This window comes from Mycobacterium sp. E1747 (genome assembly GCF_001667775.1).
Taxonomy (GTDB): domain Bacteria; phylum Actinomycetota; class Actinomycetes; order Mycobacteriales; family Mycobacteriaceae; genus Mycobacterium.
The window spans coordinates 1-54,643 of the sequence record NZ_LZJI01000186.1 but is presented as its reverse complement, the minus strand read 5'-3'; the positions used below and the strand labels follow the sequence as shown (position 1 = coordinate 54,643).

General features: G+C 69.0%; 64 protein-coding genes (1 of these 64 cut by a window edge). 49 read left to right on the top strand and 15 right to left on the bottom strand.

All coding sequences use genetic code 11. From position 1 onward, the window contains the following. The 5 genes from mftC to mftG all read left to right on the top strand — a co-directional run. Positions 1 to 959, top strand: partial view of a mycofactocin radical SAM maturase gene (gene mftC / locus A5695_RS18510; RefSeq protein ID WP_068085233.1) — the 3' portion only. The gene continues 208 nt to the left of window position 1, outside the view; only the last 959 of its 1,167 coding nucleotides appear in the window; the start codon falls outside the window, past its left edge; the stop codon is at positions 957 to 959. Positions 960 to 961: 2 nt separating this feature from the next. After that, positions 962 to 2,152 carry a pre-mycofactocin synthase MftD gene (mftD, locus tag A5695_RS18505; RefSeq protein ID WP_068085231.1) on the top strand — a complete coding sequence of 397 codons (1,191 nt, stop codon included), beginning with the start codon at positions 962 to 964 and terminating at the stop codon, positions 2,150 to 2,152. Positions 2,153 to 2,315: 163 nt separating this feature from the next. Further along, entirely contained in the window at positions 2,316 to 3,047 is a 732-nt protein-coding gene (mftE, locus tag A5695_RS18500; protein WP_068085228.1) for a mycofactocin biosynthesis peptidyl-dipeptidase MftE, read from the top strand. Next, positions 3,044 to 4,456, top strand: coding sequence for a mycofactocin biosynthesis glycosyltransferase MftF (gene mftF, locus A5695_RS18495; protein WP_068085225.1), 1,413 nt, complete (start codon positions 3,044 to 3,046; stop codon positions 4,454 to 4,456). The genes mftE and mftF overlap by 4 nt, the downstream gene beginning before the upstream one ends. Positions 4,457 to 4,464: 8 nt before the next feature. Then, entirely contained in the window at positions 4,465 to 5,904 is a 1,440-nt protein-coding gene (gene mftG / locus A5695_RS18490) for a mycofactocin system GMC family oxidoreductase MftG (protein ID WP_156749727.1), read from the top strand. Positions 5,905 to 6,124: 220 nt separating this feature from the next. Here mftG and A5695_RS18485 read toward each other — a convergent pair whose 3' ends face one another. Together A5695_RS18485 and A5695_RS18480 are read right to left on the bottom strand one after the other, a co-directional pair. Next, a complete protein-coding gene (locus A5695_RS18485) occupies positions 6,125 to 6,409 on the bottom strand; it encodes a hypothetical protein (protein WP_156749726.1) in 285 nt (94 codons plus the stop codon). A 150-nt stretch (positions 6,410 to 6,559) separates the two neighbouring features. Further along, on the bottom strand, positions 6,560 to 8,155 hold the full coding sequence (locus A5695_RS18480) for an MFS transporter (protein WP_068085219.1): 1,596 nt from the start codon (positions 8,153 to 8,155) through the stop codon (positions 6,560 to 6,562). 140 nt (positions 8,156 to 8,295) lie between these two features. Between A5695_RS18480 and A5695_RS18475 the strand changes: the two genes are divergently transcribed. The 15 genes from A5695_RS18475 (at position 8,296) to A5695_RS18405 (ending at position 18,857) form a co-directional block, all read left to right on the top strand. Continuing rightward, positions 8,296 to 8,901, top strand: coding sequence for a TetR/AcrR family transcriptional regulator (locus tag A5695_RS18475; protein ID WP_068085216.1), 606 nt, complete (start codon positions 8,296 to 8,298; stop codon positions 8,899 to 8,901). A gap of 336 nt (positions 8,902 to 9,237) precedes the next feature. Continuing rightward, the gene (rpsJ, locus tag A5695_RS18470; RefSeq protein ID WP_003873519.1) at positions 9,238 to 9,543 is read left to right on the top strand and encodes a 30S ribosomal protein S10; all 306 of its coding nucleotides are present in this window, start codon (positions 9,238 to 9,240) and stop codon (positions 9,541 to 9,543) included. A gap of 14 nt (positions 9,544 to 9,557) precedes the next feature. Beyond that, positions 9,558 to 10,211, top strand: coding sequence for a 50S ribosomal protein L3 (gene rplC, locus A5695_RS18465; RefSeq protein ID WP_067753501.1), 654 nt, complete (start codon positions 9,558 to 9,560; stop codon positions 10,209 to 10,211). After that, positions 10,211 to 10,867 carry a 50S ribosomal protein L4 gene (rplD, locus tag A5695_RS18460; RefSeq protein WP_068085213.1) on the top strand — a complete coding sequence of 219 codons (657 nt, stop codon included), beginning with the start codon at positions 10,211 to 10,213 and terminating at the stop codon, positions 10,865 to 10,867. The genes rplC and rplD overlap by 1 nt, the downstream gene beginning before the upstream one ends. Further along, positions 10,868 to 11,170 (top strand): 50S ribosomal protein L23, encoded by a 303-nt coding sequence (gene rplW / locus A5695_RS18455; RefSeq protein ID WP_046183668.1) that lies wholly within the window; start codon positions 10,868 to 10,870, stop codon positions 11,168 to 11,170. 22 nt (positions 11,171 to 11,192) lie between these two features. After that, positions 11,193 to 12,035: a 50S ribosomal protein L2 gene (gene rplB / locus A5695_RS18450; protein WP_067739765.1), complete on the top strand. Its 843-nt coding sequence runs from the start codon at positions 11,193 to 11,195 to the stop codon at positions 12,033 to 12,035. 74 nt (positions 12,036 to 12,109) lie between these two features. Next, entirely contained in the window at positions 12,110 to 12,391 is a 282-nt protein-coding gene (gene rpsS / locus A5695_RS18445) for a 30S ribosomal protein S19 (RefSeq protein ID WP_010908582.1), read from the top strand. Next, positions 12,388 to 12,924, top strand: a complete 537-nt coding sequence (gene rplV, locus A5695_RS18440; protein ID WP_068085208.1) for a 50S ribosomal protein L22 — start codon at positions 12,388 to 12,390, stop codon at positions 12,922 to 12,924. Before rpsS ends, rplV begins: the two co-directional genes overlap by 4 nt. Next, positions 12,924 to 13,751, top strand: coding sequence for a 30S ribosomal protein S3 (gene rpsC / locus A5695_RS18435; RefSeq protein ID WP_068085205.1), 828 nt, complete (start codon positions 12,924 to 12,926; stop codon positions 13,749 to 13,751). Before rplV ends, rpsC begins: the two co-directional genes overlap by 1 nt. 3 nt (positions 13,752 to 13,754) lie before the next feature. Next, entirely contained in the window at positions 13,755 to 14,171 is a 417-nt protein-coding gene (rplP, locus tag A5695_RS18430; protein ID WP_007167840.1) for a 50S ribosomal protein L16, read from the top strand. Continuing rightward, positions 14,171 to 14,404, top strand: coding sequence for a 50S ribosomal protein L29 (gene rpmC / locus A5695_RS18425; RefSeq protein WP_067274850.1), 234 nt, complete (start codon positions 14,171 to 14,173; stop codon positions 14,402 to 14,404). The genes rplP and rpmC overlap by 1 nt, the downstream gene beginning before the upstream one ends. Further along, positions 14,404 to 14,751, top strand: coding sequence for a 30S ribosomal protein S17 (rpsQ, locus tag A5695_RS18420; protein ID WP_068085202.1), 348 nt, complete (start codon positions 14,404 to 14,406; stop codon positions 14,749 to 14,751). The genes rpmC and rpsQ overlap by 1 nt, the downstream gene beginning before the upstream one ends. A 114-nt stretch (positions 14,752 to 14,865) precedes the next feature. Beyond that, on the top strand, positions 14,866 to 17,226 hold the full coding sequence (locus tag A5695_RS18415) for an arylsulfatase (protein ID WP_068085279.1): 2,361 nt from the start codon (positions 14,866 to 14,868) through the stop codon (positions 17,224 to 17,226). Further along, positions 17,201 to 17,884: a hypothetical protein gene (locus tag A5695_RS29770; protein WP_231974893.1), complete on the top strand. Its 684-nt coding sequence runs from the start codon at positions 17,201 to 17,203 to the stop codon at positions 17,882 to 17,884. The genes A5695_RS18415 and A5695_RS29770 overlap by 26 nt, the downstream gene beginning before the upstream one ends. Before the next feature lie 43 nt (positions 17,885 to 17,927). Continuing rightward, entirely contained in the window at positions 17,928 to 18,857 is a 930-nt protein-coding gene (locus tag A5695_RS18405; protein WP_068085198.1) for a DUF4436 domain-containing protein, read from the top strand. Between the two features lie 7 nt (positions 18,858 to 18,864). On the opposite strand, the gene pstS is transcribed toward A5695_RS18405, so the two are convergent. Next, positions 18,865 to 19,995, bottom strand: coding sequence for a phosphate ABC transporter substrate-binding protein PstS (gene pstS / locus A5695_RS18400; RefSeq protein ID WP_068085276.1), 1,131 nt, complete (start codon positions 19,993 to 19,995; stop codon positions 18,865 to 18,867). 289 nt (positions 19,996 to 20,284) lie between these two features. Between pstS and A5695_RS18395 the strand changes: the two genes are divergently transcribed. The 13 genes from A5695_RS18395 (at position 20,285) to rplO (ending at position 27,587) form a co-directional block, all read left to right on the top strand. Then, positions 20,285 to 21,199 (top strand): formylglycine-generating enzyme family protein, encoded by a 915-nt coding sequence (locus A5695_RS18395; RefSeq protein ID WP_068085194.1) that lies wholly within the window; start codon positions 20,285 to 20,287, stop codon positions 21,197 to 21,199. A gap of 216 nt (positions 21,200 to 21,415) precedes the next feature. Further along, on the top strand, positions 21,416 to 22,294 hold the full coding sequence (locus A5695_RS18390) for a DUF4436 domain-containing protein (protein WP_082946170.1): 879 nt from the start codon (positions 21,416 to 21,418) through the stop codon (positions 22,292 to 22,294). A 282-nt stretch (positions 22,295 to 22,576) separates the two neighbouring features. After that, a complete protein-coding gene (locus A5695_RS18385) occupies positions 22,577 to 23,113 on the top strand; it encodes a DinB family protein (protein ID WP_068085190.1) in 537 nt (178 codons plus the stop codon). A gap of 200 nt (positions 23,114 to 23,313) precedes the next feature. Further along, the gene (gene rplN / locus A5695_RS18380; RefSeq protein ID WP_003403649.1) at positions 23,314 to 23,682 is read left to right on the top strand and encodes a 50S ribosomal protein L14; all 369 of its coding nucleotides are present in this window, start codon (positions 23,314 to 23,316) and stop codon (positions 23,680 to 23,682) included. Beyond that, a complete protein-coding gene (gene rplX, locus A5695_RS18375; RefSeq protein ID WP_067273078.1) occupies positions 23,683 to 24,000 on the top strand; it encodes a 50S ribosomal protein L24 in 318 nt (105 codons plus the stop codon). It abuts the gene before it with no gap. 2 nt (positions 24,001 to 24,002) lie between these two features. Beyond that, a complete protein-coding gene (gene rplE / locus A5695_RS18370; RefSeq protein WP_068085188.1) occupies positions 24,003 to 24,566 on the top strand; it encodes a 50S ribosomal protein L5 in 564 nt (187 codons plus the stop codon). Positions 24,567 to 24,570: 4 nt separating this feature from the next. Further along, positions 24,571 to 24,756: a type Z 30S ribosomal protein S14 gene (locus A5695_RS18365; protein ID WP_003873499.1), complete on the top strand. Its 186-nt coding sequence runs from the start codon at positions 24,571 to 24,573 to the stop codon at positions 24,754 to 24,756. A 137-nt stretch (positions 24,757 to 24,893) separates the two neighbouring features. Next, a complete protein-coding gene (gene rpsH / locus A5695_RS18360) occupies positions 24,894 to 25,292 on the top strand; it encodes a 30S ribosomal protein S8 (RefSeq protein ID WP_007167852.1) in 399 nt (132 codons plus the stop codon). 10 nt (positions 25,293 to 25,302) lie between these two features. Further along, positions 25,303 to 25,842, top strand: a complete 540-nt coding sequence (gene rplF / locus A5695_RS18355; protein ID WP_068085186.1) for a 50S ribosomal protein L6 — start codon at positions 25,303 to 25,305, stop codon at positions 25,840 to 25,842. A gap of 41 nt (positions 25,843 to 25,883) precedes the next feature. Beyond that, positions 25,884 to 26,252, top strand: a complete 369-nt coding sequence (rplR, locus tag A5695_RS18350; RefSeq protein ID WP_156749730.1) for a 50S ribosomal protein L18 — start codon at positions 25,884 to 25,886, stop codon at positions 26,250 to 26,252. Between the two features lie 38 nt (positions 26,253 to 26,290). Beyond that, the gene (rpsE, locus tag A5695_RS18345; RefSeq protein ID WP_067273089.1) at positions 26,291 to 26,971 is read left to right on the top strand and encodes a 30S ribosomal protein S5; all 681 of its coding nucleotides are present in this window, start codon (positions 26,291 to 26,293) and stop codon (positions 26,969 to 26,971) included. Continuing rightward, the gene (gene rpmD, locus A5695_RS18340) at positions 26,968 to 27,150 is read left to right on the top strand and encodes a 50S ribosomal protein L30 (protein WP_055401836.1); all 183 of its coding nucleotides are present in this window, start codon (positions 26,968 to 26,970) and stop codon (positions 27,148 to 27,150) included. The genes rpsE and rpmD overlap by 4 nt, the downstream gene beginning before the upstream one ends. Continuing rightward, entirely contained in the window at positions 27,147 to 27,587 is a 441-nt protein-coding gene (gene rplO, locus A5695_RS18335) for a 50S ribosomal protein L15 (RefSeq protein ID WP_068085181.1), read from the top strand. The genes rpmD and rplO overlap by 4 nt, the downstream gene beginning before the upstream one ends. Here the strand turns inward: rplO and A5695_RS18330 are convergent, their stop codons facing one another. Then, a complete protein-coding gene (locus tag A5695_RS18330) occupies positions 27,588 to 28,514 on the bottom strand; it encodes an LLM class flavin-dependent oxidoreductase (protein WP_068085273.1) in 927 nt (308 codons plus the stop codon). It lies immediately after the preceding gene. Positions 28,515 to 28,553: 39 nt separating this feature from the next. On the opposite strand from A5695_RS18330, the gene sppA reads away from it, so the two are divergent. Continuing rightward, positions 28,554 to 30,326 carry a signal peptide peptidase SppA gene (gene sppA, locus A5695_RS18325; protein ID WP_068085178.1) on the top strand — a complete coding sequence of 591 codons (1,773 nt, stop codon included), beginning with the start codon at positions 28,554 to 28,556 and terminating at the stop codon, positions 30,324 to 30,326. Between the two features lie 3 nt (positions 30,327 to 30,329). Here the strand turns inward: sppA and A5695_RS18320 are convergent, their stop codons facing one another. From A5695_RS18320 to A5695_RS18305, 4 genes are all read right to left on the bottom strand, one after another. Continuing rightward, entirely contained in the window at positions 30,330 to 31,244 is a 915-nt protein-coding gene (locus tag A5695_RS18320) for a class I SAM-dependent methyltransferase (RefSeq protein WP_068085175.1), read from the bottom strand. A 22-nt stretch (positions 31,245 to 31,266) separates the two neighbouring features. Next, positions 31,267 to 32,178 (bottom strand): class I SAM-dependent methyltransferase, encoded by a 912-nt coding sequence (locus tag A5695_RS18315; protein WP_068085173.1) that lies wholly within the window; start codon positions 32,176 to 32,178, stop codon positions 31,267 to 31,269. Then, positions 32,175 to 33,116 carry a class I SAM-dependent methyltransferase gene (locus tag A5695_RS18310; protein ID WP_068085170.1) on the bottom strand — a complete coding sequence of 314 codons (942 nt, stop codon included), beginning with the start codon at positions 33,114 to 33,116 and terminating at the stop codon, positions 32,175 to 32,177. The genes A5695_RS18315 and A5695_RS18310 overlap by 4 nt, the downstream gene beginning before the upstream one ends. A gap of 166 nt (positions 33,117 to 33,282) precedes the next feature. Beyond that, the gene (locus A5695_RS18305; protein ID WP_082946163.1) at positions 33,283 to 33,921 is read right to left on the bottom strand and encodes a class I SAM-dependent methyltransferase; all 639 of its coding nucleotides are present in this window, start codon (positions 33,919 to 33,921) and stop codon (positions 33,283 to 33,285) included. A 74-nt stretch (positions 33,922 to 33,995) separates the two neighbouring features. Between A5695_RS18305 and A5695_RS18300 the strand changes: the two genes are divergently transcribed. Beyond that, complete coding sequence (locus A5695_RS18300) at positions 33,996 to 34,850, top strand: AraC family transcriptional regulator (protein ID WP_068085164.1); 855 nt, start codon at positions 33,996 to 33,998, stop codon at positions 34,848 to 34,850. Positions 34,851 to 35,202: 352 nt separating this feature from the next. Here A5695_RS18300 and A5695_RS18290 read toward each other — a convergent pair whose 3' ends face one another. Both A5695_RS18290 and A5695_RS18285 read right to left on the bottom strand, forming a co-directional pair. Continuing rightward, a complete protein-coding gene (locus tag A5695_RS18290; protein ID WP_068085158.1) occupies positions 35,203 to 35,856 on the bottom strand; it encodes an L-fuculose-phosphate aldolase in 654 nt (217 codons plus the stop codon). Further along, on the bottom strand, positions 35,853 to 36,833 hold the full coding sequence (locus A5695_RS18285; RefSeq protein WP_068085269.1) for an NAD(P)-dependent oxidoreductase: 981 nt from the start codon (positions 36,831 to 36,833) through the stop codon (positions 35,853 to 35,855). The genes A5695_RS18290 and A5695_RS18285 overlap by 4 nt, the downstream gene beginning before the upstream one ends. Before the next feature lie 30 nt (positions 36,834 to 36,863). Here A5695_RS18285 and A5695_RS18280 point away from each other — a divergent pair, with 30 nt between their 5' ends. Beyond that, positions 36,864 to 38,228, top strand: coding sequence for an FGGY-family carbohydrate kinase (locus tag A5695_RS18280; RefSeq protein ID WP_068085267.1), 1,365 nt, complete (start codon positions 36,864 to 36,866; stop codon positions 38,226 to 38,228). Between the two features lie 9 nt (positions 38,229 to 38,237). Further along, positions 38,238 to 38,903, top strand: a complete 666-nt coding sequence (locus A5695_RS18275; protein ID WP_068085155.1) for a GNAT family N-acetyltransferase — start codon at positions 38,238 to 38,240, stop codon at positions 38,901 to 38,903. A gap of 52 nt (positions 38,904 to 38,955) precedes the next feature. Here the strand turns inward: A5695_RS18275 and A5695_RS18270 are convergent, their stop codons facing one another. Beyond that, on the bottom strand, positions 38,956 to 39,858 hold the full coding sequence (locus A5695_RS18270) for a class I SAM-dependent methyltransferase (protein WP_068085152.1): 903 nt from the start codon (positions 39,856 to 39,858) through the stop codon (positions 38,956 to 38,958). A 231-nt stretch (positions 39,859 to 40,089) separates the two neighbouring features. Between A5695_RS18270 and secY the strand changes: the two genes are divergently transcribed. The 10 genes from secY (at position 40,090) to A5695_RS18220 (ending at position 49,197) form a co-directional block, all read left to right on the top strand. Beyond that, positions 40,090 to 41,415 carry a preprotein translocase subunit SecY gene (gene secY, locus A5695_RS18265; protein ID WP_055405236.1) on the top strand — a complete coding sequence of 442 codons (1,326 nt, stop codon included), beginning with the start codon at positions 40,090 to 40,092 and terminating at the stop codon, positions 41,413 to 41,415. Continuing rightward, complete coding sequence (locus A5695_RS18260; RefSeq protein ID WP_068085149.1) at positions 41,412 to 41,957, top strand: adenylate kinase; 546 nt, start codon at positions 41,412 to 41,414, stop codon at positions 41,955 to 41,957. The genes secY and A5695_RS18260 overlap by 4 nt, the downstream gene beginning before the upstream one ends. Before the next feature lie 2 nt (positions 41,958 to 41,959). Continuing rightward, the gene (gene map / locus A5695_RS18255; RefSeq protein WP_068085146.1) at positions 41,960 to 42,760 is read left to right on the top strand and encodes a type I methionyl aminopeptidase; all 801 of its coding nucleotides are present in this window, start codon (positions 41,960 to 41,962) and stop codon (positions 42,758 to 42,760) included. 106 nt (positions 42,761 to 42,866) lie between these two features. Then, positions 42,867 to 43,358 (top strand): sigma-70 family RNA polymerase sigma factor, encoded by a 492-nt coding sequence (locus tag A5695_RS18250; protein WP_068085143.1) that lies wholly within the window; start codon positions 42,867 to 42,869, stop codon positions 43,356 to 43,358. Positions 43,359 to 43,390: 32 nt separating this feature from the next. Continuing rightward, positions 43,391 to 44,125, top strand: a complete 735-nt coding sequence (locus tag A5695_RS18245) for an anti-sigma factor (protein WP_068085140.1) — start codon at positions 43,391 to 43,393, stop codon at positions 44,123 to 44,125. A gap of 124 nt (positions 44,126 to 44,249) precedes the next feature. Next, positions 44,250 to 45,995 (top strand): thiamine pyrophosphate-binding protein, encoded by a 1,746-nt coding sequence (locus A5695_RS18240; protein ID WP_082946169.1) that lies wholly within the window; start codon positions 44,250 to 44,252, stop codon positions 45,993 to 45,995. Next, the gene (locus tag A5695_RS18235; RefSeq protein ID WP_068085136.1) at positions 45,976 to 46,623 is read left to right on the top strand and encodes a hypothetical protein; all 648 of its coding nucleotides are present in this window, start codon (positions 45,976 to 45,978) and stop codon (positions 46,621 to 46,623) included. The genes A5695_RS18240 and A5695_RS18235 overlap by 20 nt, the downstream gene beginning before the upstream one ends. Before the next feature lie 4 nt (positions 46,624 to 46,627). Continuing rightward, positions 46,628 to 47,638 (top strand): 3-oxoacyl-ACP synthase III family protein, encoded by a 1,011-nt coding sequence (locus tag A5695_RS18230; RefSeq protein WP_068085132.1) that lies wholly within the window; start codon positions 46,628 to 46,630, stop codon positions 47,636 to 47,638. Further along, complete coding sequence (locus A5695_RS18225; protein ID WP_068085129.1) at positions 47,638 to 48,684, top strand: histidinol-phosphate transaminase; 1,047 nt, start codon at positions 47,638 to 47,640, stop codon at positions 48,682 to 48,684. The genes A5695_RS18230 and A5695_RS18225 overlap by 1 nt, the downstream gene beginning before the upstream one ends. A 6-nt stretch (positions 48,685 to 48,690) precedes the next feature. After that, the gene (locus A5695_RS18220) at positions 48,691 to 49,197 is read left to right on the top strand and encodes a MarR family transcriptional regulator (protein ID WP_068085126.1); all 507 of its coding nucleotides are present in this window, start codon (positions 48,691 to 48,693) and stop codon (positions 49,195 to 49,197) included. A gap of 108 nt (positions 49,198 to 49,305) precedes the next feature. On the opposite strand, the gene mmsB is transcribed toward A5695_RS18220, so the two are convergent. From mmsB to A5695_RS18200, 4 genes are all read right to left on the bottom strand, one after another. Beyond that, positions 49,306 to 50,175 (bottom strand): 3-hydroxyisobutyrate dehydrogenase, encoded by an 870-nt coding sequence (gene mmsB / locus A5695_RS18215; protein WP_068085122.1) that lies wholly within the window; start codon positions 50,173 to 50,175, stop codon positions 49,306 to 49,308. Positions 50,176 to 50,185: 10 nt separating this feature from the next. Further along, on the bottom strand, positions 50,186 to 51,346 hold the full coding sequence (locus A5695_RS18210) for an acyl-CoA dehydrogenase family protein (protein ID WP_068085119.1): 1,161 nt from the start codon (positions 51,344 to 51,346) through the stop codon (positions 50,186 to 50,188). A gap of 6 nt (positions 51,347 to 51,352) precedes the next feature. Continuing rightward, positions 51,353 to 52,873: a CoA-acylating methylmalonate-semialdehyde dehydrogenase gene (locus A5695_RS18205; RefSeq protein WP_068085116.1), complete on the bottom strand. Its 1,521-nt coding sequence runs from the start codon at positions 52,871 to 52,873 to the stop codon at positions 51,353 to 51,355. An 85-nt stretch (positions 52,874 to 52,958) separates the two neighbouring features. Beyond that, entirely contained in the window at positions 52,959 to 53,837 is an 879-nt protein-coding gene (locus A5695_RS18200) for an SDR family oxidoreductase (protein WP_068085260.1), read from the bottom strand. A gap of 83 nt (positions 53,838 to 53,920) precedes the next feature. Between A5695_RS18200 and A5695_RS18195 the strand changes: the two genes are divergently transcribed. Beyond that, entirely contained in the window at positions 53,921 to 54,493 is a 573-nt protein-coding gene (locus A5695_RS18195; protein WP_068085114.1) for a TetR/AcrR family transcriptional regulator, read from the top strand. A gap of 20 nt (positions 54,494 to 54,513) precedes the next feature. Further along, positions 54,514 to 54,643 (top strand): hypothetical protein (locus tag A5695_RS30350; RefSeq protein WP_369830209.1); only part of this gene is annotated, 130 nt, incomplete at its 3' end.

The following is a 54,643-nucleotide window of genomic DNA, read 5'->3' as shown; positions in this document are numbered from 1 at the left end:
ACATCGGCGGCGGGGAGCCCACCGTCCGGCCGGACTTCTGGGAGCTGGTCGATTACGCCACCGCGCACCACGTCGGGGTGAAGTTCTCCACCAACGGCGTCCGCATCACCGAAGAGGTCGCCGCCCGGCTGGCCGCCAGCGACTACGTCGACGTCCAAATCTCGCTCGACGGCGCCACCGCGGAGGTCAACGACGCGGTCCGCGGTCCGGGATCCTTTGCCATGGCGGTGCGCGCGCTGGAGAACCTGGCCGCCGCCGGTTTCAAAGACGCGAAGATCTCCGTCGTGGTGACCCGCCACAACGTCGACCAGCTCGACGAATTCGCCGCGCTCGCAAGTCGTTACGGTGCCACCCTGCGGATCACCCGGCTGCGGCCGTCGGGGCGCGGCGCGGACGTCTGGGAGGATCTGCACCCCACCGCCGCGCAGCAGGTCCAGCTGTACGAGTGGCTGGTGGCCAAGGGCGAGCGGGTGCTCACCGGCGACTCCTTTTTCCACTTGGCGCCGCTGGGCTCCTCCGGGGCGCTCGCGGGCCTGAACATGTGCGGCGCCGGACGCGTGGTGTGTCTGATCGATCCGGTGGGGGACGTGTACGCTTGCCCGTTCGCCATCCACGACCGCTTCCTGGCTGGAAACGTGTTGACCGACAACGGGTTCGACAACGTCTGGAAGAATGCCCCGCTGTTCCGCGAGCTGCGCGAGCCGCAGTCCGCCGGCGCCTGCGGCAGCTGCGGGCACTACGACGCCTGCCGGGGCGGCTGCATGGCTGCCAAGTTCTTCACCGGCCTGCCGATGGACGGGCCGGACCCCGAATGCGTGCAGGGCCACAGCGCGGCGGCGCTGGCCCAGCGGCGGGAGACGCCGCGGCCCCGCGCCGACCACTCCCGCAAGTCCGGCGGGCCAGTACTGCTGACGCTGTCGCGTCCGCCTGCACGATTGTGCAACGAAAGCCCGGTGTAATCATGGCCGCGAAATGGTTTGAAACCGTCGCCATTGCGCAGCAACGGGCCAAGCGGAGACTGCCGAAATCGGCCTATTCGTCCCTGATTTCGGCAAGCGAAAAGGGAATCACCGTCGCCGACAATGTGGCGGCTTTCGGTGAACTCGGGTTCGCACCGCACGTCATCGGCGTGCAGGAAAAACGCGACCTGTCGACCACCGTTATGGGCCAAGATATTTCGATGCCGGTGCTGATTTCGCCGACCGGCGTGCAAGCGGTGCATCCCGATGGTGAGGTGGCCGTGGCGCGGGCCGCCGCCGCCCGCGGCACGGCCATGGGGCTGTCCTCGTTCGCCAGCAAGCCGATCGAAGAGGTGATCGCGGCGAACCCCAAGCTGTTCTTCCAGTTGTACTGGCTGGGCGACCGCGACGCGATCGCCGCGCGGGTGGAACGCGCGCGGGCGGCGGGGGCGGTCGGCCTGATCGTCACCACCGACTGGAGCTTCTCGCACGGCCGTGATTGGGGCAGCCCCTCGATTCCGGAGAAGATGGACTTGAAGACCATCGTCAAGATGAGCCCGGAAGTCATCACGAAGCCGCGGTGGTTCCTGCAGTGGGCGAAGACCATGCGCCCGCCCGAGCTGCGGGTGCCCAACCAGGGACGCCGCGGGGAGCCTGGCCCGCCGTTCTTCGCGGCCTACGGGGAGTGGATGGGCACGCCACCCCCGACGTGGGAAGACATCGCCTGGCTACGCGAACTGTGGGGCGGGCCGTTCATGCTCAAGGGCGTGATGCGCGTCGACGATGCGAAAAGGGCTGTGGACGCGGGGGTTTCGGCGATCTCGGTGTCGAACCACGGCGGCAACAACCTCGACGGCACGCCGGCGTCGATCCGGGCTCTGCCCGCGGTGGCCGCCGCGGTCGGCGATCAGGTGGAGGTGCTGCTCGACGGTGGCGTCCGCCGCGGAAGCGACGTCATCAAGGCCGTGGCGCTGGGCGCGCGCGCAGTGATGATCGGCCGAGCCTACCTGTGGGGCCTCGCGGCCGCCGGCCAGGCCGGCGTCGAGAACGTCCTCGACATCCTGCGCGGCGGCATCGACTCGGCGCTGATGGGGCTGGGCCGCGGCGGCGTCGGGGACCTCGGCCCGGAAGACATCCTGGTGCCGCCCGGCTTCACCCGGGCGCTCGGTGTGCCGCCCACCGGGAACGCCTGAGCACTAATTACCGATATCCGGGGCAGATTTATGCGGAATGCTCGACGACCCGCGAACGGTGGTACAAGCGTGGTGCCCGTGACGAACGAGCACAAATTTCGAACGCGCGATGAACCGGCCAGAAAAAAATAGTTTTCACCAGACAACAATTGGTGCACGCCAGGTGAATTCGTCCTACCATCACCGAGTGCCCGTACTCGGCGAATTAGCGGTGGCTACATCAGGCCAGCTATCGGGCACGTCGCCGTCGATATTGATCCCGCTCGGCTCCACCGAACAGCACGGTCCGCACCTGCCGTTGGACACCGACACCCGCATCGCCACCGCGGTCGCCCGCGGCGTCCGGGGGGATCTGCAGGGCGACTGGTGGGTGGCGCCGGCCGTCGCCTACGGCGCCAGCGGAGAGCACCAGAGCTTCGCCGGAACCATCTCCATCGGCACCGAAGCCCTGACCACGCTGCTGGTTGAGTACGGCCGGTCGGCCGCGGGCTGGGCCCGGCGCCTGGTCTTCGTCAACGGTCACGGCGGCAACACCGCCGCGCTGACCGCCGCCGTGACCCGGCTGCGTGCCGAGGGCCGCGACGCCGGCTGGTGTCCGTGTCTGGCCGGCGGCGGCGATGCCCACGCCGGCCACACCGAAACCTCGCTGGTGCTGCACATCTCGCCCGGCGACGTGCGGACCGACCGGTGGCTGGCCGGCAACCGGGCGCCGCTGACCGAATTGCTGCCGTCGATGCGCCGCGGCGGAGTCGCCGCGGTCAGCCCCGTCGGCGTGCTGGGGGACCCGACCACCGCGACCGCCGCCGAGGGCGAGCGCATCCTCGACGAGATGGTGGACGGCTGTGTCGGTCGAGTGGCCCGCTGGTCGCCCGGGCGCGACGGAATGCTGACATGAGCCAACCCCGGCTGCCCGACGGCTTCGCCGTCCAGGTCGATCGCCGCGTCCGGGTGCTGGGCGACGGTTCGGCGCTGCTCGGTGGTTCGCCGACGCGGCTGCTGAAGCTGGCGCCGGCCGCCCAGGACATGCTCTGCGACGGCCGGCTGAAGGTGCGCGACGACGTCAGCGCGCAGCTGGCCCGCACCCTGCTGGACGCCACGGTGGCGCATCCGCGGCCCGCGGGCGGTCCCTCTCACCACGACGTGACGGTGGTAATACCGGTGCGGGACAACCTTTCCGGCGTGCGCCGCCTGGTCAGCTCGCTGCGCGGCCTGCGGGTCATCGTGGTGGACGACGGGTCCTTCCCGCCGATCGAGCCGGCCGACCTCGTGGGCGCGCACTGCGACGTCGAGGTGTTGCGGCACTCACGCAGCAAGGGGCCGGCCGCCGCCCGCAACACCGGCCTGGCCGCCTGCACCACCGACTACGTCGCTTTCCTGGATTCCGACGTCGCGCCCCGGCGCGGGTGGTTGGAGGCGCTGCTCGGGCATTTCTGCGACCCCACCGTCGCCCTGGCCGCGCCGCGCATCGTCGGTTTGTCGCACAGCGAAAACGTGGTGGCCCGGTACGAGGCGGTGCATTCATCGCTCGACCTCGGTGAGCGCGAAGCGCCGGTGCTGCCCCACAGCACGGTGTCCTACGTACCCAGCGCGGCCATCATCTGTCGCTGCGCGGCCCTGCGCGGTGTCGGCGGGTTCGACGAGACGCTGCAATCGGGCGAGGATGTCGACCTGTGCTGGCGGCTCATCGAAGCGGGCGCGCGGCTGCGTTACGAGCCGATCGCGCTGGTCGCCCACGACCACCGCACGCAACTGCGGGATTGGCTCGCACGCAAGGCGTTCTACGGCGGTTCGGCGGCCCCGCTCTCCGTCCGCCATCCGGACAAGACGGCTCCGGTCGTGATCTCCGGCTGGGCGTTGATGACCTGGATCCTGATGGCCTTCGGGACCAGCCTGTCCCAGCTGGCATCCGTCGTCATCGCCGTGCTGACCGGTCGCCGGATCGCCAGGGCCATGCGGGGCGCCGAGACGTCGGTCACCGACGTGGTGCTGATCGCGGGCCGCGGCCTGTGGTCGGCGGCGCTGCAGCTGGCATCGGCCCTGTGCCGGCACTATTGGCCGCTGGCGTTGCTGGCCGCCACGCTGTCGCGGCATTTCAGACATGTCGTGCTGGTCGCCGCCGTCATGGATGGCGTGGTGGACTGGCTGCACCGCCGGGACGCCGTCGGCGACGACGCCGAACCGATCGGCCTGCTGACCTACCTGTTGCTCAAGCGTGTCGACGACCTGGCATACGGGCTCGGACTGTGGTGGGGTGTGCTGCGGGAGCGCAACCTGCGGGCGCTGAAACCGCAGATTCGGAGCTAGCCGCCACCTTGATCACAGCCGCCCCGCACAGCGACGTGCTGATCGTCGGCGCCGGCAGTGCTGGATCGGTTGTCGCCGAACGCCTTTCCGCCGATCCCGGCTGCACCGTGACCGTGCTGGAGGCGGGGCCGGCCCTCGATGAACCCGGATTGCTCGCACAGGCCGCCAATGGGTTGCAACTGCCCATCGGGGCCGGCAGTCCACTGGTCCGGCGCTATCAGACCAGCCTCACCGATCGGCCCATGCGCCGGCACCCGATCGTGCGCGGGGCCACGGTCGGCGGTTCGGGCGCGATCAACGGCGGCTATTTCTGCCGCGGCCTGCCCCGCGACTTCGATCGCCTGGCGCTGCCGGGCTGGGCCTGGTCCGACGTCCTGGGCAGCTTCCGCGCCATCGAGACCGACCTGGACTTCCGCGGCCCCGCCCACGGCGACAGCGGCCCCATCCGGGTGCGCCGCACTCACGAAATGACCGGAACCACCGAGCGCTTCATCACCGCCGCGCGGCGTGCCGGGTTCTCCTGGATCGATGATCTCAACGACGTTGGGCGCGAACCGGTTTCGGGAATGGGTGCGGTTCCGCTCAACATCGTCGACGGGGTGCGCACCGGAGCCGGCGCCGGCTTTTTGCTGCCGGCCCTGGGCCGGCCGAACCTGACGCTGCACGCGCGGACGCGCGCGCTGCGTCTGCGATTCGCCCGGACGGCGGCGGTCGGCGTCGACGCGATCGGCCCGCACGGCGACGTGACCCTCACCGCCGATCGGATCGTCCTGTGCGCCGGCGCCATCCAGACGGCGCAGCTACTCATGCTCTCCGGCATCGGGGCGGAAGAAGGGCTGCGGGCCGTCGACGTGCCCGTGGTGGCCCCGCTGCCGGTGGGGACGTCCTTCAGCGATCACCCCGAATGGGTGCTGCCCACCGACTGGGCGGTGGCCCCCGGCCGGCCGGTGCTCGAGGTCGTCCTCAGCACCGCCGACGACCTCGAGATCAGGCCCTACACGGGCGGATTCGTCGCGATGACCGGCGATGGCACCGCCGGGCACGCCGACTGGCCGCACATCGGCGTGGCGCTGATGCAGCCGCGGGCGCGCGGGCGCATCGCACTGGTCTCGGCGGATCCCGACGTGGCGCCCCACATCGAGCATCGTTACGACAGCGAACCAGACGACGTCGCGGCGCTACGCGCGGGGACCGAAATGGCCCGCGAACTCATCGGCGGGGCAACGGAAGTCGGCGCGCCGGTGTGGTCCACGTCCCAACACCTGTGTGGGACGGCGCCGATGGGTCCCGACACCGACCCGCGGGCCGTCGTCGACCCGCGCTGCCGGGTGCACGGCATCGACAACCTGTGGGTGATTGACGGCTCGATCCTGCCGGCCGTCACCAGCCGCGGGCCGCACGCCACCATCGTGATGATCGGGCACCGGGCCGCGGAATTCGTTCATTGAAGCGGCAGGCTGTGGGGGCGGGCCCCACGGTGAGGCATGGGGCCCGCCCCGCGAGCGGTTGATGTTCGTGCGGTCCACGTAGACGGCCACGACAAGTGGCGGTGCACGCGCGGATGTGCGTCGCGCTAACGGTGCGTCGCAATATTCGTGGACGGCACGACCGCCATCTCGCTTGTTCAACCTCCCTTCGGGTATCTGAAAAGGGTTCAGCGGCTTGGCATCACGCCTGCCGCGGAGGGGAACGCTCCCGCGCCCACACCACGGAGACCGGCCAGCGAGTTCGGCGTCCGAGCGGGCGCGTCGAGGCCGTGGTGCCCGCCGCCTCGGTGAACACGATGGTGCCCGTGCGGCGGGGACACCGCCGCGCCGAGGGCAATTCGCTGGTGGGGTGTCGGGCCGGCTCGCTCGGTCGCCGCAGGCGTATCCATTCGGCCTCCACGATCGCCGCCGCCTCACTCAGCGCCGGGCATCCCGGCTCGACCACGCTGGTATCACCTATCAACACCACATCCACCTCGCGCTTACGAAGAGATGACCTGTATCTGTCGATGTACATCTGGTGATACCAGAATTTCCGGACGGTTTCAAGCGTCCCCCGCGGCGCCGGATCCGTCGAACCCGATGTCGGGCAACGGTATTGGAGCGCCTGATCGGGTCAGGACCGGCGGCGGGCGAGTAGGCCGCGGACCGGCCGCAGCTGCCGGCCGTCGCGGCCGGGGGCCCAAATGCCGACCAGCATCGCGGCGACGGCGACGATCACGGCCATCGTGATGGTCGAGGCGTGCAGGGCGGCCAGGAACGCGGTCTTGCTGGCCTCCGCGAGCTGGTGCCCCTGGGGTCCCAGCCGGCCGGCGACCTCGACGGCCTTGGCCAGCGAATCGGTGGCCGGGCGGCGGACCGGCTCGGGAAAGCCGGCCAACTTCGGCGCGAGCTCGTGCGAATAGCGGCCGGCCAGAATGGAACCGGCCACCGCGATGCCCAACGCGCCGCCCATCTCCCGGGAGGTGTCGTTGACCGCGGAGGCGACGCCCTGCTTCTCGTCGGGCACCGCGCCCATGATCGCCGATGTCGTGGGGGCCGTGCAGATTCCGATGCCGGTGGCCAATATCAAGGTCGGCCAGGCGAATTCGGTGTAGGAGGAGTTCAGGCCCAGCCGGTACATGCAGGCGAAGCCGACCGCCATCAGCAGCGTGCCGATGAACAGCACCAGCCGCAGACCGAGTTTGGGCACGTACCAGAACGACAGCGCCGAAAAGATGCCCAGCGGCACCATGAACGGACCGAAGGCGATGGCCGTCGCCAGGGCCGAGTAGCCCATGATCTGCTGCACGTACTGCATCCCGATGTAGAAGAACCCGAACGTCGCGCCGAACAGGATGACGATTGCGGCGACGCCGGTGGCGAAATTCGGGTCGGCGAACAACCGGACATCCAGTAACGGTTCGCGGCCGCGTCCGCCGAGCCGCAACTCGACGGCGCCGAACGCCGCGGCGAGCACCGCACCCGCGGCCAGCCCGCCCCAGACCAGGGGGTCACCCCACCCGCGGGTGGGCGCCTCCAGGATCGCGGCAACGGCGATCGCCACCGCGGCGCCGATCAGGACCGCGCCCAGCGAATCGATCCGCGGCGCACCGCTGTCCCGCGACGAGGCGACGGTGCACGCGAGCGCGAAGATCACCAGCCCGGCGGCACCCAGGGACCAGAAGATCGCGTGCCAGTCCGCGAATCGCAGCAGCAGGCCCGAACCGAGCATGCCCAGCACGCCGCCGGACCCGGCCGTGCCGGCCCAGATCCCGACCGCCTTGGCGCGGTCGTCCTTCGGATAGGCCACGGTCAGCAGCGACAGCGTCGCCGGCATCACGAAGGCGGCGCCGATCCCGGCCAACGCCCGCCCGGCGATGATCTGCGCCGGGCTGTGCAGCATGGCCGGCGCCGTCGACCCGACCGAGAACACGATTAGCCCGATCAACAGCGCGCCGCGCCTGCCGTAGCGGTCACCGATCGCACCCGCCGGCAACAGCAGGCACGCCAGCGCCACGGTGTAGCCGTCGACGACCCAGTTGAGCTGGGACTGCGTGGCCGAGGTGGCCACCGCGAGGTCCCCCAGCGCGGTGTTGAGCGCCGTCATCGACGCGACTACCAGGGCGACGCCCATGCAGGCGACGGTCAGCGTCCAGTTTCGTGCTCGGGGGCTACCGCCAATGCTGGCTGGATCAGTACGCTGGTCGGGCCGGGCCAGGGTTTCGAGCATGTGCGCCTCCTCACGGCGGCGTTGGGAAGTTTCGAGACCAATGGTCTTGTAGGTAGACCGATAGTCTCGTTCCCAAACGTCGGAGGTGGGTCGCAATCGGCGGTACTACCGATCCCCGTCCAGCACGCTCGCGGGCCCGTTTGCTCGAGGCCGCCGCCACGTTGCTGCGTTCGGGGGGTCCCAGCGCGGTGACCGTCGACGCGGTCACCCGCACCGCCAACGTGGCCAGGGCCACGCTGTATCGCCACTTCCCGAGCGGAAACGACCTGCTGGCAGCGGCTTTCAACAGCCTCATCCCGCCGTCCCCGACGCCGCCGGCCGAGGGTTCGCTGCGGGATCGCCTGGTGGCGGTGGTGCTGGCCCAGGCCGAGTCGGTGGCGCAGGCGCCGGCGCTGATGACGGCCATGTCCTGGTTGTCCATGGGCCGGGACCTCGACGAACTGCCGGAACCCCGCGACTGCGCGGTGAACAGCACGGCGATCACGACGCTGCGTGAGCGGATCGCCCAGCAGTACGCCGCGCCGTTCGACGCCATCTTCGACAGCCCCGAGGCCGCCGAGCTGGGTGAGGTGGACCGGTCGCGGGCCATCGCGCTGCTGATCGGTCCCCTCGTGCTGGGCCGCCTGTCCACCCTCCCCGACTTCGACTACCGCGAGTGCGCGCTGGCCGCGGTCGACGGCTTCCTCTATGTTCAGCGCAGACACAATCGGGCGGGCGCCGCGAGCGTCGAACCGGCGGGCGCCTGAGGCCAAAGAAGCAGGTCGGTGGCCTTCGTCCGGGATTTGGCCAATCCCATGATCTAGGGCATACTGTTCAGGTTGCCTTGGGCCAGGTTCGCGCCTGGTCGGGCATACGACCAGCGCCCAAACGGGCGCGTCCGGTCCCATCCTTGGAGCGCGACAATTTCGCCGCGGTCCAGGCTGCGTGAGGGTGACACACCCGACCGCGGGGGCCGGTGGACCACGACAGGTAAACAGCGGCGCAGTATCCGGCGCGACGCTCGAACGGCCAGGCCGATCAGCGCGCTGGGAGCACCAGGTCCGGACACGGATTTTTGTAAGTGGAGTGAGGGTAGGAGAAGCGTGGCGGGACAAAAGATCCGCATCAGGCTCAAGGCCTACGACCATGAGGCCATCGACGCATCGGCGCGCAAAATCGTCGAGACCGTCGTCCGCACGGGTGCCAGTGTCGTAGGTCCGGTGCCGCTGCCGACTGAGAAGAACGTGTATTGCGTCATCCGCTCTCCGCATAAGTACAAGGACTCGCGGGAGCACTTCGAGATGCGTACTCACAAGCGGCTGATAGACATCCTCGACCCGACGCCGAAGACCGTCGACGCGCTGATGCGCATCGACCTTCCGGCCAGTGTCGACGTCAACATCCAGTAGGAGATCCAGAGCTCATGGCAAGAAAAGGCATTCTGGGTACCAAGCTGGGCATGACGCAGGTGTTCGACGAGAACAACCGGGTCGTCCCGGTGACGGTGGTCAAAGCAGGACCCAATGTGGTCACCCGGATCCGCACACCCGAGCGCGACGGTTACAGCGCCGTTCAGCTGGCGTACGGCGAGATCAGCCCCCGCAAGGTGAACAAGCCGGTGACCGGGCAGTACAGCGCCGCGGGTGTCAACCCCCGCCGGCACCTCGCCGAGTTGCGGCTCGATGACGAGGCCGCGGCAAGCGAATACGAGGTCGGCCAGGAGCTGACCGCGGAGATCTTCGCCGACGGCAGCTACGTCGACGTCACCGGAACCTCCAAGGGGAAGGGCTTCGCCGGCACCATGAAGCGCCACGGCTTCCGCGGCCAGGGCGCCAGCCACGGTGCGCAGGCGGTCCACCGCCGGCCGGGTTCCATCGGTGGCTGCGCCACCCCCGCGCGGGTGTTCAAGGGCACCCGGATGGCGGGCCGGATGGGCAACGACCGCGTGACGGTGCAGAACCTGGTGGTGCACAAGGTCGATGCCGAGAACGGCGTGCTGTTGATCAAGGGCGCGGTCCCCGGCCGCACCGGTGGGCTCGTGGTGGTCCGCAGCGCGATCAAACGAGGTGAGAAGTAATGGCAGCACTCAAGATTGACGTCAAGACGCCCGACGGCAAGGTCGAGGGCTCCGTCGAGTTGCCGGCCGAATTGTTCGATGCCCCGGCCAACATCGCGCTGATGCATCAGGTGGTCACCGCCCAGCGGGCGGCGGCGCGTCAGGGCACGCACTCGACCAAGACCCGCGGCGAGGTCAGCGGCGGTGGGCGGAAACCATACCGGCAGAAGGGAACCGGTCGTGCCCGTCAGGGTTCGACGCGGGCCCCGCAGTTCACCGGCGGTGGCGTCGTGCACGGGCCCAAGCCGCGCGACTACTCCCAGCGCACCCCGAAGAAGATGATCGTCGCGGCGTTGCGCGGCGCGTTGTCCGACCGGGCCCGCAACGGCCGCATCCACGCGGTCACCGAGCTGGTGGCGGGTCAGACGCCGTCGACCAAGAACGCCAGGGCGTTCCTGGGCACGCTGACCGACCGCAAGAAGGTGCTGATCGTGATCGGCCGCAGCGACGAGGCCGGCGCCAAGAGCGTGCGCAACCTGCCGGGCGTGCACATCCTGACGCCAGACCAGCTCAACACCTACGACGTGCTGCTCTCCGACGACGTGATCTTCAGCGTCGAGGCCCTCAACGCCTACATCGGTGGCAACACGACTAGCACCGAGGAGGTTTCGGCGTAGATGGCGACCATCACCGACCCCCGCGACATCATCTTGGCCCCGGTCATCTCGGAGAAGTCCTACGGGCTGCTGGATGAGAACGTGTACACCTTTGTGGTGCACCCCGATTCGAACAAGACGCAGATCAAGATCGCGATCGAGAAGATCTTCTCCGTCAAGGTCGCGTCGGTGAACACCGCGAACCGGCAGGGCAAGCGCAAGCGCACCAGGACCGGATACGGCAAGCGCAAGGGCACCAAGCGGGCCATCGTCACGCTGGCGCCGGGCAGTAAGCCGATCGACCTGTTCGGCGCCCCGGCCTAGCGAGAGAAAGACCTGATTAGACATGGCAATTCGTAAGTACAAGCCGACGAGCCCGGGCCGCCGCGGCTCCAGCGTGTCCGACTTCGCCGAGGTCACCCGGTCGGAGCCGGAGAAGTCGCTGGTGCGCCCGCTGCACGGCCACGGTGGCCGTAACGCGCACGGCCGCATCACCACCCGCCACAAGGGCGGCGGCCACAAGCGCGCCTACCGGGTGATCGACTTCCGTCGCAACGACAAGGACGGGGTCAACGCCAAGGTCGCGCACATCGAGTACGACCCCAACCGCACCGCCAACATCGCGCTGCTGCACTTCCTGGACGGCGAGAAGCGTTACATCATCGCGCCGCAGGGCCTTTCGCAGGGCGACGTGGTGGAGTCGGGCGCGAACGCCGACATCAAGCCGGGCAACAACCTGCCGCTGCGCAACATCCCGGCCGGTACCGTGATCCACGCCGTGGAGCTGCGGCCGGGCGGTGGCGCCAAGCTGGCGCGGTCCGCCGGCTCGAGCATCCAGCTACTCGGCAAGGAGGGCACCTACGCGTCGCTGCGGATGCCCAGCGGTGAGATCCGTCGCGTCGACGTGCGCTGCCGCGCCACGGTCGGCGAGGTGGGCAACGCCGAGCAGGCGAACATCAACTGGGGCAAGGCCGGTCGGATGCGGTGGAAGGGCAAGCGCCCCTCGGTCCGTGGTGTGGTGATGAACCCGGTGGACCACCCGCACGGTGGTGGTGAGGGTAAGACCTCCGGTGGCCGGCACCCGGTGAGCCCCTGGGGCAAGCCGGAGGGCCGCACCCGCCACCCGAACAAGGCCAGCAACAAACTCATCGTCCGGCGCCGGCGCACCGGCAAGAAGCACGGTCGCTAGCGCGTGATGACGATGCAGAGCGCGCAGCGCGATGAGAAGGAATCGCGCCGACGACTGAAGTCGAGGAGTAACACATGCCACGCAGCCTGAAGAAGGGCCCGTTCGTCGACGACCACCTGCTCAAGAAGGTGGACGTTCAGAACGAGAAGAACACCAAGCAGGTCATCAAGACCTGGTCCCGGCGTTCGACGATCATCCCGGATTTCATCGGCCACACCTTCGCCGTCCACGACGGGCGCAAGCACGTCCCGGTGTTCGTCACCGAGGCGATGGTCGGTCACAAGCTTGGTGAGTTCGCGCCGACGCGCACCTTCAAGGGACACATCAAGGACGACCGGAAGGCCAAAAGGCGATGACCTCAACTGAATTCCCGTCGGCGGTCGCCAAGGCGCGGTTCGTGCGGGTCTCACCGACGAAGGCGCGCCGGGTGATCGACCTGGTGCGTGGACGGTCGGTGTCCGACGCGCTCGACATCCTGCGCTGGGCGCCCCAGGCCGCCAGCGAGCCGGTGGCCAAGGTGATCGCCAGCGCCGCCGCCAACGCGCAGAACAACAACGGGCTGGACCCGGCGACCCTGGTGGTCGCGACGGTCTACGCCGACGAGGGCCCGACCGCCAAGCGCATCCGCCCGCGCGCCCAGGGCCGCGCGTTCCGGATCCGCAAGCGCACCAGCCACATCACCGTCGTGGTGGAGAGCCGGCCGGCCAAGGACCAGCGTTCGGCGAAGTCGACGAGGGCACGCCGCGCCGAGGCCAGCAAGGCCGCCGCGAAGGCGCCCGCCGACAAGGCCGCGGCGAAGAAGGCACCCGCCAAGAAAGCCGCGGCGAAGTCCGCTCCGGCGAAGAAAACTACGTCTGAGACTTCTGAGGCGAAGGGAGGCTCAGACTAGTGGGCCAGAAGATCAATCCGCATGGCTTCCGGCTGGGCATCACCACGGACTGGAAGTCCCGCTGGTACGCCGACAAGCAGTACGCCGACTACGTCAAGGAAGACGTCGCCATCCGGCGGCTGCTGTCGACCGGCCTGGAGCGCGCCGGCATCGCCGACGTGGAGATCGAGCGCACCCGCGACCGGGTGCGGGTCGACATTCACACCGCGCGCCCCGGCATCGTGATCGGCCGTCGCGGCACCGAGGCCGACCGCATCCGTGCGGACCTGGAGAAGCTGACCAAGAAGCAAGTTCAGCTCAACATCCTCGAGGTCAGAAACCCCGAGTCGCAGGCCCAGCTGGTGGCGCAGGGCGTCGCCGAACAGCTGAGCAACCGGGTCGCGTTCCGCCGTGCCATGCGTAAGGCCATCCAGTCGGCGATGCGCCAGCCCAACGTCAAGGGCATCCGGGTGCAGTGCTCGGGTCGTCTCGGCGGTGCGGAGATGAGCCGTTCGGAGTTCTACCGCGAGGGCCGGGTGCCGCTGCACACGCTGCGCGCCGACATCGACTACGGCCTGTACGAGGCCAAGACCACCTTCGGCCGGATCGGTGTGAAGGTGTGGATCTACAAGGGCGACATCGTCGGCGGCAAGCGCGAATTGGCCGTGGCAGCCCCGGCGGGCGGCGACCGCCCGCGCCGCGAGCGTCCGTCGGGTACCCGTCCCCGGCGCAGCGGTGCATCGGGCACCACGGCGACCAGCACCGAGGCCGGTCGCGCCGCCGCGGGTGCCGAGGAGCAGGCGGCGGCGGCCGAGGCCGCGCCCGCTGCAGAACCGCAGGAGAGCTGAATCATGTTGATTCCCCGCAGGGTCAAACACCGCAAGCAGCACCATCCCCGCCAGCGCGGCATCGCCAGCGGCGGCACGGCGGTGAACTTCGGTGACTACGGCATCCAGGCGCTCGAGCACGCCTACGTCACCAACCGGCAGATCGAGTCCGCCCGTATCGCCATCAACCGCCACATCAAGCGTGGCGGCAAGGTGTGGATCAACGTGTTCCCGGACCGCCCGCTGACCAAGAAGCCCGCCGAAACCCGGATGGGTTCGGGTAAGGGCTCCCCGGAATGGTGGGTGGTCAACGTCAAGCCGGGCCGCGTGCTGTTCGAGCTGAGCTACCCCAACGAGCAGGTGGCCCGGGCAGCCCTCACCCGTGCAATCCACAAGTTGCCGATCAAGGCACGCATCGTGACTCGAGAGGATCAGTTCTGATGGCAGTGGGAATTTCGCCAGGCGAACTGCGTGAGCTCACCGACGAGGAGCTGACCGAGCGTCTCCGCGAATCCAAGGAGGAGCTGTTCAACCTCCGCTTCCAGATGGCGACCGGGCAGCTGTCGAACAACCGCCGGCTCCGCACGGTGCGTCAGGAGATCGCGCGCGTCTACACCGTGCTGCGCGAACGAGAACTGGGCCTGGCTTCCGGGCCCGACGGTAAGGAATCGTGATGGCAGAAGCGAAGAACGCGCCCGCAAAAGCGGCCGCCCCGAAGGACGCCGGCTCGAAAGAGAAGGGCGCCAAGCACACTCCGGCCAACCCCAAGGTGCGGGGCCGGCGCAAGGTGCGCATCGGTTACGTGGTGAGTGACAAGATGCAGAAGACCATCGTCGTCGAACTCGAGGACCGCGTGCGTCACCCGCTGTACGGCAAGATCATCCGTACCACCAAGAAGGTGAAGGCGCACGACGAGAACAGCACCGCGGGCATCGGCGACCGCGTCTCGCTGATGGAGACGCGCCCGACGTCGGCCACCAAACGGTGGCGGCTCGTGGAAATCCTGGAGAAGGCCAAGTAACGGCGCAGCGGCATCGAAACGCCCCGGTCCCTGTGGTCCCGGGCGTTTTGCTGTGCGGGGGTGGTGGTCGGCGAAAAGCGATCGGAATTCACGCGGCCGCGTTACTCTCGGCGCATGTCGACTGACTCCCGCGCCTTCGAGGGCAAGATCGAGCTGGATATTCGGGATTCCGAGCCGGACTGGGGGCCCTATGCGGCACCGTCGGCTCCCGAGGGTGCGCCGAACATCTTGTATCTGGTGTGGGATGACACCGGTATCGCGACGTGGGATTGTTTCGGCGGCCTGGTCGAGATGCCGGCGATGACCCGTATCGCCGAGCGGGGTGTGCGGTTGTCGCAGTTCCACACCACCGCGCTGTGCTCGCCGACGCGGGCGTCGTTGTTGACCGGCCGCAACGCCACCACGGTCGGCATGGCCACCATCGAGGAGTTCACCGATGGGTTTCCCAACTGCAATGGCCGCATTCCGTTCGACACCGCGCTGCTCTCCGAGGTGCTCGCCGAGCGTGGCTACAACACGTACTGCGTCGGCAAGTGGCACCTGACCCCGCTCGAGGAGTCCAATCTGGCGTCGACGAAACGGCATTGGCCGACCTCGCGCGGCTTCGAGCGGTTCTACGGGTTCATGGGCGGCGAGACCGACCAGTGGTATCCCGACCTGGTGTATGACAACCATCCGGTCAACCCGCCGGGTACCCCGGAGGACGGTTATCATCTCTCGAAGGACCTCGCCGACAAGACCATCGAGTTCATCCGCGATGCCAAGGTGATCGCGCCGGACAAGCCGTGGTTTTCCTACGTGTGCCCGGGCGCCGGGCACGCACCGCACCACGTCTTCAAAGAGTGGGCGGACCGCTACGCCGGCCGCTTCGACATGGGCTACGAGCGCTATCGCGAGATCGTGCTGGAGAACCAGAAGTCGATGGGGATCGTGCCGCCGGACACCGAGCTGTCGCCGGTCAACCCGTACGCGGACGTGACGGGGCCAAAAGGGGAGCCGTGGCCGCTGCAGGACACGGTGCGGCCGTGGGACTCGCTGAACCCCGATGAGCAGAGGCTGTTCGCCCGGATGGCCGAGGTGTTCGCCGGCTTCCTGAGCTACACCGACGCCCAAATCGGCCGGATTCTGGACTATTTGGAGGAATCCGGTCAGCTCGACAACACCATCATCGTGGTGATCTCCGACAACGGCGCCAGCGGGGAGGGCGGGCCGAACGGCTCGGTGAACGAGGGCAAGTTCTTCAACGGTTACATCGACACCGTCGAAGAGAGCATGAAGCTGTTCGACCACTTGGGCGGGCCGGAGACCTACAACCATTACCCGATCGGCTGGGCGATGGCCTTCAACACCCCGTACAAGCTGTACAAGCGGTACGCCTCGCACGAGGGCGGCATCGCCGACACGGCCATCATCTCCTGGCCCAATGGTGTTGCCGCACACGGGGAGATCCGCGACAACTACGTCAACGTCTGCGATGTCACGCCCACGGTCTACGATTTGCTGGGCATGACGCCGCCCGAAACCGTCCGGGGGATCACGCAAAAGCCGTTGGACGGGGTCAGTTTCAAAGCGGCCCTGGCCGATTCGGCCGCCGACACCGGCAAGCGGACGCAGTTCTACTCCATGCTCGGCACCCGCGGCATCTGGCATCAGGGTTGGTTCGCCAACACCGTCCACGCGGCAACGCCGGCCGGGTGGTCGCATTTCGACGCCGACCGCTGGGAGCTGTTCCACATCGAGGCCGACCGCAGCCAGTGCCACGACCTGGCCGCCGAGCACCCGGACAAACTGGAAGAACTCAAGGCGCTTTGGTTTGCCGAGGCCGCCAAGTACAACGGGCTGCCGCTCTCGGACCTCAACATCATCGAGACGATGACGCGGCCCCGGCCGTACCTCGGCGGCAACCGGACCAGCTACGTCTACTATCCCGACTGCGCCGACGTGAGCATCGGGGCCGCCGCCGAAATCCAGGGTAGGTCGTTCTCGCTGCTGGCCGAGGTGACGGTCGATACCACCGGAGCGGAGGGGGTGCTGTTCAAGCAGGGTGGCGCGCACGGCGGGCACGTGTTGTTCATTCAGGACGGGCGCCTGCATTACGTCTACAACTTCCTGGGCGAGCGCCAGCAGGTGGTTTCCTCGGCGAGCGCGGTGCCGCTGGGCAAACACCTGCTGGGGGTGAGCTATTCGCGGACCGGCACCGTCGCCAACAGCCACACCCCGCTCGGCGACGTCACGTTGTTCATCGACGACGAAGTGGTCGGCACGCTCGCGGATGTGCAGACCCATCCCGGAACGTTCGGGCTCGCGGGTGCGGGGATCACCGTCGGGCGCAACGGGGGGTCGGGGGTGTCCACCCGCTACAAGGCCCCGTTCTCGTTCACTGGCGGCAGCATCGCGCAGGTCACCGTCGACCTGTCCGGCCGGCCCTACGTGGATGTGGAAGCCGACATTGCGCTTGCCTTTTCGCGCGACTGACGTCCCGGCGCTGTGCCTGCTGGCGGTCGTCGCGGTGGGCTGCGAGAAGACCACCGCCGGCACGGCCATGGGCGGGAGCTCACCGCCGACCGTTGCCACCGCTTCGACGACGCGAGTGCCCGACCCGGCCGAACCGGTCCCTGGCGTCGAAACCACGCTGCCCGACCACATTCCGCCTAATGCGCTGATGTGCTTCCCGCCACCCGCCAGTGGCTCCATGACCAAGGCGTCGGTCGCGGATCCGACGGCGCCGGTGCTCACGGTCCCGCTGCCGGATGGCTGGCCGTCGACCCCGGGCACCGGCGATGTCGCGTTGACGGCGTCCGGCCCCGATGGCATGGCGGTGCGGGTCAGCATCGTCCCCACCGACCTCGAACCAGGCGGGGCTTTCCTGCGCTACGCCACCGACTTGCGAACCGCCAATCCGGGAGTCAAAGTCGCCGTCACCGCCGCCCAATTCTGCGGTTACAGCAGCCAGTTGCTCAGCGGCACCGGTGGCGGCGCGGGCGCAAACGACTTCGCCGACCGCATCACCCACGTTTGGACGAACACCCAGAAGTATTTGGTTGCCGTCCATCTGGAGGGGCCCGGCAAAGCCCGGGGATTCGAAGCGGCCAAATCCACAGCAATGCAGCAATTCGCCGTCACTATTCCCTGAAACTTGCCGTTTCCCCTGCTAGCATCTGGCCCGTGATGCCTCAATGACCGCCGGGACTCCGGCGCCGCCCGCACCGCCAGCGCCGACCGGTACCCGGGGCCGGCAAATCGCGATCGCCTTCGGGATCGTCGTCGCCGTCATCGTCATCTACGTGCTGTCCCTGATCGCCGTGCACCTGCTGGCCAAATCGGCGCCCCCGCTGCCCCCGGTGGATTTCAGCAAGCTCGAGGCCGATGACAGCGTCGTGCAGGTGCACCTCGAGAAGCTGGATACCGTTGCGAACCGGCTGACGGTGAATGTGCTTGTGTACCCGAAGGATTCGCTCTACGACAAGAACTTCGGCGTGCTGACCACCGACGCGGCGGTGCGGCTGTATCCGGAGAACGACCTGGGTGACTTGCAATACCCGGTAGGGAAGGCGCCCGGGCAGGTCAGCACCGCGCTGGTGGCCCACGGCGATCCCGGTAACTGGCCGTTCGACTCCTACAAGACGGAAGTCATCGCGGCCGACGTGTTCACCGGCACCGGCCAAAACCGCGAAAAGATGCCCGCCCGTGTGGAAGTCACCGGAAAGCTGGACGGCTGGGACGCCACGGTGACCCGCGTCCACGACCCCGACGACGCCAACCCGGACGTCCAGGACAACGTGATCATCACGTTGGAAAGGTCCAAGGGCCCGCTGATCTTCGACGTCGGCATCTGCCTGGTCCTGATCGCCCTGCCGGTGCTGGCGCTGTGGGTGGCCATTCCGATGGCGTTGGGCCGGACGACGTTCTTGCCGCCGTTGGGAACGTGGTTCGCGGCGCTGCTCTTCGCCGTCGTCCCGCTGCGGAACTTCCTCCCCGGTTCCCCGCCGCCCGGTTCGTGGATCGACCAGGCCGTCGTGCTGTGGGTGTTGATCGGGTTGGTAACCGCGATGTCCCTGTTTATCATCGCCTGGTGGCGATCACGCGAGCGGAAGAAGCCGAATTAGGCTGCAGTCACTCGGTATTGGGTGCCTCCACGGAGCTGATCGCGTCGACGGCGCTGGAGACCCGGGATTGGAAGTCGGGCGACAGCGGGATGTAGCCGCTCCTCGCCAGGTCGACCTGCCCGGGCCCGATCGCCGCCTGTAGGAACGCCTTGACCGCCTTCGCCGCGTCCAGGGTGCGGTACTTGGAGCAGACGATCTCGTAGGTGGCCAGCACGATCGGATAGACGTCGGGCTGGGCGGGGTTGTAGAACGACGAGATGTCGAGCACCAGGTCGTTGCCGGTGCCGATGATCTTGGCGCCGGTGATGGTCTTGCCGACCGTGTCGGTACCGATGCGCACCGGCCGCAACGACCTGCGGCTCGCCGGGGTTTTGATCTCGGCGGCGTAAAGCCCTTGCTGCAGCGCGAAGGACAACTCGTTGTAACTGATCGCGCCCTCGGTGGATTTCACCAGCGCCGCGGTGCCGTTGTTGCCCTGGGCGCCGGTGCCGACGCCGCCGTTGAAGGCCTTGCCCGTGCCCTTGGTCCAGGCCCCGCCGGAGCCCGCCTGCAAGTAGGACTGGAAGTTGTCGGTGGTTCCGGAGGCGTCGCTGCGGTAGATGACGCGGATGTCTTCGGCCGGCATGGACGCGTTGAGCGCGGTGAGGGCCGGGTCATCCCAGCGGGTGATGGTGCCGTCGAAGATCTTGGCGATCGTCGACGCGTCGAGTACCAACGAGTCGACCGAGCCCAGGTTGTAGGTGATCGCCAGCGGGCCGAACACGACGGGCAGGTTCCAGGCGTCGGCGCCACCGCAGCGCTGTTTGGCCGCCGCGTACTGGTCTCCCGACAATGGCGTGTCCGATCCGCCGAAATCCGTTTTGCCGGAGAGGAAGTCGCTGATCCCTGCGCCCGAACCGTTGGCGGTGTAGTTGAGGGTCTGCCCGGCGCACACCTTGCCATAGGCCGCGACGAACTTCGTCATGGCGTTGGCCTGTGCGGTCGAACCGCTGGCCGTCAGGGTCTGCTTGCCGCCGCAATCCACCTTGGCGCCCGCGGCGTAGGCCAACATCGGGTGGGGGTCGGCGCTGCATGCCGAAACCGCCACTGCCGCCGCGGCGAGCAGGCTGATGGCGGTCGCCGGTGGGTTGCGTTTCACGGTGGCTGGCTCCTGGAGGCTCCGGATTGTCACCCGAGCGGGCGACGATGCATCTGACGCCCGGCGGCTACGGCGAGCACTGGGGCACTTGCCCCGTTTCGACACACGTCGAGACATACCGCGATCCCGCCCGCCAAGCAAACAAACATCAGGTGAAGGGCTGCCCCGGCCAGCGCCTGGATCGACCAGGCGCTGGTGATCTGGGTGTTGCTCGCGCTGGTCGGGCGATGGGGTTGTACATGCTCACGTGGTACCGCCATTCCGACTGAGGTGCTCGTACCCTGAACGGGTGCTAACCGAGCTGGTCGACCTACCCGGCGGATCGTTCCGCATGGGCTCGACCAGCTTCTACCCTGAAGAGGCGCCGATCCACACGGTGACCGTTGCCGCCTTTGCGGTGGAGCGGCACCCCGTGACTAACGCGCAGTTTGCCGAATTCGTCTCGGCCACAGGCTATGTGACGGTCGCTGAGCAGCCGATCGACCCGGCGCTGTATCCCGGCGCCAACCCGGCGGACCTGCGCCCCGGTGCCATGGTTTTCCGGCCCACGCCGGGCCCGGTAGACCTGCGCGACTGGCGGCAATGGTGGGAATGGGTGCCGGGTGCGGATTGGCGGCATCCGTTCGGCCCGGACAGCGACATCGCCGACCGGGCCGATCACCCGGTGGTGCAGGTGGCCTACCCCGACGCGGCCGCCTACGCGCGTTGGGCGGGCCGGCGGCTGCCGACCGAGGCCGAGTGGGAATACGCCGCCCGCGGCGGGAGCGCCGGCACGTACGCGTGGGGGGAGGAGCCCAACCCCACCGGTGGGCTGATGGCCAACACCTGGCAGGGCCGGTTCCCCTATCGCAACGACGGCGCCCTCGGCTGGGTGGGCACGTCGCCGGTCGGCACCTTTGCGCCCAACGGCTTCGGTCTGCTCGACATGATCGGCAACGTCTGGGAATGGACCGCGACGGAGTTCTCCGCGCACCACCGGATCGACGGGCCGCCCAAGGCATGTTGCTCCCCGACGGGCCCGGCGAATCCGGCCGTCAGCCAGACGCTGAAGGGCGGTTCCCACCTGTGCGCGCCGGAATACTGCCACCGGTACCGTCCGGCCGCCCGATCGCCGCAGTCACAGGACACCGCCACCACCCACATCGGGTTCCGTTGCGTCGCGCAGCAAACGGACTCCGTTCCCGGCGGCGCCGCCCGACGCTGAGGCGACGGGCGGGTTACCGCCGCATGCACGGCGTGTGACGGGGCGTTCGTCGGCGCGCACGGCCCGCGTGAGTTCGCTAGCATCTGACCACGTGTGGCCCTCGACCGGCCCCGGATCGCCAGGGGGTTGCCAATGACCGCCGAGGCCCCCGCGGCGCCGGCCCCGCCGCCCCCGTCGGATGCACCGACGCTTTCCGCGCCGCCCGGTGGCAAACACATGGCGAAGCGGCCGCGTATCGTGATCGGCGTCGCCATCCTGGCCGTTGTCGTCACGGCCTACATGCTGTCGCTGTTCGGCGTCCACTGGCTCGAACGATCGGAGGGGCCGCTCCCGCCACTCGACCTGAGCCAGGGTGGCGGCGATGCGACCATCGTGCAGCTTCAGGTCGAGGAGCTGAAGCCGGTCGCCAAGCGCCTCGGCGTGAATGTCCTCGTCTACCCGGGCATTTCGACCTACGACAACCGGTTCGACGTGCTGGGGACCGACGTCGCGGTGCGGCTGTACCCGACGAGCGACCTCGGTGACCTGCACTACCCGAAGGGCAAGGCGCCGGCGCAGCTCAACACCACCGTCGTGGCGCACGGCGACCCGGGCAACTGGCCGTTCGATTCCTATAAGACCGAGCCCATCTCGGCCGACGCCTTCGTCGGGTCCGGCGACAACCTGAAGAAGGTGCCCGCGCGGGTCGAGGTCACCGGGGAGCTGGATGGCTGGGACATCAGCGTCAACCGCGTCCACGATCCCGGTGCGCTGCCGACGCAGCGCGGCACCGACAACGGGAACGTGGTGATCACGCTCAAGCGGGCCAAGGGCCCGCTGATCTTCGACTTGGGCATCTGCCTGGTCCTGATCAGCCTGCCCACCCTGGCGCTGTTGGTCGCCATCCCGATGGCGCTGGGGCGTAGGAAGTTCCTGCCGCCCTTCGCCACCTGGTATGCCGCCAACCTGTTCGCGATCGTCCCGCTGCGCAACATCCTTCCCGGCGCGCCGCCACCCGGTTCGTGGATCGACCAGGCGATCGTGCAGTGGGTGTTGATCGCGCTCGTGACGGCGATGAGTCTGTACATCTTCGCCTGGGTCCGGCAAGGGGACTAGCGGCGCGACACCCGTGGAGGGCCTCTCTTCACGCAGGGCGTTCAGTGCGCTGAGGGCGTCGGGTATGGGCATGTGGCGTCGGCTGTGCGCATGCGGCGTCGGGCGTGCGCTGACGGCGTCGGGCGTGCTCAGGTGGCGGGATTTAGGCGATTTTTCCGCCGTGGAGGCACACGCAACGCCGTGGAGGCACACGCAACGCCGTGGAGGCACACGCAACGCCGTGAAGGCACACCCAACCCCGTTCCCAGTGGGTGCACCGTTCTCTAGGTGGAAGATTGCTCCATGTCCCCGTCGCTGCCCCCGCTGGCCGGCGAGGACCATGTCTGCGCCGCCTGCGGGGTGAGCTATTCGGAGACTCGGCTCGACCACGCGATCGGCGTGATCGCCGGGCTGCCGGACGCCGCCCGGGAGGCCGTGTCCGCGATCCCGCCGGAGTCGCGACGGGTCCGGCCCGGCCCCGACGTGTGGTCGGTCGCCGAATATCTCTGCCACCTGCGCGACGTCTATGTCAGCTTCACCATCCGCCTGCACCGCGTCCGCACCGAAGAACGGCCCGCCTGGGAGCCGATGCTCAACGATCTGCGGGCCCGCCGCTTCCGCTACAACGATTGCGATATCGACGCCACGCTCGCCGAGCTGGCGGCGGCGGCGGCGGGCTTCCGCGACGAGGCCGCGCGCACCGAAGATCGCGGCTGGGACCGCACGGGAACGCGGTTGCCGGGTGAGCAGCGCACCGCCCGCTGGCTCGTGCGCCAGGCCATGCACGAGGGCGTGCACCATCTCGGTGATATCCGAAGAATCGGGGAAACCGCCCGTTGACCTCGCGCAGATGCCCCGTGGGCCGCGAATTTGGCTCTGAGCTGGTCGTCCCCTAGACTCTAGGGGTTGCCTTGGGCAGACCTCGGCCGGTGCGAATCGGCCCCGCGTGCCCTTCGGTGACAAAGACCGCGCATGTCAGGTTTTTTGGTGGGCTTTGGCCTGCGTCCTGGCGTGCACACGCAACCAGGTCAGGAGATCGAGTGATTCAGCAGGAATCGCGGCTGAAGGTCGCCGACAACACCGGCGCCAAGGAGATCTTGTGCATCCGGGTGCTCGGTGGTTCGTCGCGACGCTACGCCGGCATCGGTGACGTCATCGTCGCCACCGTCAAGGACGCCATCCCAGGCGGCAACGTCAAGCGCGGGGATGTCGTCAAGGCCGTCGTGGTGCGCACGGTCAAGGAGCGCCGCCGCCCGGACGGCAGCTACATCAAGTTCGACGAGAATGCCGCGGTGATCATCAAGCCGGACAACGACCCGCGCGGCACGCGCATTTTCGGGCCCGTCGGCCGCGAGCTGCGTGAGAAGCGGTTCATGAAGATCATCTCGCTCGCCCCGGAGGTGTTGTAAATGAAGGTCCGCAAAGGCGACACCGTCCTGGTCATCGCCGGCAAGGACAAGGGTGCCAAGGGCAAGGTGCTGCAGGCCTACCCGGAACGCAACCGGGTGCTGGTCGAGGGCGTCAACCGAATCAAGAAGCACACCGCGATCTCGAGCAACCAGCGCGGAGCCCAGTCGGGCGGAATCGTCACCCAGGAAGCCCCGATCCACGTCTCGAACGTGATGGTCGTCGACTCGGACGGCAAGCCCGCCCGCGTCGGCTACCGGGTCGACGAGGAGACCGGCAAGCGGGTCCGCATCTCCAAGCGCAACGGCAAGGACATCTAGTTATGACGACAACTGAGAAGGCGCAGCCGCGCCTGAAGGAGCGCTACCGCAACGAGATTCGTGATTCGTTGCAGCAGCAGTTCGGTTACGGGAACGTCATGCAGATCCCGACCGTCACCAAGGTCGTCGTCAACATGGGTGTCGGCGACGCGGCACGGGACGCGAAGCTGATCAACGGCGCGGTCAACGACCTCGCGCTGATCACCGGGCAACGGCCGGAGATCCGCAGGGCGCGCAAGTCCATCGCGCAGTTCAAGCTGCGCGAGGGCATGCCGATCGGCGCCCGGGTCACCCTGCGCGGCGACCGGATGTGGGAATTCCTCGACCGGCTCACCTCGATCGCGCTGCCGCGTATCCGCGACTTCCGCGGCCTGTCGCCCAAGCAGTTCGACGGCGTCGGCAATTACACGTTCGGCCTGGCCGAGCAGTCGGTGTTCCACGAGATCGACGTGGACAAGATCGACCGGGTCCGCGGCATGGACATCAACGTCGTCACCTCGGCGACGACCGACGACGAAGGACGAGCGCTGTTGCGGGCCCTCGGCTTTCCCTTCAAGGAGAACTGAGTAGATGGCGAAGAAGGCACTGGTCAACAAGGCCGCACGCAAGCCGAAGTTCGCGGTGCGCGGCTACACGCGCTGCAACAAGTGCGGCCGCCCGCGCGCGGTGTTCCGCAAATTCGGCCTGTGCAGGATCTGCCTGCGCGAGATGGCGCACGCGGGCGAGCTGCCCGGCGTGCAGAAGAGCAGCTGGTAAGAGCCAGGACCCCAAGACCAACCCAGAACAGGTGCGCGACAGGCCCGAACCGGGAACCACCGCGAGGAAGGTACCAACGCTGTCATGACCGCGATGACGACGATGCAGAGCGTAGCGATGAAGAGGAGCAGCGCTCGATGACTATGACGGATCCGATCGCAGACTTCTTGACACGTCTGCGCAACGCCAATTCGGCGTACCACGACGAGGTGACGTTGCCGCACTCCAAGATCAAGGCCAACATCGCCCAGATCCTCAAGAGCGAGGGTTACATCAGCGATTACCGGACCGAAGACGCTCGGGTGGGCAAGTCGCTGATCGTTCAGCTCAAGTACGGACCCAGCCGGGAGCGGAGCATCGCCGGACTTCGGCGAGTGTCCAAGCCCGGTCTGCGGGTGTACGCGAAATCCACCAACCTGCCGCGCGTGCTCGGCGGCCTGGGCGTGGCGATCATCTCGACCTCCTCGGGCCTGCTGACGGATCGCCAGGCAGCCAGACAGGGCGTGGGCGGCGAAGTCCTCGCGTACGTGTGGTGAGGGAGTAGACATGTCGCGCATTGGTAAGCAGCCGGTTCCGGTTCCCGCCGGAGTCGACGTAACGATCGACGGTCAGCACGTCTCGGTGAAGGGGCCCAAGGGCAGCCTGAATCTGACGGTGGCCGAACCGATCAAGGTGGACCGCAACGAGGACGGCGCGATCGTGGTCGCCCGCCCCAACGACGAGCGGCGCAACCGCTCGCTGCACGGCCTGTCGCGCACGCTGGTGTCCAACCTGGTCACCGGCGTGACCGAGGGCTACACCACCAAGATGGAGATCTTCGGGGTCGGTTACCGCGTGCAGCTCAAGGGCGCCAACCTCGAGTTCGCGCTGGGTTACAGCCATCCCGTGGTGATCGAGGCGCCCGAGGGCATCACCTTCGCGGTCCAGTCCCCGACGAAGTTCTCGATCTCCGGCATCGACAAGCAGAAGGTCGGCCAGATCTCGGCGAACATCCGCCGCCTGCGCCGTCCCGACCCTTACAAGGGCAAGGGCGTGCGCTACGAGGGTGAGCAGATCCGCCGCAAGGTCGGAAAGACAGGTAAGTAGTCATGGCGCAAAAACAAGCTGACACCGCGGCGCGAAAGCCGGTGGGGCAGAGCGTGTCCGCAACTCGCCGGGTCTCTCGGCTGCGTAGGCACGCCCGACTGCGCAAGAAGATCGTGGGCACCCCGGAGCGTCCGCGGCTCGTCATCAACCGGTCCGCGCGACACATTCACGTGCAACTGGTCAACGACGAGAACGGCACCACCGTGGCCGCCGCGTCGTCGATCGAGGACGACGTGCGCGGACTGCAGGGCGACAAAAAGGCCCGCAGCGTGCGGGTGGGGCAATTGATCGCCGAGCGCGCCAAGGCCGCCGGCGTCGGCTCCGTGGTCTTCGACCGCGGCGGGTACACCTACGGCGGACGGATCGCGGCGCTGGCCGATGCCGCGCGCGAGAACGGATTGAGTTTCTAGATGATCAAGAGCCTGAACAAGACCGGAAGGACCGCATAATGGCGGAACAGTCAGCCGGCGGCCCCGAGGCCCGCGGCGACAACCGCGACTCGCGCGGCGACAACCGCGACAGCCGCGGTCGGCGCGACGGCGGCGGCCGCGGTGGCCGCGACCGCGACGGCGACAAGAGCAACTACCTGGAGCGGGTCGTCGCCATCAACCGTGTCTCCAAGGTGGTCAAGGGTGGTAGGCGCTTCAGCTTCACCGCGTTGGTCATCGTCGGAGACGGCAACGGCATGGTCGGCGTCGGCTACGGCAAGGCCAAGGAAGTACCGGCCGCCATCGCCAAGGGCGTGGAAGAGGCGCGCAAGGGCTTCTTCCGCGTGCCGCTGATCGGCGGCACCATCACGCACCCGGTGCAGGGTGAGGCGGCCGCGGGTGTGGTGCTGCTGCGCCCGGCCAGCCCCGGTACCGGTGTCATCGCCGGCGGCGCGGCGCGTGCGGTGCTGGAATGCGCTGGGGTGCGCGACATCCTGGCCAAGTCATTGGGCAGCGACAACGCGATCAACGTGGTGCACGCCACCGTCACCGCGCTCAAGCTGCTGCAGCGTCCCGAGGAGGTAGCCGCGCGCCGCGGACTGCCCATCGAGGACGTCGCCCCGGCCGGAATGCTGCGGGCACGACGTGAAAGTGAAGCGCTGGCCGCCAGTGCCGCGCGCGAGGGAACGGCACCGCAATGAGCCAGTTGAAGATCACCCAGGTGCGCAGCACAATTGGGGCCCGCTGGAAGCAGCGGGAGAGCCTGCGCACCCTGGGTTTGCGGCGGATCCGCCACTCAGTGATCCGTGAGGACAACCCCCAGACCCGCGGCCTCATCGCGGTGGTCAATCACCTCGTTGAGGTGGAGGAGGCCAAATGACCATCAAGCTGCACGACCTGAAGCCGGCCCCCGGGTCAAAGACGGCCCGCACCCGCGTCGGTCGCGGTGAGGGGTCGAAGGGCAAGACCGCCGGCCGCGGCACCAAGGGCACCAAGGCCCGCAAGAACGTGCCGGCCACCTTCGAGGGCGGGCAGATGCCGCTTCACATGCGGCTGCCCAAGCTCAAGGGATTCCGCAACCGGTTCCGCACCGAGTACGAGATCGTCAACGTCGGCGACATCAATCGGCTGTTCCCGCAGGGCGGTTCGGTCGGCGTGGACGAGCTGGTGGCCAAGGGTGCCGTCCGCAAGAACACGTTGGTCAAGGTCCTCGGCGACGGCAAGCTGAGCGTCAAGGTCGAGGTCTCCGCGCACAAGTTCAGCGGCAGCGCGCGCGACAAGATCACCGCCGCGGGCGGCTCGGTCACCGAGCTCTGATCAACCCAACCGCGGAATGACCTCCGCGGCAAGGCGTTCCATTTGCTCGCGGTTCTCGCCGACGTCGACGCCGACCGGGTTGAGCAACAGGTACTCGGCGCCGGCGTCGATCACCTCACGCAGCCCGCGCGCGACGTCGTCGGGCGTGCCCGACACCGGCACATCCTCGACGCCGGGCATCTTGCCGTAGATCCGCCGCAGCCCCGCGAGCACACGGTCGCGGGCGCGTGCCGCGTCGTCGTCGACCGTGAGGTAGACGCGCTTGCCGATGGTGAAGTGCGCCGGATCCTTGTGCTGTTCGCGGAGTTCTCGGCGCACCACGGCGACGGCCCCGGTGAACGCCTCGGTGGTCGACGAGCCGGCGCCCAAGAACGAGTCGCCGTGGCGCACCGCCCTGGCCAGCGCCTTGGGCGCCAGGCCGCCGAACCAGATGGGCGGGTGCGGCCGCTGCACCGGTTTCGGCGCGATCGGCACGTCATCGACGTCGCGGAACCGGCCGTGGAACGTCACCCGCGGCTCGTCGGACCAGGCGGCCTTCATCAGCTTCAGGCCCTCGGTGAAATACGAGATGTAGGTGTCCTTTTCGACACCGAACGCCGCGAACCTGCGAAACCCCCCGCCGGTCCCGACGCCGACGTCCAGCCGGCCGTGGCTGAGCCGATCGACCGCCGTGACGGATGACGCCAGTTGCAGCGGATCGTGCAGCGAGGTCACCAGGACGGCCACCCCCAGGCGAAGGTGTTCGGTGCAGGCCGCGCAGTAGGCCAGCAGCTCCAGCGGCGCCAGCAGCGGTGCGTTCCCGATGATCTGCTCCAGAACCCAGCCGCCCTCGAACCCGAGCTCCTCCGCCCGGCGCAGGTAGTCACGCACCCCGACGTCGTCGAACCGGTCGTAGTCGAACTGAGGGATGGCGATGGCGAACCTCACCCCACCACCGTACGGGTGCGGTGTCGGTACGCTGCAAACATGCTCGCCTTCCTGCCCTCGCTTCCCGGGGTCGACGACGTCGGCGCGCTGGCCGGGCGCGTCGACACCGCCCGCCACCACGGCGTCCCCAACGGCTGCGTGCTCGAACTCGACCTGCGGTCCGCGCCGCCCGAGGCGACAGGGTTCGACCCGCTGGCGATCTTCACCGGCGGCAGGCCGATGGCGCTGCGCGACGCGATCGCCGCCATCCATCGCGCGGCTGAGGACCCGCGGGTCGCCGGGCTGATCGCCCGCGTGAACCTGGCCGCGTCGCCGCCGGCGGCCGTGCAGGAGCTGCGCGAGGCCATCACCGCCTTCACCGCCGCCAAGCCGTCACTGGCCTGGGCCGAGACCTACCCGGGCACACTGTCCTACTACCTGGCCTCGGCGTTCGGTGAGGTGTGGATGCAGCCGTCGGGAAGCGTCGGACTGATCGGCTTCGCCAGCAACGCCACGTTCCTGCGCAACGCGTTCGACAAGGCGGGCATCGAACCCCAATTCGTCGCGCGCGGCCAATACAAGTCGGCGGCAAACCGTTTCACCGAGCACGGCTTCACGACGGCGCACCGCGAGGCCGTCACCCGGATGATGGAAAGCCTGCAGGAGCAGGCATGGCGGGCGATCGCCGAATCGCGCACGCTCGACCCCGGCGCCCTCGACGCGCTGGCCGACCGGGCCCCGCTGTTGCGTGACGACGCCGTAACCGCCGGCCTGCTCGACCGGATCGGATTCCGCGACGAGGCCTACGCGCGCATCGCGGAATTGGTTGGCGTGGAGGACGTTTCGGATGATACCACCCCGCCGCGACTGTTCCTGGCCCGCTACGCGGGGGCGACCCGCTCCCGGCTGGCCCCGCCCAAGCCGCCGGTTCCCGGTCGCCGGCCCCGGCCGACCCTGGCCGTCGTCATGCTCGACGGCATGATCGTCGACGGCCGCGGCGGGCCCCAGTTGCTGCCGTTGGGCACCGCGACCGCGGGCGGCGACACCATCGCGGCGGCGCTCCGGGAGGCCGCTGCCGACGATTCGGTGTCCGCGATCGTGTTGCGGGTGAACAGTCCCGGCGGCACCATCACCGCGTCGGAGAGCATCTGGCGCGAGGTGACCCAGGCCCGCAAGCGCGGCAAGCCGGTGGTCGCTTCGATGGGCGCGGTCGCCGCGTCCGGCGGCTATTACGTCTCGATGGGGGCCGACGCGATCGTCGCCAACCCGGCGACGGTCACCGGCTCGATCGGGGTCATCACCGGCAAGCTGGTGATCCGCGACCTGTTGGACCGGCTGGGCGTCGGGTCGGACACGGTGCGCACGAACGCCAATGCCGACGCCTGGTCGATCGACGCGCCGTTCACGCCCGAACAGCAGGCGCATCGAGAGGCCGAGGCGGACCTGTTCTACGCGGACTTCGTGCAGCGGGTCGCCGAGGCGCGCAACCTGACCGCCGAAGCCGTCGATCGCGTTGCACAAGGCCGAATCTGGACCGGCGCCGACGCCCTGCAGCGGGGCTTGGTCGACGAACTCGGCGGCTTCCGCACCGCGGTACGCCGGGCCAAGATCCTGGCCGGCCTGGACGCGGACACCGACGTCCGCGTGGTGAGCTATCCGAGTTCTTCGCTGCTGGACATGGTGCGACCACGGGCCTCGTCCCAACCGGCCGCCGCGTCGTTGCCCGACGCGCTGGCCGCGCTGCTCGGCCGCACGGTCACCGGCATCGTGGACAACGTCGAACAGGCGCTCAGCGGCGCCAGCGTGCTGTGGCCGGGGCCGTCGCGGTTCTAAGAGCTAACCGGTGAGCCCGCCGCTGATGAAGATGATCTCGCCGAGCGGGTCGTCGTTCTGCGGGGGCGGCACTTCGATGCCCTGGCGGCGGAAGAGTTCGGTCCGGGTGGTGCCTTCGACATCCCACCGCTTGGACCGCAGGTAGTCCAGGACGTGGTTGCGTTCGCCGGCGTAGACCAGCGACGCCATGTCGATGTCCACGCCGTGATCGCGGAAGGAACCGGACATTTCCCGCACCCTGTCGGCATCGAAATCGATGATGCCGGGCACGAATTCGGTGGCGATGGTGCTGCCCGGTGCGCTGAGCTCGGTGATGTTGTCGAACAACCGGTCCTGGGCTTCGGGCGGCAGGTAGATCAGCAGGCCCTCGGCCAGCCACGCGGTCGGTGCCGTCGGATCGAATCCGGACGCCTTCAGGGCGGCCGGCCAGTCGGCGCGCAGGTCGATCGGCACGGTGCGCCGCGCGGCGGTCGGCTCGGCGCCGATGCCGGCCAGCGTGTCCGTCTTGAATTCGATGACGCGGGGCTGGTCGATCTCGTAGACCACCGTGCCGGCGGGCCACGGCAGCCGGTAGGCGCGCGCGTCCAAGCCCGATGCGAGGATGACCACTTGCCGGACTCCCGCGGTGGTCGCGTTGACGAAGTAGTCGTCGAAATACTTGGTGCGCACGGCCATTCCTTCGACCATCGCCTGCATGCGCACCTGCGACGCGTTCTCGATCGCGTCGAAGTCGAGCTCACCGTCGATCATCTTGGTGAAGAAATCGACACCCACCGCGCGCACCAGCGGTTCGGCGAACGGGTCGTGGATCAGGCCGCGGGGATCCTTCGTGGCCATGGCGCGGCCGGCGGCCACCATGGTCGCGGTCGCGCCCACACTGGACGCCAGATCCCACTCGTCGTCGTGAGCGCGTGACATAGCCGCAACCCTAGCCAACCCGCTACGCGAGCGTCGCGGCGACGTAGCTCAGCTCGCCGAAGGTGGCCGCCATCTCGTCCTCGGGGAACTCGAACCCGTTCTGCGCGTACAGGTCACGCACCGGGTGGGTCGCCACCTGCCAGCCGTGGGTGGTGAGGTAGTCGACGACGACATTGCGCTCGCCCCGGTAGAACAGATCGGCCGCGTTGAGGTCGAAACCGAACCGCTGCCATCGTTCGCTGATCCGCTGCAACCGCTCCTCGGAGAACACGTTGGGGTCGGGCACGTGTTCGGTGGCGAGCCGGCTGCCCGGCGCGCTGAGCGCGGTGATGTTGTCGAATAACCGGTCCTGGGCTTCGGGTGGCAGGTAGGGGAGCAGCCCCTCGGCGCTCCACGCGGCCGGTTTTGTCACGTCGAATCCGCCGTCGCGCAACGCCGCCGGCCAGTCGTCACGCAGGTCGATGGCGATCGCGCGGCGCTCTGCGGTCGGGGCGGCGTTGAGGCCGGCCAGCGTGTCGGTCTTGAACGCGATGACCTGCGGCTGGTCGATCTCGTAGACGACGGTGCCCGCCGGCCAGCGCAACCGGTAGGCGCGGGTGTCCAGGCCGGACGCCAGGATGACCGCTTGTCGCACACCATCTTTGGTGGCGCCGGTGAAAAAGTCGTCGAAGAACCGGGTGCGAACCGTCATCTGCTCGGCCCGCGCCTTGCGGTTGAACAACGCGTCGTCCTCGAAGTCGTCGACCTGCCCGTCGACGATGCGGATGAAGGGCTGAAGTCCGACGGCGCGGACCAGCGGCTCGGCCAGCGGATCGTCGAGCAGCGCGTTGGGCCCCTGCGAGGCCACGGCGCGCGATGCCGCCACCATCGTGGCCGTGGCGCCCACGCCGGACGCGGGCCCCCAGCTGTCGCCTTCGCTGCGTCCCTCGCTCATCGCGTGCCGCTCACGTAGAGCATCTCGCCCATGCGGATGTCGTCGTCCTCGAGCGGGGGAAGACCGTTGGCCGCGAACAGCTCCCGGATGCTGACCTTGTGCAACCGCCACCCGTGGTCGGCGAGGTACGGCGCCGCCTCGTTGCGGTCCCCGAAGTAGACCAGGCCCGCCATGTCCAGGTCGAAACCGTGCTCGCGCCAGCGTTCCGAGATGTGCTGCATGCGCTCCCGCATCTTGTCCTCGTCCCCGGGCTCGGGGTTGGGTGCGCTCTCGACGGCCAGGCGGCTGCCGGGGGCGCTGAGGTCGGTGATGGTGTCCAGCAGGCGGTCCTGCGCGTCGGGCGGCAGGTAGCCGAGCAGGCCCTCGGCGCTCCATGCGGCCGGCTGGGCCGGGTCGAATCCGGCGGCCCGCAACGCGGCGGGCCAGTCGTCGCGCAGGTCGACGGCCACCACGCGGCGGTCGGCGGTGGGCGCGGCGCCCAGCTCGGCCAGGGTGCGCGACTTGAAGTCGATCACCTGCGGCTGGTCGACCTCGTAGACGACGGTCCCGGCCGGCCAGTCCAGCCGGTAGGCGCGGGCGTCCAGCCCCGAGGCGAGGATCACGGCCTGCTTGATGCCCGCCCGCGTCGCGTCGAGGAAGAACTCGTCGAAGAACTTGGTGCGCACCGCCATGTTGTCCGCCATCCGGGACATCGCGCCGGCGGACCCGGTCGTGCCGTCGTGTACGTCGTTCAGCTCGTCCGGATTCACCTCGCCGGCTGCCAGCCGAGTGAGCAGGTCCACGCCGACGGCCCGGACCAGCGGCTCGGCGAACTGGTCGTTGATCAGCGGACGGTCGGCGCGGGTCGCCACGGCGCGGGCGGCGGCGACCATCGTCGCGGTCACCCCGACGCTGGACGCCAGGTCCCACGTGTCGCCCTCGTATCTGGTGGTGGTCATGTCTGCCCCTATTCAGAAGTGCTCAAGCTAATAGTTAGCTCATTTAACAAGCTTCCTTCACTGTACGCGCCCCGCGGTTCGCGGCAACCCTGGCTGCTGCTCAGGCACTCCTCGCGATCGCCTCCCAGGCCGACGGCGGCGCCGTGAAGGTCGCGTTCGACCAGCGCTAGGCGGGCCGGGTGGCGCGGTAGTAGTTCAATCGCCCGAGCACCCGGTGCCGTGTCGAGGCGACCTCGGTGCAGTCGAAGCCGGCCGCCGTCAGCAACCGAGGAATCGCGTCCCCGAGATTTCCCGCCGCGTGCGGATTGCTCCGGATGAGCCGCGCCAGCACGCCATGGTCGGCGGTCGGGTCGCCGCCGATGTCGACCAGGTGCAGGCTTCCTCCGGGACGCAGCACCCGGAAGATCTCCGTCGCCGCAGCGGTTTTCGCCCCGCCCTCGACATGGTGGAGCATCATCGACGACAGCACCCGGTCGAATTCGCCGTCGGCGTAGGGCAACCGCTCGGCGTAGGCCTGTTTGAAACGGACGTCGTTCGCCTTCCGTCGTGCCCGGTCGAGCGCCCTCGGATCGGGGTCGCATCCGACCGCTTCCAGGTGGGGATAGCCGCGTTTGACCCGGACGATGAGATTGCCGGTGCCGCAACCGATTTCCAGGACGCGGTGGCAGTCGGCCAGTCCCGCCTGGGCGATGAGGGCCTGGTGGACGCGTTTGATGCCCAGCAGCCGTGAGATCACGTCATAGCAGGGCAGCAGCGCGTCGTGTCCGGCGGCGGGCAAGTAGTCATGTGGATGATGTTTCGTCATACCGTCCATGGTGAATCCGCTGTTTCCCGAAGTATTGGGTGATCCTCGGGGAAAATAGGACTATTTTTGGCGACATGACGCAGCCGGCTCGGATGGTTCGGTGGCGCGCGGGCGTGCCGATCTACCAATACCGCACCGCCCCCGACACCCCGCCGGTGTCGGTGGTCTGGTCGGCTCGTGAGGATTTCGTCGACCGAGGTCGCCACATTCACGACTTCCCGGCGCTTTGGTATCTGCCCGCCAAGGGATTGGTCTACGTGGCGGCCGCGGGACGGGTGCTCGACCCCGGGCGGCTGGAGCTTCGCGACGCCGGCGTGGCGGTGTTCTTCGACCCCGCCGCGCTCGGCGAGGACGCGCGATCGCCGTGGCCGGCCTGGCGGGCACACCCTCTGCTTTTCCCGTTCCTGCACGGCCAGGCAGGTGGGATCCTGCGCCTGGACCTGCCCGCGGCCCGCCGCTCGGTGTGGGACGCCGCGATCCGTTCGATCGAAACCGAACTGCAGGCGCGGCAGGACGGTTACCGGCAGGCGGCGCTGGCCCACCTGACCCTGTTGTTGATCGACCTCGCGCGCCTGGCCGGTCCGGTAGCGGCCGAGCTCCGGCGCAGCGGCGAACCACTGCTGGCCGAGGTGTTCGACGTGATCGACCGGCGACACGCCGAGCAGTTGTCGCTGCGCGACGTCGCGGCCGAACTGGGCATCACCCCGGGGCATCTGACCACCGTGGTGCGCCGCCGCACCGGGCGCACAGTGGGGGAGTGGATCACCGAACGCCGCATGGCCGAGGCGCGGACGCTGCTGGCCGAAACCGACCTGCCGATCGCCGAGATCGCCGGGCGGGTGGGGATTGCCGACGCGGGCTATTTCAGCAGGCTCTTCGGCCGGGTCCACGGCGTCACGCCACGCGAGTGGCGCGGTCGGGCGGCCTGAACCCTCAGCGCCTGTCGGCGAACACGAGCTGGTCGCCACGCTGCTGGGCGGCTTCCTCCTCGCTGCGCGGCGTCCGGGTGGCCGCGGGGTGGTGGGGGGGCGAAGTGGCGGTAGTCGGCGGCCGCGACGACGGGCGTTGGGAAAGGTGGGCAGAACCCGTCGACCTCGATGACCCAACTCTGGATCGCGATGTGCCACTGATCGGTGGACGGGTCGAAGAAGTCCGGCACCAGCAGGTCGGCGTTGTCCCGCCAGCCGGACGGCGGCGTCTGCGCGAAAAGTCTTGTCGCCAGGTCGAATCGCAGTTCGAGGACGCGCGTCACGCTCGCACGGCCGAACCGGACCGGTCGCATCAGGCGTTCGCGCGCAGGTAGCCGTAGACGGCGGCGAAGTTGTGGTTCACGTCCTCGGGAATGGGCACTGGGCCACCGAGCGCCCTTGCACCCCAGACGATTTGGGCCGTCCGCTCCACCAGCGCGGTGATGTGCAGCACCTTCTCCGGTCGTGGCCCCACGGCCACCAGGCCGTGGTTGGCGATCAACGCGGCGCCTCGGCCATCGAGCGCCTTGACCGCGTTGGCGCCGACCTCGGGGGTGCCCGACGCGGCGTAGTCGGCGCAGCGGACGTCCCCGCCGCAATACACGGCGAACTCGTCGATGCAGGCCGGAATCGCTTGGTGTGCAATGGCGAACATGGTCGCCCACACCGGGTGGCTGTGAATGACGCTGCCGATGTCGTCGAACGCGCGGTAGCAGGCCAGGTGCAGCGCCAGCTCCGACGACGGTGAGCGGCCGTCCGCGGCCTGCAGCACGGAGCCGTCCGGGTCGATCAGCACCAGGTCGTCGAGTTGCATGTCGCGGTAGTCGACCGACGACGGCGTGATCACGATGTTGCCGTCGCAACGCCGGGCGGAGATGTTGCCCGCGGTTCCCTCCACCAGGCCCCGGCGCAGCATGTCCTTGGCCGCCTCCAGCACCGCCGTTTCGGGGTTGTCTACGGATTTCATGGGCCGAGCACCTCCGGATTGACGATGTGGGCGGGCGTCACGCCGGCCAGCAGAGCTTGCAGGTCGTCGGCCACCATCTGCGCCTGCCGGGCCTCAGTGTTCCACGTGGCGCCGCCGATGTGGGGCGTCAGCACGACGTTGGGCATGCCCACCAGTGGATGGTCGGTGGGCAGCCATTCGCCAACGAAATGGTCCAGGCCGGCGGCGGCCACCTTGCCGCCGCGCAGCGCGTCGACGAGCGCGTCGGTGTCGTGCAGCTGCGCGCGGGCGGTGTTGAGGAAGACCACGCCGTCGCGCATGGCGGCGAACTGCGGCGCCCCGATCATCCCGACCGTGTTGTCGGTGACGGGCGCGTGCAGCGAGACGATGTCGGCCTCGGCGAGCAGGTCGTCCAGGCCATACCGGGCGTCGTCGTTGTACGGGTCGTGGGCGATGACTCGCAGGCCCAGCCCGGACAGCCGCCACGCGGTGGCGCGGCCGACGGCGCCAAGGCCCACCAGCCCGGCGGTCCGCCCGGCGATCTCCCAGCCGCGGAACCGCTGATAGGGAATGCTGCCGTCACGAAAGATGTTGCCGCTGCGGACATCCGAGTCCGCCGGCAGCAGCGCCCGGGTGACGGCCAGCAGCAGCGCCACCGTCATCTCGGCGACGGCGTCGGCGTTGCGGCCCGGGGTGTTGAGCACCGGGATGCCGGCGGCGGTGGCGCCGGCGATGTCGACGTTGTTGGGATCGCCGCGGGTGGAGGCGATCGCCCGCAGGCCCGATTCGAAGACCGGCCCGCCCACCGAGTCGCTTTCCACCACAACGACATCGGCGGCCTCGGCGGTGATGCGCTCGGCCAGTTGTTCGGGGCTGTAGATCCGCAGCGGGCTCTGTTCGATCCAGGGGTCGTAGACGACGTCGGCCAGTTCGCGCAGCTTGGCGAATCCCGGGCCGCGCAGCGGGGCGGTCACCAGGGCGCACGGTCTTGACGTCACGAACCCCAATGCTGGCGTACGGTGACGCCCGTGTCACGTGATGACGTCACAATCGGCATCGACGTCGGCAGCACCGCGGTCAAGGCCGTCGCCGCGGACGCCGACGGCCGGGTGACGGCGCGGGTGCGGATCCCGCACCAGTTGCGGGTGCCGGCACCCGGGCGGCTGGAGCACGACGCCGGCGAGGCGTGGCGCCGTGGGCCGGTGGTGGCGCTCGACCAGCTGACCCCCGGGCTGCCGAACATCCGTGCGGTGGCCGTGTCGGCGATGGTGCCGTCGCTGACCGCCGTCGACGCCGACGGTGTGCCGATGACGCCCGGGCTGCTCTACGGCGACGAACGCGGCCGGGCGCCGGAACAGGAGGCGCAGCCGCTGCCCGCACTGGGCGAGGCCGCCGAGTTCCTGCGCTGGACCGCCGCCCGGGCGCCCGGCGCGGCCGGGTACTGGCCGACGCCCGCGGTGGCTAACCACGCGCTGGCGGGCGAGGCGGTGATCGACTTCGCCACCGCCGCCACCGCCTACCCGCTGTTCGACGGCACGCGCTGGAATCCCGAGGCGTGCGCCGAGCGCGGCGCGAGGCCCGACCAGATGCCCCGCGTGGAGAGCATGGGGGCCGCCGTCGGGCGGGTGCGGGGCAGCGGCGCCACGCTGGGGATCGGCGCGATCGACGCGTTGTGCGAACAGATCGTGGCGGGCGCCGACCGCGAAGGCGACGTGCTGGTGCTGTGCGGCACCACCCTCATCGTGTGGACCACCATCGGGGAGCTCCGGCAGGTGCCGGGGCTGTGGACCATCCCCCACACGGCCGCGGGCAAGAACCAGATCGGCGGGGCCAGCAACGCGGGCGGGCTGTTCCTCGGCTGGGTGGATCGCGTCGTCGCGCCCGCCGACCCGGGCGCGGCGCGGCCCGGGCGGGTGCCGGTGTGGTCGCCCTACATCCGCGGAGAGCGCACCCCGTTCCACGACCCGGACCGCCGGGCCGTGCTCGACGCCCTGGACCTCACCCACGATGCCGCCGCGCTGCGGCGAGCCGCCCACGAGGCGTCGGGCTTCGTGGTCCGCCAGCTGATCGAACTCAGCGGGGCGCCCACGGCCCGGGTCGTCGCCACGGGCGGGGGCACCCGGGTCGGGCCATGGATGCAGGCCATCGCCGACGCCACCGGGCGGCCGGTCGAGGTGTCCGCGGTCCCCGAGGGGGCGGCGTTGGGCGCGGCCTTCCTCGCGCGGATCGCGGCGGGCCTGGAAACCTCGATCACCGACGCCGCGCGCTGGGCGCGCACCGAGCGCGTCGTCGAACCCGACCCCGCCTGGGCGGCCCCGGTCGAGGACCGCTACCAACGGTTCCTGGAGCTGGGAAACCGGCGATGTAGCGCGCTACCCCCACCGGCGTTCTAGGCTGGTGCAATGACCGACCACGACCGCAAAGCCGCCCGCCGCGAGATCGCCGATGCCCTGCTGAAAGCCCTTGAACGGCGGCATGAAATCGCCGATGTGGTGGTGGAGTCCGAGAACAAGGCGGCCGCGGTCGAGGCGATCGTGCGGCTGCTCGACACCTCCCACGTGGCCGCCGAAGCGGTGATGGGGATGTCGTTCGATCAGCTCACCATCGACTCGCGCCGCAAGATCCTGACCGAACTCGAGGACCTGAACAAGCAGCTGAGCTTCACCCTTGGCGAGCGTCCGGCCAGCTCGGGGGAGACCCTGGAACTGCGGCCCTTCTCCGCAGACTCCGATCGCGACATCTTCGCCGCCCGCACTGAGGACATGGGTGCCGCCGGCGACGGGTCCGGCGGGCCGGCCGGCAACCTCGACGACGAGATCAGCGCGGCGCTCGGGCGCCTCGACGACGAGGAGGCCGCGTGGTTCGTGGCCGTCGATTCCGGCGAGAAGGTCGGAATGGTGTTCGGCGAGTTGCTCGGCGGCGAGGTGAACGTGCGGATCTGGATTCACCCCGAGCACCGCAAGAAGGGATACGGCACCGCCGCGCTGCGCAAGTCGCGCACCGAGATGGCGTGGTGCTTCCCGGCAGTGCCGATGGTGGTGCGCGCCCCGGCCGCCAAGCCCGGCTAGCGGCGATCGCGAGTGCGGCGTAGCCGGGCGCGGCGGGTCGCCGCCATTCGAGCTAGCTCCGCGTCGCGGTGATGGTGACCATGTTGCGCAGTGGGGACGTCTCGTCGTCGGGGAAGGTCAGGCCGTAGTCGGCGAAGTACTCCCGGCGCTCCCGGGTGGTGACGTGCCAGCCGCGGCCGGTCAGGTAGTCCACCACGTTGCTGCGCTCGCCGTCGAAGAACAGGCTCGACAGGTCGATGTCGCAGCCGATGTTGGCCCACCGGTCGTTGAACTGTTTTGCGCGTTCGGCCATCGTCCGGTCCGAGTCGCCGTGGACCTCGGTCGCCAGCTTGCTGCCGGGGGCGCTGAGTTCGGTGATGTTGTCGAACAGCTTGTCCTGGGCTTCGGGCGGCAGGTACATGAGTAGGCCCTCGGCGCTCCACGACGTCGGCCGTGTGGGGTCAAACCCGCTGCGCCGCAATGCTTCCGGCCAGTCGTCGCGCAGGTCGACGCTGACTGTCCGGCGTTCGGCCGTGGGGGCGGCGCCCAGCTCGGCCATCGCGGTTGTCTTGAATTCGACGACCTTGGGCTGGTCGACCTCGTAGACGACGCTTCCGCGCGGCCAGCTCAGGCGGTACGCGCGGGCATCGAGGCCGGCGGCCAGAATCACCGACTGGCGGATTCCGTCCCGGGCGCCGTTCAGGAAGAAGTCGTCGAAGAATCGGGTGCGCACCGCGATCGAATCGGTTTCCAGTTGCAGGGCGCGTTCGCCGTCCGGCGCATCCCCGGACAACTCGCCGTCGACCAGGCGACGAAAGAAGTCCAGCCCGACCGCTCGCACCAGGGGAGCCGCGAAGGGGTCGTCGATGATCCGGTCGGTGCCCGCGCTGGCCAGCGCGCGGGCCGCGGCGACCATTGTGGCCGTGGCACCGACGCTGGACGCCAAGTCCCAGCTGTCTTGGTCAGTGCGTGTCATGGTGCTCCTATTTACTTAGCAAATGCAACGAGCCATCCGCACTCTACCTTCCGTGGCTTACGGCTTCCTGTGCTTTCCTGGGTGGTCGCCGACGGCCGTGGACGGAGTCGCCCAGTCCAGCTGTTAGTCTCGTACACGGTTTGACGCGCTTTAGATAAAGCGGCCGTACGTCCTGGCCTGCGGGTGTTGGGCGCGTAATGCAGGAGACCCCCCGGCTGCGCAGGAGGAAGAGTGCTTTCGGCTTTCATCTCATCGCTGCGGACAGTCGACCTGAGACGGAAGATCCTCTTCACGCTGGGCATCGTCGTTCTCTATCGGCTGGGCGCCGCTTTGCCGTCCCCTGGCGTCAATTTCCCGAATGTCCAGCAGTGCATCAAGGAGGCCAGCGGCGGCGCGGCCGGCCAGATCTATTCGCTGATCAACCTGTTCTCCGGCGGTGCGCTGCTCAAACTGACGGTGTTCGCGGTGGGGGTGATGCCCTACATCACCGCCAGCATCATCGTGCAGCTGCTCACGGTGGTCATCCCGCGGTTCGAGGAACTGCGCAAGGAGGGCCAGTCCGGGCAGGCCAAGATGACGCAGTACACGCGTTACCTGGCGATCGCGCTGGCGATCCTGCAGGCGACCAGCATCGTGGCGCTGGCGGCCAACGGCGGGCTGCTGCAGGGCTGCTCGCTGGACATCATCGCCGACCAGAGCATCTTCACCCTGGTCGTGATCGTGATGGTGATGACGGCCGGCGCGGCGCTGGTGATGTGGATGGGCGAGCTGATCACCGAGCGCGGCATCGGCAACGGCATGTCGCTGCTGATCTTCGTGGGCATCGCGGCGCGCATCCCGTCCGAGGGCAAGACCATCCTGGACAGCCGCGGCGGGGCGATCTTCGCCGCGGTCTGCGTCGCCGCCCTGGTCATCATCGTCGGCGTGGTGTTCGTCGAGCAGGGCCAGCGCCGGATCCCGGTGCAATACGCCAAACGCATGGTGGGCCGCCGCATGTACGGCGGAACGTCGACCTACCTGCCGCTGAAGGTCAACCAGGCCGGTGTCATCCCGGTCATCTTCGCGTCGTCGCTCATCTACATCCCCCACTTGATCACGCAGCTGATCCGCAGTGGCAGCGGCGGCGTGGGCAACAGCTGGTGGGACAAGTTCGTCGGCAGTTATTTGTCCGACCCGAGCGACCCGATTTACATCAGCATCTACTTCGGGCTGATCATCTTCTTCACGTACTTCTACGTGTCGATCACGTTCAACCCCGACGAACGTGCCGACGAGATGAAGAAGTTCGGCGGGTTCATTCCCGGTATCCGGCCGGGCAAGCCCACCGCCGACTACCTGCGGTATGTCCTGAGCCGGATCACCCTGCCGGGCTCGATCTACCTCGGCGCCATCTCCGTGCTGCCCAACCTGTTCCTGCAAATAGGCAATGGCGGAGCGGTTCAGAATTTGCCGTTCGGCGGTACCGCGGTTTTGATCATGATTGGCGTCGGCTTGGATACGGTCAAGCAGATCGAGAGCCAGCTGATGCAGCGCAACTATGAAGGGTTCCTGAAGTGAGAGTCGTTTTGCTCGGGCCGCCGGGGGCGGGCAAGGGAACGCAGGCCGAGAAGCTCTCCGAGAAGCTCGGGATCCCGCACATTTCCACCGGTGAGCTGTTTCGCAGCAACATCCAGAACGGCACCGAGCTCGGTTTGGAGGCCAAGCGTTACCTGGACGCCGGCGACTTGGTGCCCTCCGAGCTGACCAACCGGCTCGTCGACGACCGCCTCAGCGATTCCGACGCGGCCGGGGGTTTCGTCCTCGACGGGTACCCCCGGTCGACCGAGCAGGCCAAGGCGCTGCACCAGATGCTCGAACGCCGCGGCACCGACATCGACGCGGTGCTCGAGTTCCGCGTCTCCGAGGACGAACTGCTGCAACGGCTGAAGGCCCGAGGCCGCGCCGACGACACCGACGGCGTCATCCTGAATCGGATGAAGGTCTACCGCGACGAGACCGCGCCGCTGCTGGAGTACTACCGCGACGCACTCAAGACGGTCGACGCCGTCGGCTCCATGGACGAGGTGTTCGCCCGCGCCCTGCAAGCGCTGGGCAAGTAATCGTGCGCCCGCTGGCCCGGCTGCGGAGTCGCAAAGTCGTGCCGCAGCGCACCCCCGACGAACTCGAGGCGATGGCGGCGGCCGGGTCGGTGGTCGCGGCGGCACTGCAGGCGGTGCGGGCGGCGGCGGTCCCCGGGGTGTCGACCCTGGGCCTCGACCAGATCGCCGAGTCGGTGATCCGGGAGGCCGGCGCGATCCCGTCGTTTCTGGGCTATCACGGTTACCCGGCCTCGATCTGCGCCTCGGTGAACGAGCGGGTGGTGCACGGGATCCCGTCGGCCGGAGAGATTCTGGCGTCGGGTGACCTGGTGTCCATCGATTGCGGCGCGGTGCTGGACGGCTGGCACGGCGATGCGGCGATCACGTTCGGCATCGGGACCCTCGATGCGGCCGACCAGGCGCTCTGCGACGCCACCAGGGAATCGCTGGAGGCCGGGATCGCGGCGATGGTCCCCGGCAACCGGCTGACCGACGTCTCGCACGCCATCGAAACGGGCACCCGAGCGGCCGAGGGCCGGTATGGGCTCGCGTTCGGCATCGTGGAGGGCTACGGCGGCCACGGCATCGGCCGGCACATGCACATGGACCCGTTCCTGCCCAACGAGGGCTCGCCGGGGCGCGGCCCGCTGCTGGCCCCGGGGTCGGTGCTGGCGATCGAACCGATGTTGACGCTGGGGACGGGCAAGACCGTAGTGCTCGACGACGAGTGGACCGTCACCACCTCCGACGGGTCCCGTGCGGCACACTGGGAACACACCGTGGCCGTCACCGACGCGGGGCCGCGCATCCTGACCGTGGCTTAGCCGACTGAACTAAACACCGGTTCGACTCGTTTCAGTAGTCGGAGGTGATCCAGTGGCCCGTGTGGCAGGCACTCGTGGGGCGTCGGGAGCTGCCGAAGCCGCCCTGATGAAGGCGCTCTACGACGAGCACGCAGCGGTTCTGTGGCGCTACGCGCTCCGGTTGACGGGCGACGCGAGCCAGTCCGAGGACGTGGTCCAGGAGACGTTGTTGCGAGCCTGGCAGCACCCGGAGGTCATCGGGGACACCGAGCGCTCGGCGCGGGCCTGGCTGTTCACGGTCGCGCGCAACATGATCATCGACGACCGGCGCAGCGCCCGTTTCCGCAACGTCGTCGCCTCGACGGACGAGGCCGGAGCGCCCGAGCGGTCGACGCCCGACGAGGTGAACGCGGCGCTGGACAAGCTGCTGATCGCCGACGCGATGGTGCAACTGTCCGCGGAGCACCGGGCCGTGATCGAGCGGTCCTACTACCGCGGATGGACCACCGCACAGATTGCTGCGGACCTCGGCATCGCCGAGGGAACGGTGAAGTCGCGATTACACTACGCCGTGCGGGCGTTGCGGCTCACTCTGCAGGAACTTGGGGTCACCCGCTGAGGGGCTCCGAAAGCTTGAAGGGTGAAGAGGAAATGGATGACATGAAAGCGTCGCTACGGGGGATCGGCCCGCCCGACGACCCGTACGTGATGTGGGACGCCGCATACGTGTTGGGCTCGTTGTCGGCCGCCGAGCGACGCGAATTCGAGGCGCATCTCGCGCACTGCCCGGCCTGCCGGGAGGCCGTCGCCGACCTGAGCGGTGTGCCGGGCCTGCTCTCGCAGCTGAGCCGCGACGAGGTCGCCGCGATGGACGACCCGGCCGCGCAATCGTTGGCTGCGACACCGGAGATGTCGCCGGAGCTGTTGACGTCGTTGCTGGCCAAGGTGAGTTGGCGCCGGCGCCGCACGCGCATCGTGACCTGGGTGGCTTCGTCGGCCGCGGCGGTAGTGCTCGCGGTCGGTGTGTTCGTCGGCGTGCAGGGGTATTCGTCGTCCTCGTCGCAGCAGGTGACCGCGTCGGCGGCCCCGATGGCGCAGGTGAGCACGACGCTGCTGACCTCCACGGTGGAGCTGTCCAGCCAGCACTGGGGCACGTCGATCAACCTGCGGTGCGTGTGCCTGGCGCCCTTGAACGCGCACCATGACACGCTGGCCATGGTGGTGGTGGGTCGCGACGGCAGCCAGACCCGGCTGGCGACCTGGGTGGCCGTGCCGGGCCACACCGCGACGCCTGCGGGCAGCATCTCGACGCCGGTCGACCAGATCGCCGCCGTGCAGGTGGTTGCCGCTGACAGCGGCCAAGTTCTGCTGCAGCGCTCGATGTAAGGCCCTGACCTGTCTGGCCACCGGCGCTCCCTTCGGGGTCCTGGTGGTGGGCGCGGGCGTGGGCGGCATGGCAGAGTTCACCCGACGGGTGAACCGAGCAAAAGCCCGGCTCGTGTCTGAAGACATGTTCGGCAACTACCGCGTGGTCGATCACATCGTCGGGCAACTGGCGGCGCTGGGCGTGGACCACATCTTCGGTGTCGACGGTGCCAACATCGAGGATCTCTACGACGCCGCGCACTACCGGCCCGAGGTGACCGCGGTGCTGGCCAAGCACGAGTTCTCGGCCGCCACCATGGCCGACGGGTACAGCCGCAGCGGCGCCGGTCTGGGCGTGGTGGCGGCGACGTCGGGTGGGGGAGCGTTGAACCTCGTCGCCGGCCTGGGCGAGTCGTTCGCCAGCCGGGTTCCGGTGCTGGCCCTGGTCGGCCAGCCCGCCACCACGATGGACGGCCGGGGCAGCTTCCAGGACACCAGTGGGCGCAACGGCTCGTTGGATGCCCGGGCGCTGTTCTCGGCGGTGACGCTGTCGTGCGAGCGGGTGCTCGCGCCGGCCGACATCGCGGCGGCGCTGTCCCGGGCGGTCTCCGCGGTGCGCACCGGCGGTCCCGCGGTGTTGTTGCTGCCCAAGGACATTCAGCAGGCCCACATCGCCGTCGAGGATGGCGCCGAGCGTCCGGCCGACCTCGGCGCGCCGATCGGCAACCCGCAGGTCATCGCCGCCGAACTGCGCCGTGCCGCCGGCCAGGTCACGATCATCGCCGGCGAGCAGGTGGCCCGCGACGACGCCCGGATCGAGCTCGAGCACCTGCGCGCGGTGCTGCGCGCCCGGATCGCCACGGTCCCCGATGCCAAGGACGTGGCGGGCACGCCGGGGTTGGGTTCGTCGTCGGCGCTCGGGGTGACCGGCGTGATGGGCCACCCGGGCGTGGCCGAAGCCGTGGCCGAAAGTTCCGTGTGCCTCATCGTCGGCACCCGGCTGACGGTCACCGCGCGCGGCGGCCTGGACGAGGCGCTGGCCGGTGTGCGCACCCTGTCGATCGGGTCGGCTCGGCCGTACCTGCGCTGCGTCCACGTGCACACCGACGACCTGCGTGGCTCGCTGCGCCTGCTGACCCAGGCGCTGCGCGGTGACGGCCGGCCGAACGGCCTGCGCGTGCCGGACGTGGTGCGGCGCACCGAGCTGACGCCGCCGCCCTGCCCCGGCCCGGGCGTGCGGTACCGCGACGCCATGGCGGTGCTGGACCGGACGCTGCCCGACGCCGCGGACATCGTGGTCGACGCCGGCAACACCGGCGCCGCCGCCATCCACTACCTGCCGGCGCGGCGCGGCGGCAGGTTCGTGGCCGCGCTCGGCATGGGCGGGATGGGTTACAGCTTCGGGGCCGGCATCGGGATGGCGTTCGGGCGTGCGAACCGGGGTGGCGACGGCGGCCGCACCGTGGTGATCGCCGGCGACGGCGCGTTCTTCATGCACGGCCTCGAGGTGCACACGGCGGTGCAATACCAGCTTCCCGTCACGTTCGTCCTGTTCAACAACAACGCCCACGCCATGTGCGTGACCCGCGAGCAGCTGTTCTACGACGACCGCTACAGCTACAACCGGTTCCGGCCCAGCACGCTGGGAACCGGCCTGGCGGCGATGTTCCCGGGGCTGACGTCGGTCGACGTGAGCGAACCCGCCCAATTCGCCGCGGCGCTTCGGGTGGCGCTGGACGTTGCCGGCCCGGCGGTGGTCAGCGTTCAGTGCGCCGCCGACGAGATCCCGCCGTTCGCCCCATTTCTCACCGCGCCGTCAAGCAACGCGGCGGTAGCACAACAGCTTTCGACCGCAAAGGAGAACCGGGCCGATGTCGCTGCCAGCGCTTGAGGATATCCCCACCCCCCTCGACGGAGTGGTCCGCATCGAGACCAGCCCACGGGAGCAGGCGACCCCGATCATCATGGAGATGATGCGGTCGGTGTACCCCCACGACCAGGTCTTCGGCCAGTACTGCACGGTCAACGATTACGTCGCGTGCCCGCCCGATGAGCTCTACGAGTACATGTCGGACACCCGCAGCCTTGAGGAGTGGACCTACAGCCTGCGCGGCTTCACGACGACCGACGAACCCGGCCTATGGCTGGCCTACGACCGGCTGGGTGCTCAGACCGAGATCTATACGCGGACCGTCGCCAACGCGGCGGCGCGGACTGTCGACTACCACTGCGCGTGGGATCAGGGCAAGCACCTGTGGATGGTGTATCTGATGCGTGTCATCGATGCGCAGGTGGTCCTGGACAAGCCGGGATCGGTTGTGCTCTGGACCAATTGCCACCACCCGTTCTACGACCGCAATCCCTATCCGCAGACGGCTCCGGCGCAGCGCCCGGTGTGGGTGGGCGACTTCTGGGACATGTTCGGCGCCGGGCACGCGCTCGAGCTGCAGAACCTCAAGGCGATCGCCGAATACCGCCACCGCAACGGCCTGCCGGTGACGCCGAAATGGATGGGGTGACACCATGAGCGTCAGCCTGATCGACGTGTCCACCTATCTGCCCGGCAAGCCGATCGGCGCCGAGTACTACGCGCAATTCGCCGAATCCGACGACCTGCGTGAGAACGTCATGTTCCGCGCCCCGAAGTTTCGTCATCACGTCGGGCCGGACGAGAGTTCCATCGACATGATCGAACGGGCGGCGCAAGGCCTGATCGAGCGGCACGGCCACGACGCGGTCGAGGGCGCCGAGGTGCTCATCACCCACACGCAGGTGCCGGACATGGCGTTCTACGGCCAGGGCGGCGGCATCGCACACCGGCTGGGCATGCGGCCGTCCTGGGTGCTCGACCTGAACAACGGTGGCTGCGCGGCATTCGTGTTAGCGCTCAACGTGGCTCGCAAACTGCTGACCTCCGGTGCGGGGCGGACCGCGCTGATCGCCGTCGCGCAGAACGCGGCGGGGCAGTTCTTCGATCAGCCGACCATTCGCCGCAAGGCGCAGTCCGCGGTGCCCGGCGACGGCGCGGCGGTGGGCCTGGTCACGCTGGGCGACCGATCACCCATCCTGGACGTCGAGTGCCGAACCTACGGCGAGTACGCCGGTGAGATGACTCTGTCCTTCGACCCGCCCCGCAAGTGGTGGCAGGCCGGCTCCGGCGAGGGCAGCATCGGCTTCACCGAGAGCAAGATCACCAAGGTGCTGGCCCGCGGCAACCGCCAGGTTCCCGAGGTGGCGCTGGCGGTGTGCGACCGAATAGGCCTGCCGGCCAAGGAGATCGATCTGCTGGTCACCAACCAGCCGAACCGGGTGTTTCTGCGCAACTGGCGCGAGGCGCTCGAGTTGCCCCCCGAACGGCATCGGGACACTTTCGATCAGTGCGGCAACCTGTTCGGCGCCGGGATCCCGATCAATCTCGACCGCGCGATCGCCGACGGGCAGCTGGTGGCCGGCGACGTCGTCATGATGGCCGCCTTCGCCCACGCCGGCGACTTCGCCGGCGCGGCGGCGGTGCGCTGGGGCGGGCGGGGCTGATGCGGGCCGCCCCTAGCCCCGTCGCCGGCGGCGCGTTGCCCACCGCGCTGGATCCGCTTGCGTTGTCGCTCAACGAGAATCCCTTCCCACCGCTGCCGGCGGTACGGTCGGCGTTGATCCGCTCGTTGCACGCCACCAACCGCTATCCGGAGTTCCTGCCCGAGAAGCTGCGCGCCGTGATCGCCGACCACATCGGGGTTCCCGCCGAGGCGGTGGTGCCGGGTGCCGGCGCGACGGGCGTCGTGCTGCAGGCCCTGCAGGCGCTGACCGTCCCGGGCGACTCGATCGCGATGTCGGCGCCCACCTTCGACGGCTATCCGATCCTCGCGCAGATGGCGCGGCTGAGGTCGCGGACGGTCCCCCTCGACGAGCACGGCCACAACGATCTCGCCGGGCTGGCCCGCGCCGCCGCGGAGGCCCGGGTCGTCGTGCTGTGCCGGCCGCACAACCCCACCGGAACGCTGGAGCCCGTCGCGGCTGTGTGGGCGTTCCTGCGTCGCGTGCCGCGCGACACCGTCGTCCTGCTCGACGAGGCCTACATCGAGTTCACCGCGCCCAAGCAGCGCATCGACGTGGCGACGTTGGTCACCCGGTTTCCCAACGTGGTGGTGGTGCGTACCTTTTCCAAGGCGTACGGTCTGGCCGGGCTGCGGATCGGCTACGGGGTGGCGTCGCGGGAGGTGGCCCGCACGCTGTGGTCGCATCAGCTGCCATTCGGTGCGGCGATCACCAGCTTGCTCGCGGTCGCCGCGTCCTACGGCGCGGAACAGCAACTGCTGGAACGGGTCCGGATGATCAACGCCGAACGCGGTTACCTCCGGATGCGGCTGAGCGTACAGGGGATCTACACCACCGACGCGCATGCAAACTTCATGTACCTGCCTCCGAGGGGTGGGCCCTGGCATGACGTTTTCGCCGGCGGCGGCCCGCGGGTGCGTTGCTACCCCGACGGTGGCGCGCGGATCACCGTGGGCAACCGCGCATCCACGCTGGCGGTGCTGTCCGCGCTGGGGAAAGGCCGCGCCCCCGCGCCACGTGCGGTATGAAGGGGCGTGGCTTCCTCACGACCGCCGAAGCGTGACCCGATCGCCGCGGCGCGCGACAACTGGGAGCGTTCCGGGTGGGCCGACGTCGCGCAGGGGATGATGGCGGTGACGTCGGTGATGCGGGCGCACCAGATCCTGCTGGCCCGCGTCGAAACGGCGTTGCGTCCCTACGACCTGAGCTTCTCCCGTTACGAGTTGCTGCGGCTGTTGGCGTTCAGCCGCACCGGCGCGCTGCCGATCACCAAGGCGTCCGACCGGCTGCAGGTCCACGTCACCAGCGTGACCCACGCGATCCGCCGGCTGGAGGCCGACGGGCTGGTGCAGCGGGTGCCGCATCCGACCGACGGGCGCACCACGCTGGTGCAGATCACCGAGCTGGGCCGCTCGACGGTCGAAGACGCCACCGTCACGCTCAACGAGCAGGTGTTCGCCGACGTCGGGATGTCGGAAAGCGAAGCGCAAGCGTTGGTTTCATCGATCGAGTCGCTGCGCCGCGACGCCGGCGATTTCTGAGGGTGGGGGACGCGCCGGCGGCCTGTCCTCCGCCGAACGTGAACTGGCGGCGGCTTTTCGGGCGATTTTCCGCCCTGAGTACACGCTCGACGCTGGCGGCCCAGCCCGTCAGCGCAGCATCTCGATGACCGCGCTGAAGTCCAAGGCGCCGTGCTCCGTCGCGAACTTGGCGTAGATCTCGGCGGCGTGCTTGCCCAGCGGCGCCGACGACCCGGTGGACGCCACCGCGTCCATGGCCAGGCCCAGGTCCTTGTTCATCAGGGCGGTCGCGAAACCCGGTTTGAAGTCGTTGTTGGCCGGCGAGGTCGGCACCGGTCCCGGCACCGGGCAGTTGGTGTGCACGGCCCAGCAGTTGCCGGTCGCGCCGGTGATGACGTCGAAGAGCGACTGCGCCGACAACCCGAGCTTCTCGGCGAGGACGAACGCCTCGCCGATGGCGATCTGCTGCACCGCCAGCACCATGTTGTTGCAGACCTTGGCGGCCTGCCCGGCGCCCGCCGCCCCGCAGTGAATGACCTTGCCCGCCATGGCGTCCAGCACGGGCCTGGCGCGCTCCAGTGCGTCGTCGTCGCCGCCCACCATGAACGCCAGCGTCCCGGCGACGGCGCCCTTCACGCCACCGGAGACCGGCGCGTCCAGCTGCGACACCCCGTGCGACTCCGCGAGCGCGTGCACCTCGCGGGCGTCGTTGACCGAAATGGTCGAGCTGTCGATGAACAACACGCCCGGTTGGGCGGCCGGCAGGATCTCGGCGTAGCAGCGCTTCACCAGGTCGCCGTTGGGCAGCATGGTGATCACCACGTCGGCCCCGGCAACGGCGTCGGCGGCGCTGTCGAACGTCTTGACCCCGTTGCCGGCCGCGGCGGCGACGGCCGCGGGCATCGGGTCGAAGCCGCGCACTGTGTGGCCGGCGGCCACCAGGTTCACCGACATCGGCCCGCCCATGTTGCCCAGGCCGAGAAAAGCGATGGTCGTCATGGTCACCCTCCTACGCGCTCGCCCGCACTCGCGCGGCCTCGGCCCGGCCGACGACCACCCTCATGATCTCGTTCGTGCCCTCCAGGATGCGGTGCACGCGCAGGTCGCGAACGATCTTCTCCAGGCCGTACTCGCGCAGGTAGCCATAGCCACCGTGCAGCTGTAGGGCCTTGTCGGCCACCTCGAAGCAGGTGTCGGTGACGTAGCGCTTGGCCATCGCGCACAGCTCGACCTTGTTGGGGTCGCCGTTGTCCAGCGCATCCGCGGCCCGCCACAACATCATTCGCGACGTTTCCAGCCCGGTCGCCATGTCGGCCAGGGTGAACCGGATGGTCGGCTCGTCGAGCAGTGCCTTGCCGAACGCCTCGCGTTCCCGAACGTAGGCGCCCGCCTTGTCGAAGGCCGACTGGGCGCCGCCGAGCGAGCAGGCCGCGATGTTGAGCCGGCCGCCGTTGAGGCCGTTCATCGCGATGCCGAATCCGGCACCCTCGCCGTCCGCGCCGCCCAGCATGGCGTCGGCGGGTACCCGCACGCCCTCCAGGATCACCTGCGCGGTGGGCTGAGCGTGCCAGCCCATCTTCTCTTCCTGCACCCCGAAACTGAGCCCGGGAGCGTCCTTTTCGACGACAAAGGCCGAGATGCCGCGCGGGCCCTCACCGCCGGTCCTGGCCATCACCACATAGACATCCGAGGCGCCCGCGCCGGAGATGAACTGCTTGACACCGTCGAGCACGTAGTCGCCACCCTGCCGGACGGCTCGGGTGCTCAGGGCGCTGGCGTCCGACCCCGCGCCCGGCTCGGTGAGGCAGTAGCTGGCGATGGCGTCCATCGCGGCCAGCCGCGGCACCCATTCCTTGCGCTGTTCGGCGGTGCCGAACGTGTCGACCATCCACGCGCACATGTTGTGAATGGACAGGAACGCGGCGGTGGTCGGGTCGGCGATGGCCAGTTGCTCGAAAATGCGGACGCCGTCGAGCCGGCGCAGCCCGCTGCCGCCGACGTCCTCGCGGCAGTAGATCGCGGCCATGCCGAGCTCGGCGGACTCGCGCAACACATCGGTCGGAAAGTGTTTGGCGGCATCCCATTCCAGGGCGTGCGGGGCCAGGCGCTTGGCGGCGAAAGCGGCGGCCGTCTCGCTGATGCCCCGCTCGTCGTCGTTCAGGGTGAACATGGATCCCTAATCCATCGTGGGGATGACGAATTCGGCGCCATCCTTGATGCCGGACGGCCACCGCGACGTCACCGTCTTGGTCTTCGTGTAGAAGATGATGGACGAGGGGCCATGCTGGTTGAGGTCGCCGAAACCGGAGCGCTTCCAACCGCCGAAGGTGTGGTAGGCCACCGGAACCGGGATCGGCACGTTCACGCCGACCATGCCCACCTGCACGCGGGAGACGAAGTCGCGGGCGGCGTCGCCGTCGCGGGTGAAGACCGCCACGCCGTTGCCGTACTCGTGCTCCGAGGGCAACCGCAGCGCCTCTTCGTAATCGTGGGCGCGCACGATGCACAGCACCGGCCCGAAGATCTCGTCGGTGTAGATCGACATGTCGGGGGTGACGTGGTCGAACAGCGTTGGGCCTATGAAGAATCCGCCCTCAAGGCTGGCGTCGTCGAAGGTCAGGTCGTCGCTGCCGCGTTCGCGCCCGTCGATCACTATCTCCGCGCCGGCGGCCACGCCCTGCTCGATGTAGTCGCGCACCCGCGCCAGCGCGGCCCCGGTGACCAGTGGGCCGTAGTCGGCTTTGGGGTCCAGGCTGTGGCCCACCCGCAGGTTGTTGATCCGGTCAACGAGCCTGGCGCGCAGCCGGTTCGCGGTCTGCTCGCCGACCGGCACGGCGACGCTGATCGCCATGCACCGTTCGCCGGCGCTGCCGTATCCGGCGCCGATCAGCGCGTCGACGGCCTGGTCCAGGTCCGCGTCGGGCATCACGATCATGTGGTTCTTGGCGCCGCCGAAGCACTGCGCCCGCTTGCCGGTGGCCGCGGCCGTCGAGTAGATGTATTGGGCGATGTCGGAGCTGCCGACGAAACCCACCGCCTGGATGTCGGGGTGGTGCAGGATGGCGTCGACGGCCTCCTTGTCGCCGTGCACGACCTGGAAGACGCCGGGCGGCAGGCCCGCCTCCAGGAACAGCTCGGCCAGCCGCACCGGGACCGAGGGGTCACGCTCGCTGGGCTTGAGCACGAACGCGTTCCCGCACGCCAGGGCCGGCCCGGCCTTCCACAGCGGGATCATGGCCGGGAAGTTGAACGGGGTGATGCCCGCGACCACCCCCAGCGGCTGGCGCAGCGAGTACACGTCGATGCCGGGACCGGCACCCTCGCTGTACTCGCCCTTGAGCAGGTGGGGGATGCCGATGGCGAACTCGATGACCTCGACGCCGCGCTGGACGTCGCCCCGCGCGTCGGCCAGCGTCTTGCCGTGCTCGAGCGACAGCAGCTCGGCGAGCTCGTCCATGTGCTCGTTGACCAGACCGACAAAACGCATCATCACGCGGGCGCGGCGTTGCGGATTCCATGCGGCCCAACCCTTTTGGGCCTCGACGGCCGAGGCCACCGCGGCGTCGACGTCGGCGTTGGTGGCCATCGGCACCTGCGCCTGCACCTCGCCGGTGCTCGGATTCAAGACGTCGGCGGTGCGGGTGGACTGGCCGGCGGTGCGCTGCCCATCGATGAAGTGGGGGATCTGTGTGGTCATGGTGTCCTCGGGTTCGTGCGCGCGGGAGAGGCGGATACTTGGATATCCTAGTAACTGCCGCCGGGCGTCGCAAGGACGCGGTGTCTCACCCGGGGTAGTTGCCGGCCTCCAGGTCCGCCAGCAGGCTCGGATGCGTGGGGTGCCAGCCGAACCTTTCCTGCGTCAGCTCGCTCGAGGCGGGCTGGTCCAGGGCGAAGATCGCGCCGGCGAACCCGAAATGCTCCGCCGGAACCGACGCCGCGGGGAGATCGAGCTGGCGGCCGATGGTCTCGGCGAGCGCGCGCATCGGGTCGCCCTCGTCCCCGACGGCATGCGCCACCGTCCCGGGGGTCGCCTCCTCGAGCACCACGCGGAACAGGCGGGCGGCGTCGAGAACGTGCACGGCGGGCCAGCGCTGGGCGCCGTCGCCGACGTATCCGGACACGCCGGTTCGACGGGCGGCCTCGACGAGCAGCGAGGCGAAGCCACAGGGCCCGCCCGCCCGATGGACGGAGCGGGGGAGGCGGACCACCGCGGAGCGGACGCCTCGGGCCGCCAGGTCCAGGGCGGCCTGCGCGTTGCGGCCGCGCCCGCCGACGGGACCCTCGACCGGTATCGTGTCGCGCTCGGTGGACGCGCGGCCGGGAATGGGGGGCGTGCCCGAGGCCATCACGAACGGCTTGCCCGTCCCGTCCAGCGCGGCGCCGAACGCCTCGACGGCGGCCGCCTCCTGGGCAACCGCCCTCTCGAAATCGCTGAAGTGCAGGAAGGCGAGGTGAACGACTCCGTCGGAGTCCATGGCGCCCGCGCGCAGGCTCTCCGGGTCGTCAAGATCGCCGGGTAGCACGTCGGCCCCCAGGGACTTGGCGGCCCGCGCCGACGCGTCGGATCGGGTCAGCGCCAGGACCTCGTGGCCCGCGCCGATGAGCTCGGGCACCACGGCCGAACCGATCCCGCCGGTGGCGCCGGTGACGAAAACGCGCATGAGCATCTCCTCGAGTGATGGGACTTGTGTCTCATCACGCTAGCAGAGTGATGGGACAAACGTCCCATCGCTACGATGACCGGATGCCCCGCTGGGAACCGGATGCGCGCGCCCGGTTGGTCGTCGCCGCCCTCCAACTGTTCGCCGAGCAGGGTTACGACCGGACCACCGTGGCCGAGATCGCCGATGAGGCCGGCCTGACGAAGAGCACCTTCTTCCGCTACTTCCCCGACAAGCGGGAGGTGCTGGCGGCCGGTCAGGAGACCCTCGCTCGACTCCTGACTGACGGCATCGCGTCGGTGCCCCCGGACGCGAGCCCGCTCGCCGCGGTCGCCGCCGGGCTGCAGCGGGCGGCCGGGCCGATGACGCCGTTCAATCGCGAGCTGGGTCCCCGGCTGCAGGCCGTCATCGCCAGCAGCACCGAGCTGCAGGAGCGCGACGCTCTCAAACGGGTCGGCCTCGCCGCGGCTATGGCGGACGCGTTGCGCGCGCGGGGTGTGCCGGACCGGGCGGCGGCGCTGGCGGCCGAGCTGGGCGTGCTGGCGTTCAAGGAGGCCTACGCCGAATGGCTCGCCGCGGACGAGGACCGGGACTTGGCCGAACTGGCCCGCAAGGCCCTCGATGACCTCCGCGCGGCGGCGGCCGACATCGGCTGAGCGCGCTAGCCTTCAGGCGTATGCGCACCATCGAGGCCGACTACCTGGTGGTCGGCGCGGGCGCCATGGGCATGGCGTTCGTCGACACGCTGGTCACGGAGACGTCAGGGACGGACGCCCGCGTGGTGCTGGTCGACCGCAACCACCAGC

What these genes read in the sequence shown, in the direction of transcription:
- rplX (WP_067273078.1), top strand. Translation starts at nt 23,683, where the DNA reads ATGAAGGTCCGCAAAGGCGACACCGTCCTGGTCATCGCCGGCAAGGAC.
- rplF (WP_068085186.1), top strand. Translation starts at nt 25,303, where the DNA reads ATGTCGCGCATTGGTAAGCAGCCGGTTCCGGTTCCCGCCGGAGTCGAC.
- A5695_RS18275 (WP_068085155.1), top strand. Translation starts at nt 38,238, where the DNA reads ATGACCGACCACGACCGCAAAGCCGCCCGCCGCGAGATCGCCGATGCC.
- A5695_RS18270 (WP_068085152.1), bottom strand. Translation starts at nt 39,858, where the DNA reads ATGACACGCACTGACCAAGACAGCTGGGACTTGGCGTCCAGCGTCGGT.
- A5695_RS18290 (WP_068085158.1), bottom strand. Translation starts at nt 35,856, where the DNA reads ATGAAATCCGTAGACAACCCCGAAACGGCGGTGCTGGAGGCGGCCAAG.
- A5695_RS18305 (WP_082946163.1), bottom strand. Translation starts at nt 33,921, where the DNA reads ATGACGAAACATCATCCACATGACTACTTGCCCGCCGCCGGACACGAC.
- rplE (WP_068085188.1), top strand. Translation starts at nt 24,003, where the DNA reads ATGACGACAACTGAGAAGGCGCAGCCGCGCCTGAAGGAGCGCTACCGC.
- rplW (WP_046183668.1), top strand. Translation starts at nt 10,868, where the DNA reads ATGGCGACCATCACCGACCCCCGCGACATCATCTTGGCCCCGGTCATC.
- mftF (WP_068085225.1), top strand. Translation starts at nt 3,044, where the DNA reads ATGAGCCAACCCCGGCTGCCCGACGGCTTCGCCGTCCAGGTCGATCGC.
- sppA (WP_068085178.1), top strand. Translation starts at nt 28,554, where the DNA reads ATGCTCGCCTTCCTGCCCTCGCTTCCCGGGGTCGACGACGTCGGCGCG.
- A5695_RS18385 (WP_068085190.1), top strand. Translation starts at nt 22,577, where the DNA reads ATGTCCCCGTCGCTGCCCCCGCTGGCCGGCGAGGACCATGTCTGCGCC.
- A5695_RS18415 (WP_068085279.1), top strand. Translation starts at nt 14,866, where the DNA reads ATGTCGACTGACTCCCGCGCCTTCGAGGGCAAGATCGAGCTGGATATT.
- rplB (WP_067739765.1), top strand. Translation starts at nt 11,193, where the DNA reads ATGGCAATTCGTAAGTACAAGCCGACGAGCCCGGGCCGCCGCGGCTCC.
- A5695_RS18310 (WP_068085170.1), bottom strand. Translation starts at nt 33,116, where the DNA reads ATGACCACCACCAGATACGAGGGCGACACGTGGGACCTGGCGTCCAGC.
- A5695_RS18240 (WP_082946169.1), top strand. Translation starts at nt 44,250, where the DNA reads ATGTTCGGCAACTACCGCGTGGTCGATCACATCGTCGGGCAACTGGCG.
- rpmC (WP_067274850.1), top strand. Translation starts at nt 14,171, where the DNA reads ATGGCAGTGGGAATTTCGCCAGGCGAACTGCGTGAGCTCACCGACGAG.
- A5695_RS18235 (WP_068085136.1), top strand. Translation starts at nt 45,976, where the DNA reads ATGTCGCTGCCAGCGCTTGAGGATATCCCCACCCCCCTCGACGGAGTG.
- rplP (WP_007167840.1), top strand. Translation starts at nt 13,755, where the DNA reads ATGTTGATTCCCCGCAGGGTCAAACACCGCAAGCAGCACCATCCCCGC.
- A5695_RS18480 (WP_068085219.1), bottom strand. Translation starts at nt 8,155, where the DNA reads ATGCTCGAAACCCTGGCCCGGCCCGACCAGCGTACTGATCCAGCCAGC.
- mftD (WP_068085231.1), top strand. Translation starts at nt 962, where the DNA reads ATGGCCGCGAAATGGTTTGAAACCGTCGCCATTGCGCAGCAACGGGCC.
- A5695_RS18320 (WP_068085175.1), bottom strand. Translation starts at nt 31,244, where the DNA reads ATGTCACGCGCTCACGACGACGAGTGGGATCTGGCGTCCAGTGTGGGC.
- A5695_RS18225 (WP_068085129.1), top strand. Translation starts at nt 47,638, where the DNA reads ATGCGGGCCGCCCCTAGCCCCGTCGCCGGCGGCGCGTTGCCCACCGCG.
- rpsQ (WP_068085202.1), top strand. Translation starts at nt 14,404, where the DNA reads ATGGCAGAAGCGAAGAACGCGCCCGCAAAAGCGGCCGCCCCGAAGGAC.
- rplV (WP_068085208.1), top strand. Translation starts at nt 12,388, where the DNA reads ATGACCTCAACTGAATTCCCGTCGGCGGTCGCCAAGGCGCGGTTCGTG.
- A5695_RS18405 (WP_068085198.1), top strand. Translation starts at nt 17,928, where the DNA reads ATGACCGCCGGGACTCCGGCGCCGCCCGCACCGCCAGCGCCGACCGGT.
- A5695_RS18245 (WP_068085140.1), top strand. Translation starts at nt 43,391, where the DNA reads ATGGATGACATGAAAGCGTCGCTACGGGGGATCGGCCCGCCCGACGAC.
- rplD (WP_068085213.1), top strand. Translation starts at nt 10,211, where the DNA reads ATGGCAGCACTCAAGATTGACGTCAAGACGCCCGACGGCAAGGTCGAG.
- rpsE (WP_067273089.1), top strand. Translation starts at nt 26,291, where the DNA reads ATGGCGGAACAGTCAGCCGGCGGCCCCGAGGCCCGCGGCGACAACCGC.
- A5695_RS18390 (WP_082946170.1), top strand. Translation starts at nt 21,416, where the DNA reads ATGGCGAAGCGGCCGCGTATCGTGATCGGCGTCGCCATCCTGGCCGTT.
- A5695_RS18365 (WP_003873499.1), top strand. Translation starts at nt 24,571, where the DNA reads ATGGCGAAGAAGGCACTGGTCAACAAGGCCGCACGCAAGCCGAAGTTC.
- A5695_RS18195 (WP_068085114.1), top strand. Translation starts at nt 53,921, where the DNA reads ATGCCCCGCTGGGAACCGGATGCGCGCGCCCGGTTGGTCGTCGCCGCC.
- A5695_RS18315 (WP_068085173.1), bottom strand. Translation starts at nt 32,178, where the DNA reads ATGAGCGAGGGACGCAGCGAAGGCGACAGCTGGGGGCCCGCGTCCGGC.
- rpsS (WP_010908582.1), top strand. Translation starts at nt 12,110, where the DNA reads ATGCCACGCAGCCTGAAGAAGGGCCCGTTCGTCGACGACCACCTGCTC.
- rplC (WP_067753501.1), top strand. Translation starts at nt 9,558, where the DNA reads ATGGCAAGAAAAGGCATTCTGGGTACCAAGCTGGGCATGACGCAGGTG.
- A5695_RS18200 (WP_068085260.1), bottom strand. Translation starts at nt 53,837, where the DNA reads ATGCGCGTTTTCGTCACCGGCGCCACCGGCGGGATCGGTTCGGCCGTG.
- rpmD (WP_055401836.1), top strand. Translation starts at nt 26,968, where the DNA reads ATGAGCCAGTTGAAGATCACCCAGGTGCGCAGCACAATTGGGGCCCGC.
- A5695_RS18230 (WP_068085132.1), top strand. Translation starts at nt 46,628, where the DNA reads ATGAGCGTCAGCCTGATCGACGTGTCCACCTATCTGCCCGGCAAGCCG.
- A5695_RS18300 (WP_068085164.1), top strand. Translation starts at nt 33,996, where the DNA reads ATGACGCAGCCGGCTCGGATGGTTCGGTGGCGCGCGGGCGTGCCGATC.
- A5695_RS18205 (WP_068085116.1), bottom strand. Translation starts at nt 52,873, where the DNA reads ATGACCACACAGATCCCCCACTTCATCGATGGGCAGCGCACCGCCGGC.
- rpsH (WP_007167852.1), top strand. Translation starts at nt 24,894, where the DNA reads ATGACTATGACGGATCCGATCGCAGACTTCTTGACACGTCTGCGCAAC.
- rplO (WP_068085181.1), top strand. Translation starts at nt 27,147, where the DNA reads ATGACCATCAAGCTGCACGACCTGAAGCCGGCCCCCGGGTCAAAGACG.
- mmsB (WP_068085122.1), bottom strand. Translation starts at nt 50,175, where the DNA reads ATGACGACCATCGCTTTTCTCGGCCTGGGCAACATGGGCGGGCCGATG.
- A5695_RS18210 (WP_068085119.1), bottom strand. Translation starts at nt 51,346, where the DNA reads ATGTTCACCCTGAACGACGACGAGCGGGGCATCAGCGAGACGGCCGCC.
- A5695_RS18250 (WP_068085143.1), top strand. Translation starts at nt 42,867, where the DNA reads ATGAAGGCGCTCTACGACGAGCACGCAGCGGTTCTGTGGCGCTACGCG.